Here is a 57,671-nt window from a genome sequence, read left to right as displayed (position 1 = left end):
CGCTAAGTTATAAAGCAGGTGACGGAGAATTGACGGCGCTTCCCTGTACCGGCGTTTTGACCGGGGTTGGTGCAGTTTGTGTGCCAGCACGCTTGAGTGCCGCATCCGGTGTTGCATGGGCGGTGCCGGTACCGGTCAGGCTGCGGCGCACATCCAGGTTGCGCGACACCACCAGCACCACCCGGCGATTGCGCGCCCGGCCTTCGGCGGTGGCGTTGTTGGCCACTGGCTGGAACTCACCGTAGCCCACCGAGGCCATGCGCGCCGGGTTCACCCCCTGCATCGCCAGCATGCGCACGATGCTCGCCGAACGGGCCGAGGACAGCTCCCAGTTGGTCGGGTACTGCGCGGTCTGGATCGGCAGGTTGTCGGTGAAACCCTCGACATGGATCGGGTTGTCGAAGGGTTTGAGGATCTTCGCCACCTTGTCGATGATGGTGAACGCCTGGTCGCTGGGCATGGCATCGCCACTGCCGAACAGCAGGCTGGAGTTGAGTTCGATCTCCACCCACAGTTCATTGCCGCGCACGGTCATCTGGTTGGAGCTGATCAGGTCGCCAAAGGCTGCGCTGATGTCATCGGCGATGCTTTTCAGCGGGTCACTGGCCCCGGCGATGCCGGCGTCGGTCTGGTCGCTGTCCTTGACCAGGGGCTTGGCCGGGGTCACGGTCTTGGGACGCTCGTCGCCGATGGGAATCGGCTTGAGGCTACGATCGGAGTCGGTGAAGACCCCGATCAAGGCTTCGGAAATGACCTTGTACTTGCCCTCGTTGATCGAGGAAATCGAGTACATGACCACGAAAAACGCGAACAGCAAGGTAATGAAGTCGGCGTAGGAAACCAACCAGCGCTCATGGTTGACGTGTTCTTCTTGCTGGCGACGACGGGCCATAATCAGTCCATGAAGCCTTGCAGCTTCAGCTCGATGGAGCGGGGGTTTTCGCCTTCGGCGATCGACAGGATGCCTTCGAGGAGCATTTCCCGGTAACGCGACTGGCGCAAGGCAACGGATTTCAGCTTGGCGGCGATCGGCAGCAGCACCAGGTTGGCACTGGCCACCCCATAGATAGTGGCGACGAAGGCCACGGCGATGCCGCTACCCAGCTGGGATGGATCGGCCAGGTTGCCCATCACGTGGATCAGCCCCATTACCGCGCCGATGATGCCGATGGTCGGCGCATAGCCGCCCATGCTCTCGAACACCTTGGCGGCCTCGATATCACGACTTTCCTGGGTATAGAAATCCACTTCGAGAATGCTGCGGATGGCTTCGGGTTCGGCACCGTCCACCAGCAACTGCAAGCCCTTGCGCGCATAACTGTCAGGCTCGGCATCCGCCACGCCTTCCAGGCCCAGCAGGCCTTCCTTGCGCGCGGTGAGGCTCCAGTTGACCACCCGGTCGATGCCGCCCGGCAGATCGACCCGGGGCGGGAACAGGATCCAGGCAAGGATCTGCATGGCCCGTTTGAAGGCGCTCAGCGGCGACTGCAGCAGTGCCGCGCCGATGGTCCCGCCGAGCACGATCAGTGCCGCCGGACCGTTGGCCAGGGCCGACAGGTGCCCCCCTCCAGGTAGTTGCCACCGATGATGGCGACAAACGCCATGATGATCCCGATAAGGCTGAGCACATCCATCAGAGACAGGCCTCGACCAGGTGCCGGCCGATGTCGTCCAGGCTGTACACCGCATCCGCCAGGTTGGCCTTGACGATGGCCATTGGCATGCCATAGATCACACAGCTGGCCTCGTCCTGGGCCCAGACCGCACTGCCGCCCTGCTTGAGCAGACGCGCGCCTTCGCGACCGTCGGCGCCCATGCCGGTGAGCACCACCGCCAGAACTTTGTCGCTGTAGGACTTGGCCGCAGAGCCGAAGGTGATATCCACGCACGGCTTATAGTTCAAGCGCTCATCGCCCGGGAGAATCTTCACCGCACCACGACCGTCGACCATCATCTGCTTGCCGCCAGGCGCCAGCAGCGCCAGGCCCGGACGCAGGATGTCGCCATCCTCGGCTTCCTTGACGCTGATGCGGCAGAGCTTGTCCAGACGCTCGGCAAAGGCCTTGGTGAAGGCCGCCGGCATATGCTGGATCAGCACGATAGGTGCCGGGAAGTTGGCCGGCAGCTGGGTCAGGACCCGCTGCAGCGCCACCGGGCCGCCTGTGGACGTACCAATGGCCACCAGCTTGTAGGCCTTGCGCTTGGGGGCCGGCGAATTCGCACTGGCCGCCGGCGCCGCTGCGCGGGCCGGAGCCGGTGCGGGAGCTGGCGAGCGCGAACTGGCGAAGCTCGAAGGAGCAGGTGCCGGCGCACTCGCCGGCTGCGGTGCCGGAGCACTGTAGCTGCTGAAGCGCCGATTGCTGCGCGAGATACTGTGGACCTTCTCGCACAGCAACTGCTTGACCTTCTCGGGATTGCGCGAGATGTCCTCGAAGTTCTTCGGCAGAAAGTCCACCGCCCCGGCATCCAGCGCATCGAGGGTCACTCGGGCGCCTTCGTGGGTCAGGGAGGAGAACATCAGGACCGGCGTCGGGCAGCGCTGCATGATGTGCCGCACTGCGGTGATGCCATCCATCATCGGCATCTCGTAGTCCATGGTGATCACGTCCGGCTTGAGCGCCAGGGCCTGATCGATCGCCTCTTTACCATTGGTCGCCGTGCCGACGACCTGGATATTCGAATCCGCTGAAAGAATTTCCGAGACGCGGCGGCGGAAAAAACCCGAATCGTCCACCACCAGGACTTTGACTGCCATAAACACTCCGTTAGGTGGGGCGAGGCCAACCGCCCCTCCCCGCCGAATCAAATACGCCGTGCGGCGTAACGCTTGAGCATGCTCGGAACATCGAGGATCAGAGCAATGCGGCCGTCACCGGTAATGGTGGCGCCGGACATGCCCGGGGTTCCCTGAAGCATTTTGCCCAAGGGCTTGATGACCACTTCTTCCTGGCCCACCAGTTGATCGACGACGAAGCCGATCCGCTGGGTACCCACCGAAAGGATCACTACGTGGCCCTCGCGCTGCTCTTCATGAGCGGCGGAACTGACCAGCCAGCGTTTGAGGTAGAACAGGGGCAACGCCTTGTCGCGCACGATCACCACTTCCTGGCCGTCCACCACGTTGGTGCGCGACAGGTCGAGGTGGAAGATCTCGTTGACGTTGACCAGCGGGAAAGCGAATGCCTGGTTGCCGAGCATGACCATCAGGGTCGGCATGATCGCCAGGGTCAACGGCACCTTGATGACGATCTTCGAGCCCTGGCCCTTGGTCGAATAGATGTTGATCGAACCATTGAGCTGGGAAATCTTGGTCTTCACCACGTCCATGCCCACACCGCGACCGGACACATCGGAAATCTCGGTCTTGGTGGAGAAGCCCGGGGCAAAGATCAGGTTGTAGCACTCGGTATCGCTCAGGCGGTCGGCGGCGTCCTTGTCCATCACGCCGCGCTTGACGGCGATGGCGCGCAACACGTTCGGGTCCATGCCCTTGCCGTCATCGGAGATCGACAGCAGGATGTGGTCGCCTTCCTGTTCCGCCGCCAGTACCACCTTGCCGCCACGGGACTTGCCCGAGGCTTCGCGCTCTTCCGGCGATTCGATGCCGTGGTCCACCGCGTTGCGCACCAAGTGCACCAGCGGGTCGGCCAGGGCTTCTACCAGGTTCTTGTCGAGGTCGGTTTCTTCCCCCACCAGCTCCAGGTTGATCTCTTTCTTGAGCTGCCGGGCCAGGTCGCGAACCAGGCGCGGGAAGCGCCCGAAGACCTTCTTGATCGGCTGCATGCGGGTCTTCATCACCGCGGTCTGCAGGTCGGCAGTCACCACGTCGAGGTTCGACACGGCCTTGGACATGGCTTCGTCGCCGCTGTTGAGGCCCAGGCGCACCAGGCGGTTACGCACCAGCACCAGCTCGCCCACCATGTTCATGATTTCGTCCAGGCGCGCGGTATCGACACGCACCGTGGTTTCCGCTTCGCTGGCAGGCTTTTCCGCCGGCGGGGCCGCAGCGGCGGCGCGAGCCGGGGCCGGGGCCGGGGCCGGGGCCGCAGCAGGAGCAGCGGCAGCTTTCGGCGCCTCGGCCTTGGGCTCGGGCTTCTTCGCCGCCGGCTTGGCGACGGCAGCAGTGGCCGCCGCAGCCGGAGCCGCAGTGGCCGCGGCTGGCTTGGCCGCACCCGGGGTTTCGGAGAATTTGCCCTTGCCGTGCAACTCATCCAGCAGGGATTCGAATTCGTGATCGGTGATCAGGTCGCTGCCGGCTGCGGCTGCGCTTGGTGCGGCTGCGGCAGGAGCGGCAGGCGCCGCCGCCACGGCCGAATCCAGGGCCTCCACGGCGAAGTTGCCCTTGCCATGCAACTGGTCCAGCAATGCTTCGAATTCATCGTCGGTGATCTCATCACCTGCGCCAGCCGCACCACTGGTGGCACTGGCCGCGGCCGGTGCCACGGCATCCGGGGCGAACTGGCCCTTGCCGTGCAACTGATCGAGCAGGGATTCGAACTCCGCGTCGGTGATTTCATCGCTGGCCGGCTCGCCCTGGGCCGCAGGTGCGGCGGCAGGCGCTGCTTCGGCTTCGGCCTTGGCGGCATTCAGCGAGTCGAGCAACAGCTCGAATTCGTTATCGGTGATGTCCCCTGCCGGGCTTTCTTCAGCCACAGGCTCGGCAACCGGCTCAACCACCTCTTCCACAGCAGGTGCTGCAGGCTCGGCGCCGGCAGGTTCGGCCAGGCGCGCCAGGGCCGCCAGCAACTCCGGTGTGGCAGCGGTGATTTCGGTGCGCTCACGGACCTGGCTGAACATGCCGTTCACCGCGTCCAAAGCTTCAAGCACCACGTCCATCAGTTCCGAGTCGACTCGCCGCTCACCCTTGCGCAGGATGTCGAAGACGTTCTCGGCGATGTGGCAGCACTCCACCAGCTCATTGAGCTGGAGGAAGCCGGCGCCCCCTTTAACAGTGTGAAAACCGCGAAAAATTGCATTGAGCAAATCCGCATCATCCGGCCGGCTTTCCAGCTCGACCAGTTGTTCGGACAGTTGCTCTAGAATCTCGCCGGCCTCAACCAGGAAATCCTGAAGGATCTCTTCATCGGCGCCGAAGCTCATTAATGGGTGCTCCTAGAATCCAAGGCTGGAAAGCAAATCGTCTACATCGTCCTGACCGGACATAACGTCTTCCCGTTTATCGGCATGAATCTGCGGACCTTCACCCTTGGCGAGATGTTTTTGCGGATCTTTTTCAGCGAGGATCGATTCACGGTCATGTTCGATACCGGCGAAACGATCGACCTGGCTGGCCATCAAGACGAGTTTGAGCAGATTGCTTTCGACTTCCGTGACCAACTGGGTCACACGCTTGATCACCTGACCGGTCAGGTCCTGGTAATCCTGCGCCAGCAGAATGTCGTTGAGGTGGCCGGAAACGGTACGGGTTTCCTGTTCGCTGCGCGTCAGGAAACTGTCGACCCGGCGCGCCAGCTCGCGAAACTCTTCAGCGCCGACCTCGCGCCGCATGAAGCGCCCCCAGTCTGCGCTCAAGGCCTGGGCTTCAGTGCTCAAGCCGTTGACCAGCGGGGTGCTGCTCTCCACCAGGTCCATGGTGCGGTTGGCTGCGGCTTCCGTCAGCCGGACCACATAGGACAGGCGCTCAGTGGCATCCGTGATCTGTGAAACTTCCTCGGCTTGCGGCATGTGCGGGTCAATCTGGAAATTGACGATCGCGCTATGCAGCTCGCGGGTGAGCTTGCCCACTTCCTGGTACAGGCCGCGGTCACGGGTCTGATTGAGCTCATGGATCAATTGCACCGCTTCGCCGAACCGGCCCTTTTCAAGGCTCTCGACCAGTTCCAGCGCATGTTTTTTCAGGGTCGACTCAAAGTCGCCCAGTGAAGATTCGTTATGCTCCATAGCTCCCCCGTGGCGGAATGGCTACGCGTCTCAACCGATGCGTTCGAAGATTTTTTCGATCTTCTCTTTCAACGCCTGAGCCGTGAATGGTTTGACGACATAGCCGTTTACGCCGGCCTGGGCAGCTTCGATGATCTGCTCGCGCTTGGCTTCAGCAGTCACCATCAATACCGGCAGGTGCTTGAGTTTTTCATCGGCGCGCACGTGGCGCAGCAGGTCGATACCGGTCATGCCCGGCATGTTCCAGTCCGTTACCAGAAAGTCGATGCTCCCGCTGTTGAGTACCGGAATGGCGGTAGTGCCATCGTCGGCCTCGACCGTGTTGGTGAATCCCAGATCACGCAACAGGTTCTTAATGATCCGCCGCATCGTTGAAAAGTCATCAACGATGAGGATTTTCATGTTCTTGTCCAATTCGACCTCCAAGCAGTCTTAAACGCATCCAGCACCTGAACGCGCCATTCAATCAATCCGGCATAACACACAACGACTGCATGGAGCACATACTGCAAGACCGGTGCAGCGCTTGCTTCACCGGTCCTGAACGCAGTGTCCCCACACTGCCTGTCAGCGCGCTCGCCACTCCCCCAAACGCCCCCGCAAACGGGCTGCGCACTGGCTGTGTAACTGGCTGACCCGCGATTCGCTGACCCCCAGGACCTCACCGATCTCCTTGAGGTTCAGCTCTTCGTCGTAGTACAGCGCCAACACCAGTCGCTCGCGCTCCGGCAAATTGGCAATCGCATCCGCCAACGCGGCCTGGAAGCGTTCATCCTCCAGGTCCCGTGACGGCTCGAGATGAGCACTGGCGCCATCCTCATGCAGCCCTTCATGCTCGCCGTCCTGCAACAGGTCGTCGAAACTGAACAGGCGGCTGCCCAAGGTGTCGTTCAAAATCCCGTAATAATCGTCGAGACTCAATTGAAGTTCGGCCGCAACTTCATGATCTTTAGCGTCACGACCGGTTTTAGCTTCAATTGCGCGAATCGCATCACTGACCATGCGCGTATTACGGTGCACCGAACGCGGCGCCCAGTCGCCTTTACGAACCTCGTCGAGCATCGCCCCACGGATACGGATACCCGCGTAGGTTTCGAAACTCGCCCCCTTGCTCGCGTCGTATTTGGTCGACACTTCGAGCAAACCGATCATCCCGGCCTGAATCAGGTCTTCTACCTGAACACTGGCCGGCAACCGCGCCAGCAGGTGATAGGCAATACGCTTGACCAGAGGCGCGTAGCGCTCGATCAATTCGTACTGGCTGTCACGCGCCGACTTCTTGTAGAGGTTGTAGCCACTGGCAGTCATAGCACCGGTCCCGCTGTTTGATGCACTAGCCGCTCGACAAAAAACTCCAGATGCCCGCGTGGGTTCGCCGGCAACGGCCAGGTATCGACTTTTTGCGCGATGGCCTTGAACGCCAATGCACACTTCGAACGAGGAAAGGCTTCATAGACCGCACGCTGCTTTTGCACGGCCTTGCGTACGCTTTCGTCGTAGGGAACTGCGCCGACGTATTGTAAGGCCACGTCCAGGAAGCGATCCGTGACCTTGGTCAATTTTGCAAACAGGTTGCGACCTTCCTGAGGGCTCTGAGCCATGTTGGCCAGGACCCGGAAACGGTTCATGCCGTAGTCGCGGTTGAGCAGCTTGATCAGCGCGTAGGCGTCCGTGATCGAGGTCGGCTCGTCGCACACCACCAGCAGTACTTCCTGGGCCGCGCGGACAAAGCTGACTACCGAGTCACCAATACCCGCAGCGGTGTCGATCACCAGCACATCGAGATTGTCGCCGATATCGCTGAAGGCCTGGATCAGGCCAGCGTGCTGCGCAGGGCTCAGGTGCACCATGCTCTGGGTGCCCGAGGCGGCCGGTACGATGCGGATGCCTCCAGGCCCCTGGAGCAGCACATCGCGCAGTTCGCAACGACCCTCGATGACGTCGGCCAGGGTATGTTTGGGAGTCAGGCCCAGCAGGACATCGACATTGGCCAGTCCCAGGTCGGCATCCAGCAGCAAGACCCGCCGGCCGAGCTCAGCCAGAGCCAGGGACAAGTTCACTGACACATTAGTCTTGCCGACGCCACCTTTGCCGCCGGTCACCGCAATCACCTGTACGGGATGCATGCTGCCCATGTTCTTTCTTTACCTTGTCTTACTTAGACGGGGCCACATAACTGGCTGCGCGTTCACCATTGGAACAATGCATGGCAGACCATCGATGTAGATACACTGCAATCTATTCATGATTACCTCAGCCAACCCGTTTGGACGGGCTGTGGTAAAGGTCAGCGAACATGTCGGCCATGGCTTCCTCGCTGGGTTCTTCCTGCATCTGTACGCTTACCGCGCGACTCACCAGCTGATGCCGGCGAGGCAGGTGCAGATCGTCAGGAATCCGCGGACCATCAGTGAGATAGGCAACCGGCAGTTCATGACTGATGGCCAGGCTCAGCACTTCGCCAAGACTGGCTGTTTCATCAAGTTTAGTCAGGATGCAACCGGCCAGGCCGCAGCGTTTGTAGCTGTGGTAGGCGGCGGTCAGCACCTGTTTCTGGCTGGTGGTAGCCAGTACCAGATAGTTCTTCGCACGAATGCCACGACCGGCCAGGCTCTCCAGTTGCATGCGCAACGCCGGATCGCTGGCCTGCAGGCCGGCGGTATCGATCAGCACCACGCGCTTGCGCAGCAGCGGATCCAGTGCCTGGGCCAGGGACTGGCCCGGGTCCACATGGGTCACCGACACATTGAGGATGCGCCCCAGGGTCTTGAGCTGCTCCTGGGCGCCGATGCGGTAGCTGTCCATGCTCACCAGGGCAATGTTCTGCGCCCCGTACTTGAGCACGTAGCGCGCCGCCAGCTTGGCCAGGGTGGTGGTCTTGCCCATGCCGGCCGGGCCGACCATGGCGATCACGCCGCCCTCTTCCAGAGGCTCGACTTCCGGGGTCTGGATCATTCGCGCCAGGTGCGCCAGCAACATGCGCCAGGCCTGACGGGGTTCGTTGATTTCGGTAATCAGTGCCAGCAGGTCGCGGGCCAGCGGGCCCGACAGGCCGATGCGCTGCAGGCGACGCCAGAGGTTGGCCTGCTCCGGACGGCTGCCCTGCAATTGGCTCCAGGCCAGGGAGCCGAGCTGCACTTCCAGCAGTTCGCGCAGACCGTTGAGCTCGAAACGCATCGAGTCCAGCGCCCGCGTATCGGCAGGTGGCGCTGCAGGAGCCGGCGCCGGGCGCGGACGCTCGGTCAGGGTCGGCTCGATCAGGGGCTCGGCCGCGGTCAACGGCAGGCCGGCGAACAGCTGGCGATTGGTGATCGAGGCACTGTCGCCCTCGCCCCGCAGGCTTAGTTCGGCCTGGGCGGTGACAATCCGCGACTGGGTCTTGCGCAGCTCGTCCTCGAGTTCCATGTTCGGAACCCGTGGCGACAAGGCCGACAACTTGTAATCCAGCGCAGCCGTCAGCTCGACACCGCCGGCGATCCGCCGGTTGCCGATGATGGCGGCTTCAGCGCCCAACTCATCACGAACCAGTTTCATGGCCTGACGCATATCGGCGGCGAAAAAACGCTTAACTTGCATAACCCACTACCTCAGCCGTTGGGCCCTACTGTCGCAACGATGGTCACTTGCTTGTTGTCCGGAATTTCCTGGTACGCCAGCACATGCAAACCCGGGACGGCGAGACGGCCGAACCGCGAGAGCATGGCGCGGACCGGCCCCGCTACCAACAGAATCACCGGTTGACCTTGCATCTCTTGACGCTGCGCCGCATCGATCAGCGAACGCTGCAGCTTCTCTGCCATGCTTGGCTCCAGCAGAACGCCTTCTTCCTGGCCTTGTCCTGCCTTCTGCAGACTGCTGAGCAAAATTTGTTCCAACCTTGGCTCCAAGGTGATCACAGGCAGCTCAGACTCAGTGCCTACAATGCTTTGGACGATGGCACGAGACAATCCGACGCGTACCGCGGCAACCAAAGCGGCAGTATCTTGACTCTTGGCGGCATTGTTGGCGATGGCTTCGGCAATGCTGCGGATGTCGCGTACCGGCACCTGCTCGGCCAGCAGCGCTTGCAGGACCTTGAGCAACTGCGACAGCGACAGCACGCCCGGCACCAATTCCTCGGCCAGCTTCGGCGAACTCTTGGACAACACTTGCAGCAACTGCTGGACCTCTTCGTGGCCGATCAGTTCGCTGGAGTGCTTGTACAGAATCTGGTTCAAGTGGGTGGCGACCACGGTACTGGCGTCCACCACGGTGTAGCCCAGGGACTGCGCCTGCGGCCGTTGGCTGATTTCGATCCACACCGCTTCCAGACCAAAGGCCGGGTCCCGAGCGGAGATGCCGTTGAGCGTGCCATAGACCTGCCCCGGGTTGATCGCCAGCTCGCGATCCGGATAGATCTCCGCTTCGGCCAGGATCACCCCCATCAGGGTCAGGCGGTAGGCGCTCGGCGCCAGGTCCAGGTTGTCGCGGATATGCACCGTGGGCATGAGAAAGCCCAGGTCCTGGGAGAGCTTCTTGCGCACCCCCTTGATCCGCGCCAGCAATTGCCCGCCCTGGTTGCGATCCACCAGGGGAATCAGGCGGTAACCGACTTCCAGGCCGATCATGTCGATCGGCGTCACGTCGTCCCAACCCAACTCCTTGGTTTCCAGGGCACGGGCCGGGGAAGGCAGCAGGTCCTGTTGACGCTGGACCTCTTCCAGAGCCTTGACCTTGACCTGGTTCTGTTTTTTCCAGACCAGGTAAGCGGCGCCACCGGCCACGGCCGCCAGGCTGAGGAAGGAGAAGTGCGGCATGCCCGGCACCAGCCCCATCACGGCCATCAGGCCGGCTGCCACCGCCAGCGCCTTGGGCGAAGCGAACATCTGGCGGTTGATCTGCTTGCCCATGTCTTCGGAACCCGAAGCCCGGGTCACCATGATCGCCGCCGCAGTGGACAGCAACAGTGATGGCAATTGCGCCACCAAACCGTCACCGATGGTCAGCAAGGCGTATACCCGGCCCGCATCGCCAAAGCTCATGTTGTGCTGGAAGATACCGACGGCCATGCCGCCGATCAGGTTGATGAACAGGATCAGCAAACCGGCGATGGCGTCACCGCGCACGAATTTGCTGGCACCGTCCATGGAACCGTAGAACTCGGCCTCCTGGGCCACTTCGAGACGGCGCAGCTTGGCCTGGTTCTGGTCGATCAGGCCGGCGTTCAAGTCAGCATCGATGGCCATCTGCTTGCCGGGCATGGCGTCCAGGGTGAAGCGCGCGCTCACCTCGGAAATACGGCCGGCACCCTTGGTCACCACCACGAAGTTGATGATCATGAGGATCGCAAAGACCACGATACCGACCACGTAGTTGCCGCCGATCACCACCTCACCGAAGGCCTGGATCACCTTACCGGCAGCGGCGTGGCCATCCTGGCCATGGAGCATCACCACCCGGGTCGAGGCCACGTTGAGCGCCAGTCGCAACAGCGTGGCCACCAGCAGGATGGTGGGGAACACGGCAAAGTCCAGCGGCCGCAGGGCGTACACGCACACCAGCAGAACCACGATCGACAAAGCGATGTTGAACGTGAAGAACACGTCCAGCAGGAACGCCGGGACCGGCAACATCATCATGGCCAGCATGACCAACAGCAGCACCGGCACACCCAGATTGCCTCGACCGAGGTCAGCCAGGTTGCTGCGAGCCGTGTTGATTAACTGAGAGCGATCCACCGATTTACCCCGTTCCGTAAAGCAAACTTTTGACGCCTGAAGCGGCACGGGGCTGCTACTGCAAGAAACCTTCCAACTTTTACCGAAAGGAAATATGGCGCCGGCATTGAGCCGAAAATGCCGGAAACCTCAGAGTGGCCGTGATTAATCCGGCAGCCAGGCAGCACGCCACGCCATCAATGCGCTAGCGTCCAGCATCCAGTCGCGCCGGACGACTTCACGCAGGGCATCCCCGGCCCGGGCATTGGCCTGTGGATCATCCAGATGCATGCGGATCGCCGCCCTCCAGTCCTGGAAGCGATTGGCAACCCGAGTCACCGGCAAATCACCGCGGAAACACGCCAGATCACTGCAGATGACCGGATAACCACAGGCGCCATACTCCAGGAGACGCAGGTTGCTCTTGCACTCGTTGAGCAGACTCTGCTGCATGGGCGCTACTGCCAGATCCAGATTCAGCCCGGCCAGCGCCGCCGGATACAGGCTGATCTCCACACCACGATGCACTTCCTTGACATAGGGCAGCAGTTCCTCGGGACAAGCCCCCATGAACACCCAGTCGACTTCCGTCGCCAGGGCTTTCACCACCTCGCCGATCACTTGAAGATTGGCCAGCTGCCAGTCCGCGCCCGCCCACCCTACCCGGGGCTTGTCGCCGGCACACCGCTGGCTGCTTGGCAACGCCCCCCAGCCCTGCTGGTCCAGGCGACTGTGGATGACCCGGGCATCCGGATGCAGGCCATGCAGAGCGTCGGCCAGGGCTTCGGTGGACACCACCAGGCGATCGACGCAGGCCACGGCTTCGCGCAAATAGTAGGAAATATCCCCAGGCGTCATGCCCTGGGCAGCCTCCCCGACAGCCAGGCTTGGCAGGTGATCGTTCAGCTCAAAGACCTTGAAACTGCGCGAGAAGGCTTGCGCACGACGCATGGCGCTGAGCGACTCCTCGCCGATGTGGCGCTGGAAAACCATCGAATCCGGGGCCACTCGCGCCAGTTCGGCCGGCGATAACAGCGCCATCGACAGCACCCCGTCGATCAGGCCCGCCGAACTCTGCTCCTCCATCGGTCGAATGGCCCGATAGTGACCACTGCCATAACGATCCGAAGGTTGCACCAGCACCACTGGCAACGGGCGCCAGATCAGCGGACGCCAACTTAACGACGGCTCGGCCAGTTGGAAGCCCTTTGGCTGCCCCAGGGAAAAATTCAGGTTGTAGGCCGGGTCCCGCGCCAGCACCGAAAGCCAGCGCTGGGACAAGGCATCTTCATCCCGCGGCGCAAACGCGGCCGGCGGCATACCGTGCATGACCCGCGCACGCGGCGTCCACACCGTCAGATAACCATGGCCCGCCAGGCGCAGGCACAGGTCAATATCCGCTCCCGCCTCAGGGAACAGCTCGGCATCCCAGCCACCCACCCCATCAAACAGGGCCTTACGTACCATCAGGCAGATGTCGGCGACCGCACTGCAATTGCGATCCACCTGCAAGCCATTCATGTACCCAGCAGCGTCGGCCTGCTGCCCGGCAAATGCTGCCGCCCCGCCGGCCGCCAGCCCCAGGATCAATCCGCCATGGCTCACTTCGCCATCACTGGAGAGCGCTTTGGCCCCCACTACCGCCACCTCCTGGCGCAGCGCGTGATTCAACAGCGCATCAATCCAGCCACCGTCGAAGATCGCCGTCAGCGCACGCAGGAATACCAGATATTCACCAGAAGCCTGCTGCGCCCCCAGGTTGTTGGCGGTGGAACGATCCACGGCATAAGGTAGGCTGACTACCCGGATACGCTCAGCCGACAGCTCCGCGACAGCCTGCAACCACTGCCTTGCCTCTGCGGCCTGACAGGCGTTATCGACGATCAGCAACTCGTAGAAAGGGTAACGGGTGTGCTCCAGGACACTGAAAATACAGCGCTGCGCCGCCGCCAGGTCGTCACTCACCACCACCACGATCGATACCAGGGGGCGGGCCTGGTGCCCGTAGTCGATCAGATAGTGTCCCGCAAGCGAGCTGTCGACCTGCGCGCTGGCATAGCCACGCTGCGACAGGTGCTCGACCAGCGCACGGCGCTCATCTTCATTTTCACCCAGGGCCACGGGCGGACAACTCAGCAGCAATTCCGGGATATGCCCGAAACCGTCAATGCCACCTTGATTGATCAGGCGCAGGATCAGCTCGAACTCCAGGGCCCGCGCGTAGGCACCATCAAAACCACCCACCTCGATCAGCACCCGACGCCTGAAGATCCAGTGACGCGCCAGCACCCCCGGGAAACTCAGCAGGTAATCCAGGTTGAAGTCCGGGCGCAGCATGACCCCCGTGTCGCCATTGGCTTCTCGCAGCACGCCATCACAGAACACTGCACGGCAGTCGGGATCCGGCAGCAACTCCAGGCTGGCGACCAACAGGCCGCTTGGCGTGAACTCATCACCAGCGCGGACCAGCACACACCATTCGCATGCATCTTCTTGCAGCAAACGATTGACCTGCTCTGCGTAGTTCGCCTGAACCGGTGTGAAGTGCAACTCGGCGCCGCCGGCAACCAAGCCAGGCGCCTCATGCCCCAGTACCGTCACTTTCAGTTGCACAAGCCCCTGCGGCTGCGCCGCCAGGCTATGCAGGGTGCGCGCCAGCGCCTGGGCATCCGCGGCCAGATCAAGGACGATGATGCCGATTGAAGGAGCACCGCCGCCGGACTGCAGATAGCCCTCCATCAAATGCAACTGGGTCGGGCTTGGCACCCGCTGCTCGATCCAGCTGTTGATCTGCCGGTCGGCCACGCCCTTGGCGTAACTCTGGCGCAGAGCAGCCAGGATATCCACCGGCTCGAACCTGTCGCCGCCATACAGGGAACGCACCGAAACCAGATGGTTATCCAGCCCCCCTCGATGCCAGCCCAGTTCGCGCAATGTCCGTTTGAAATCAGCGTGCCCCTGGTTACCGATACCCGGCTTGTCGCGCCCCTGCTGACTGCCCTGCTGCAGGGACACTCGGAAATCGGTCAGCGGCTGCTTCAGCAACGCCAGGTTGCCCTTTTGCAGCAGCTTCACATACATCGCCAGGTCGCCCACCCAATAGATCAGGCAACCATTGAGCGACATAAGGCCATCCCCCAGCGCCAGCAGATCCTCTCGGCGACAAAGCACGCAACTCGGCTCGCCGATGAAGTTGAGGCTATGGTCGGCCAGCAGGCTGGTCAGCTCCTTGCCATCGATAACCACATCGGTAGCGAAAGGCAGGGATGTGGCCAGGGCATCCGGTTGCGGGACCCCGTCGGAATCGATCAGGCGGCGACGCGAAGACGCCATGGCCACAGAGGGATCTGACTCCATCGCAGCCACCAGTTGCGCGACACATTCAGGGTGCAATACATCGTCGTCATGGAGGAACTTGATGTACTTTCCACTGGCGACTTTTATGCACTCAATGGCATTGAAGAGCTCGCCGCGCAGAGACTCATTGAACTCATAGCGAATCGGAAAAGAGCAGGACTCCTGATAACGAGCCGTGCACTCACGGATGGTCCCGGTACGCGAGTCATCGCATACCACCACCTCCAGATGCTCGTAGCTCTGCGCACAGACACTGGCCAGCGCCGCTTCAAAGTAAGTTGCCTTGTAAGCAGGAATGACCACACTGACCAGTGGCTTTGCGCTCATATAAACCTTCTTGCTAGTTAATGCCGATAGCCCGCCACCTTCGCTCGAGTGGCACAGGCCCAATCAAATGGCGCGCCAATGCAGCGCGCCAGAACGCAGATCAATAGAAGTACAGGCAGGTATCCCAGCGCTCTTCGGTGTGGTGGCGCAGGCCGATCTTGTAGTCGCCACGCACACTTTCGACAAAACGGGTGATATCCAGCAAATCGCCAGACCGGTGATAAGCCGAAATGGCCATTTTCGGGCGCCCACGACTGATGTGCTCACGGGCCCCTTGCAAGGCCTGCAATTCCGCCCCTTCGATGTCCATCTTGATCAGCGTCGGGCTGTCATCAAGCAATGAATCCAGACGGCGCACATCGACATCCCGGCAGATGGCCTGGGCAGTAGCGGCAGATAACAGGTGACCGCCGTGCCCGCCCTCATGCAAGAACGGCATCTGCCCGTCTTCGTTGCTCAACGCACAACCCAGCAACTCGATGGCACCTGACTGGGCAGGCGCGAGAGTACCGTTGTAACCGCTGATGAAGGATTGAATGGTGGCCCGATTGACCTCGTCCGGCTCGATCATCCAGATCTTCTGGAAGCGGCCGTCGGTCGCATCGAGAAAGGCCTTGGCGGACTCGGCAATCGAGGCGCCACAGTCAGCGAAGCGCTCATTCTGGTCAGGCAGCCACAAGCCGGAACGGAAATACAGGGTCAAGTAGGGCTTGGCAGCGTTGAGTATCCACTCGGGGTCGCACGTCAAATGGCCGAGCAAAACGCTGAACAGGGTGAAGCGTGAATAGTCATCGTCCAGACGCCGCCCGAGAGCAATCAACTCCTGGGCGTGAGCAACAATGTAGCTGCCCCAGTCATCAATCCGATGGTCGCTCGCCGGGTTGATGGAAAGCAGCCGCAAGCCCTGCTCAAAGTTGAGCATGGGGATGTTGTTGCGCAGCGCCAGGCTTTTGAAATAACGCCGGGAGTGATCATACCGACAGCCATTGACACTGATCAGCGCAGTATCCCGGGCCAACTTCAGGAAGGCATCCGAACTGATCACCGGAACGCCATGAAAGCTTTCCATCTTGCCGGCCTTGAAGTCGTCGACCACGGCAACAATCCGCACTCTGCCGGCAGCTTCATTGATAAAGAGTTGAGAGAACTGGGTCGTTCCCAACAGCACGACTTTTGTTTCACGCCCATTTGCGTCGTAGACATGACAGGCCTCAGGCGCAATACAGAAGCGCGGATCATGTTGATACGCAGAGACCGCCCGCTGAAAGATGGTGACCAGGTTTTCGTAGTTACCAGCCACTTCCAGCCCTTTAACACCAGCATAATTACTCGGCATACCCACTCCAGAAACGGCCCGCCCAATTGCCTGAGCGAATCGGCAAGATAATTAATATTCAGTTTTTCAGGATTCTGGCGCCATCTGGCATCAGGGCATCATAAAAGGACTTGTCAGCAAGGACTTCCGGCAACTTCCCGCCCAACAACCACTCGCAATGGCGACCGACTTTCGTGTCCGCCAGCGCAAAGCTGCCAGCGGAGAGCGTGGTGCCCCTGCCGATTTCCACGCCGCGCCCCAGGGTCACACCCGCCTGCAAGGTCACACAGGCCCCTAACTGCACGGAGCAGTCCAGAGTTACCTGGCGATCAAGCCAGGAGCCCAGCCCCACTACCGCACCGGAGGCCAGGTTGCAGCCCGCACCCACATAGGCATTGCCTTGCAGAACGGCGCTTTCTTCAACAATGGATCGAGGCGAAACCAGATTGAACAGGCGATACCCCGCCAACCGAACCTGGGAAATCAGCTTGTGTCGCGAGTAGTTGACCGCACGCTCATCCAGCGCCACAAACACTTCGAAGTCTTGCGCCGGATACCGATCGATGAATTCATCCAGCTGAAAGTTGTAACGATCAGCCGAAAGCAGGCGGTGCTGCACATGGGGCAAGCCCAGCTCAGTGGCCATCTGGCAGGCATGCTCGAAGGCCCAGCCCTCCCCCAGCACGATATGGCGAGTCATGGGCGCTCTCCCAAAACATGAGTTCTATACCAGAGATGCTGTTGAACGATATGCGCCTCATACTCGCCGTGCATGAAGCGCCGAGAGTGCTCACCGAACCCATCCTGCAAACGCTCGAGCACAACCGTGTCCTCGGCTATGACCTTGCGCTCGCCACGAATCAAAGTTGCCAGCAACGCAGTAAAGTCGGTGCGGACATCCTTGCGTGTGGCGGTCATCATCCACAGGTGATAGTCGGTAACCCCAGGGGATACGGGATCGTACTGCTGAAGTAGAAAGTGATCACCCTTGACACTACAGAAGTTGACATTGGGATAAATGAACCAGTTGTAGTAGGCATGTTCACTGCCATATTTTTCGCACAACGGCGCAAACCAGTTCTCGTAGGGTTTGATCAGAGCCTTGGTGCTGTAACTCAGCGAGTCAAGTTCAGGAGATTCGGCAGCAGAAATCAGCCTGATGACTTCCGAAGCCCCATCATCGCCAACTACAGGGATCTCCTTGACCATTTGATTCATGGCCGGCATGAAGGTTTGCGGATGAATAAAAGGAACGTGGTTATAGTCTTTCACGTTCTCCATATTCAACTTCCAGTTATACCGGACCTGATGGCAACTGTAGATAATCTGCGAATCCAGATGAGAGGACACATCCTGCAACTGCCCGATGAACTCATCCGTAAATTGCTCATTCAGTGCAATGGGACTCTGCGCAAAATTCACAAACAACAACTGGCCGACTTCCTCCAGATGAAGTTTCTTCAGGCAGATCTTTTCTCGCTCCGCGGCACTGAACTGGTAAAGCCCATGATTGGGTATGCCACGCAACTCGCCCTCGGCACCAAATGACCAGGCATGGTAAGGGCAGACCATAGGGCGCTTGCCGGCACTCTCGGTCTGAATAGGCGACAGCCGATGGGGGCACTCATTGATAAAGGCCCGGATACCGGCTTCGGTTCTCTGAACCAGGATCGGCACACCCGCCACCTTGCGAGTGAAGAACTGATTTCGCTCGCGCACCATCGACGTGAACCCGACGAAGGTCCACAACGCGCCAAACAAGTGGGCACGCTCGCGAGAAAGAGTTTCCTGGGAGGTGTAATGGCTTGCATCCAACGCATGACGCGACATAAAACGTATCCACAAAAAAGACCGAGCAGCGAGATGAATACCCAGCCTTCAATCCTGCTTGGTGAAAATGACTCGAGCAGGGTTGCCCACCACCGTCGCACCGGCAGGAACATCCTTGAAGACCACGGCTCCCATGCCGATCACCGCTCCATCACCCACAGTGACCCCGCGGGACAGCATGGCCCCGGAGTTGATCACCACACCGTTGCCCACCTTGACGTAGCCAGCCAACAAACAACGGGGAGCGATATGTACATAGTCGCCAATCACTACGTCGTGACCGATCATGCTGTCTTGATCGATAAAGCAGTAATTACCGATCTGACTATCAACGCCGCAACTTACGTCATAGCCGAAAAACGTTGGCCCCCAAGCGGTTCTAACACCAAGGAAACCAGGTCTTCCATAGTCAATGAACTTCGCGCCTTTGCCGAGCAGCAGTTTCACCTGTTTTTCTCTACTCGCAGGATCTCCGATCGCAACGATAAACAAGTCGTCAGACTGTGGTTGAAAATGCTCCGGATACCCTAACCAGGGACAATTAAGAATCTCCGCTACAACCTCAGGCCCGCGCTCATCCAGAAAACCGGCGATGATCCAATCAATTCCACAGGCTACATCAGCTTCCACTCGAGCCAGGACCTGACGCCCAAGTCCGCCAGCCCCCAATATGATCATTCGCCGCATATCGCCCCCATGGCTCGTTAAAGGGTTAACCCACCGTCCATGATAAGCGTCGAGCCAGTTATCCATCGGCTTGCATCGGAGAGCATGAAAATGCATGCATTGGCTACATCATCCGGCATACCAAAGCCCAGAAGTTGCCCTTGGCCCAGTGTATCCATGGAGATCATCTTTTCAGCATCGTCCACCAAAGGCGTATGTACCAATGCCGGCGAGAGACAATTAACCCGGATCCTATGTTTAGCCACTTCCGTTGCAAGACATCGCGCCATGGCAATCAATGCCGCCTTGGTACCGGAATAGCCGCCAACCCCTGCCACTCCAATATGCGCAGCAATGGATGCAATAAATAAAATAGCCCCATCAGCCGCAACAAGATTGCGCCTCAAAATACCTTGAGTCAGCAGAAAAGGGGCTTCGACATTGGTTCGGTGAAGCACTTGAAGATGGGACTCAGTCATCATCCGAGTTGGAGACAACCTGGAGATCCCCGCTGCATGCACCAAACCGTTTATCTTCGAATCGAGTGCTGCGATTACAGCATCTCGCTCAGCCGCAACGGTAAGATCCGCTACAACCATTTTATGATCCAGACTCGAAATGCTCTGCAACTCTTCAAACGTCTTGGTCAAGCGTTCCCGATCACGCCCAGTGGCAATAATCTCGGCGCCCATGCGAGCACAATTCAAAGCCGTTGTGAGTCCAATCCCCGAACTGGCCCCGGTCACCAAGACCCGCTTGCCCTTGAGACTGAATGGATTAAAGCTGTTATCAGCACTCACTATGCTGCCCTCCGAAGAAATTTGCGGCCAGTGGGAGGAGTGACCTCCCGGCCCTATCAGGACTCAATCAAATCAGGAAACTTCGCCCCTTGGATATCCACCAAGCAGGTTCCCCATGACAGGCCAATACCAAACCCTGACAGCACTAAACGCTTAGTTCCTTCTTCAAGCTGTTTATTAATTCGCGCAGTCATGGTGACTGGCAGCGAAGCACCGCTGGTGTTGCCAAAATCCCGCAAGGTCGAAGGAACTTTCTCGACTGGAAGTTCCAACTTTCTACGAATGGTTTCGTTGATCATGCGGTTGGCCTGGTGAAAGATGAAGTAATCGACTCCGTCTTTCGAGGCATTGGCATATTCAAGCAACTTTTCTACCGCCGGCGGAACCCGCTGAGTGGAAAAGCTCAGCACAGCAGTACCATCGAGCTGCAAGTCGATCGCTCGATGCCAGTGATCATTTTCATTCTCACGGAAAGGCACCAGATGCTGTATGCCTACCGGCTCACGATGCCCCCAACCGGGAGGATGATCGCTTTGTGGCCGCTACCATCGCTATTCAGGTCGAAGTACATGGGCGGGGCATCCGCACAGAACTCCATCGCCGTAGCGGTGCCGGCATCCGAAAAGATCGGGTCATTGAGCTGGGCACCGCTGTCCCCAACCAGCACCAAGCCTTTCTTGATACCTCCGGCGCTGATCAGCGATCCGAGCAGATGCAGGCCGAACGGATAGCCGGAACACCCGAGGTTGACGTCGAACGCCAGGGTGGTATGGGGCAACCCCAGACGATCCTGAAGAATGATCGCAGTGGCAGGCGCCAGGTAGTCCGGGGACTGGGTAACCACGATCAGCGCGTCGATTTCCTCGAGCTTCCACTCCAGGCTTTCAATCAGCTTGGAGGCTGCATCGAAAGCCAGGTCGGAAAAACACTGCCACTCTTGCGTCAGCCTTCGCAGCTCGATACCGATATTGCGCACCAGCCTTTCGCGCTCTGGACGAATCTGCGGCTTGCAATCAGTCAGATTGGAAACAACTCGTTTAGGAACGCAAGTTGCCATACCGGCAAAGCGCACGGAATTCAACGTAACGAGTGGCATGAGGCTTATCCTACCAAGTTGTAAAGATCACCAACGGTAACAGACTTTTCAAGGTCGTCGCCCGTGATCACTTTCTTGTACTCAATATCAAACATGACAATCACACCCAATGCGGCGAGCGAATCCCACTCTGGCAAATTGCGCAACTCCGTCTCCATGGTGACTTCAACTGGCTCCTGAAAATCGGTGGCAGACAGAAAGTTTTCGATAAATGCTTCTTTGCTCATAACAGCCTCTTAATAATCAGAATCTGCGGTTTAAAATTCCGCAAAACACTCGCCTTCTTGGCGAAAGTCCCTCTCCAGTACGTTATATATTCGCCGAGTTTCCTGAGCGAATGACAGCAACGATCCGTTGCAGGTCCTCTGGCTCCAACCCTGGATAAATGGGCAGACAGATAACCTTTTCAGCCAATGCTTCGGCCACTGGCAAAGCATGGCGATGAAGTCCCTCCATACCTTCATACACCGACATCTGGGTAATCAGGGGATAGAAATAACGGCGCGCGAATATATTGTGCTCCTGCAACAACCCATAGAGTTGATCGCGGCTCAGCGCATATTCGGGCTCAATGGCAATCGGAAAGTAGGCATAGTTCGAGACAAGAGCGGCCGGTACCGGGTCCAGGTTAATACCTTTGATGGTTCGCAACTCAGAGCGATAGAAACAATCGATAGCTCTACGCTGTTCCAGGGCCGCGTCGATATGCTGCAGCTGCAAGAGCCCGAACGCAGCATTTACTTCACTCATCTTGCCGTTGATGCCACAGGTCACCACCGTGACCTCATCCACAAAACCAAAATTCCTCAATTGATCGATATGCAACTTTGTCTGTGCATCCGGGCTGATGATCGCACCGCCCTCGAAGGTATTGAAGACCTTGGTTGCATGCAGACTCAGGACACTGAGGTCGCCATGGCGCAGTACACTGCCACCGGCATCTTCCACGCCAAACGCGTGGGCGCCGTCAAAAATTACTTTCAATCCATGTTTATCGGCGATGGCCTGAATCGCCTCTACATCACAGGGATTGCCATAGCAGTGCACCGGCATGATGGCGGTCGTCTGTGGCGTAATGGCCTGTTCTATCTTTTTAGGGTCGATGTTGAAGGTCTGTGGATCGATATCGACAAACACCGGGGTCAAGCGATTCCACACCAAGGCATGGGCCGTAGCGACAAAAGAATAAGGCGTGGTAATCACTTCACCCTTCACATGCAGTGCTTGTAAAGCGGTAATCAGGGCCAATGTTCCATTGGCAAACAACGACAAATGCCCGACCCCCAAGTAACGAGCCAGTGCTTGCTCAAGTTCTTGATGGAAGGGACCGCAATTGGTCAGGCGCTTGTTTTTCCAGATCTGCTCCAGATAAGGAACAAATTCCTCTAACGGCGGCAGTAGCGGACTGGTAACTGTAATTATTTTTTCCATGACTTATCAGTTCTGAGCAGTTCGAACATCCCAAAGAACAAAGTCAATCCACCCGCTTTTTTCAGATTGATTCTGCCTAGTCAAAAAAGTAACCATTTCCATACACTGGCTACCCACAAGCAATAATCCAGCCAACAATCTGGCGGCGCTCGCCTCAGGAGTCGCGCTGCAGATCCGGCGGAATCGGCAGATCCTTGAGCGGATCCGGGCGCTTGCCCTTGCCCGCGCGGTGCTGGCGGATCTGATAGACGTAGGCCAGTACCTGGGCCACCGCCAGGTAAAGCCCGGCAGGAATCTCTTCCTCAAGCTCGGTGGAATAGAAGATCGAACGCGCCAGGGCCGGCGACTCCAGCAGCATGACCTCGTGGGCCACGGCGATCTCGCGAATCTGCAAGGCCAGGAAGTCGCTGCCCTTGGCCAGCAGCACCGGCGCCCCGCCCTTCTCGGCATCGTATTTGAGCGCCACGGCGTAGTGGGTCGGGTTGGTGATGACCACATCGGCCTCCGGGATCGCCGCCATCATCCGCCGCTGGGACATCTCGCGCTGCAACTGGCGAATCCGCTGCTTGACCTCGGGCCGCCCCTCCTGGTCCTTGTGCTCGTCGCGCACTTCCTGCTTGGTCATCAGCAACTTCTTGTGGGCCTGGTACAGCTGCACCGGCACATCCACTGCAGCAATCAGGATCAGCCCGCAGGCCATCCACAAGGTACTCCAGCCCACCACCTGGATACTGTGGATGATCGCCTTCTCCAGGGGCTCATGGGCGATACGCAAGAGGTCGTCGATATCTGCCGAGAGCACCGAGAGCGCCACAAACAGCACCAGGGCAAACTTGGCCAGGGCCTTGAGCAGCTCGATCAACGCCGTGGGGGAAAACATCCGCTTGAGGCCGTTGGCCGGGTTCATCCGGCTGAACTTGGGCGCCAGGCTCTTTCCGGCGAACAACCAGCCGCCCAGGGAAATGGGGCCGATGACCGCCGCCAGCAGCAGGGTCAGCAGTACCGGCTGCACCGCCAGGATGGCGATCTTGCCCGAATGCAACAGGTACAGGCCCATGGCCCCGGGGCTGAGCAGCACTTCACGGGGCAGGGAGAAGTTCAGGCGCATGATTTCCAGCAGGTCCAGGGCCAGGCCACCACCATAGACCAGCAGACCACCCGCCCCCGCCAGCATGATGGCCAGGGTATTGAGCTCCTTGGAGCGGGCAATCTCGCCCTTTTCCCGGGAGTCCTTTTTGCGTTTCTCCGTGGGCTCTTCTGTCTTGTCCTGACCGCTCTCGCTCTCTGCCATGGTTCAGCGTGCCCTCGCCAGTTCGCGCAAGAACTGCAGGGCCTCGGAGGCCAGCGGTTGATACTGGTTGAGAATGTCAGCCAGGCTGATCCAGACGATGCCCATGCCCAGCACCAGGGTCAGGGGAAAGCCGATGGAAAAGATGTTCAATTGCGGCGCCGCGCGAGTCATGACGCCAAAGGCGATGTTCACCACCAGCAGCGCGGTGATCGCCGGCAATACCAGCAGCAGCGCCGCCCCCAGCACCCAACCGAGCTTGCCTGCCAGCTCCCAGTAATGGTTGACCATCAGGCCGCCACCCACCGGCAGGGTGGTAAAGCTCTCGGTAAGCACCTCGAACACCACCAGGTGGCCGTTCATGGCCAGGAACAACAGGGTCACCAGCATGGTGAAGAACTGCCCGATCACCGCCACCGACACACCGTTGGTGGGGTCGACCATGGAAGCGAACCCCATGCCCATCTGGATCGCCACGATCTGTCCGGCAACCACGAAAGCCTGGAAGAACAGCTGCAGGGAAAACCCCAGTACCGCGCCGATCAGGATCTGTTCGGCGACCAGCAACAGGCCGCTGAGATCCAGGGCGTGCACTTCGGGCATGGGCGGCAGCCCCGGCGCTATCACCACGGTGATCGCCAGGGCAAAGTACAAGCGTACCCGCCGCGGCACCAGGGTGGTCCCGAAGACCGGCATCACCATCAGCAGCGAGGTGACCCGGAACAGCGGCAACATGAAGCTCGCCACCCAGGTACTGATCTGGGTGTCGGTCAACGCCAGCAGGGACATGGGCTCAGCCGATCAACTGCGGAATACTGCCGTACAACTGACGGATGTATTCCATGAAGGTTTGCACCAGCCAGGGCCCGGCGACAATCAGGGTCACCAGCATCACCAGCAGGCGCGGCAGGAAGCTCAGGGTCTGTTCGTTGATCTGGGTGGCAGCCTGGAACATGGCCACCATCAGGCCCACCAACAAGCTGGGCACCACCAGCACCGCCACCATCATGGTGGTCAGCCAGAGCGCTTCGCGAAACAGGTCTACCGCGACTTCCGGAGTCATTGTCGATCACCCGCAAACAAGGTTTTAAACACCACCGAAACTGCCCGCCAGGGTACCGATGATCAACGCCCAACCGTCCACGAGGACGAACAGCATGATCTTGAACGGCAGGGAAATGATCAGGGGCGAGAGCATCATCATGCCCATGGCCATCAGCACACTGGCCACCACCAGGTCGATGATCAGGAACGGAATGAAGATCATGAAGCCGATCTGGAACGCAGTCTTGAGCTCGGAGGTGACGAAGGCCGGGACCAGGATGGTCAGCGGCGCCTGGTCAGGGCTGGCGATGTCGGTGCGCTTGGACAGGCGCATGAACAGCTCCAGGTCGCTGCTGCGGGTCTGCGCCAGCATGAAGTCCTTGATCGGCACCTGAGCCTTGGCCACGGCGTCCTGGGCGGTGAGTTTTTCCGCCAGGTAAGGCTGCAAGGCGTCCTGGTTCACCCGGTCGAACACCGGCGCCATGATGAACATGGTAAGAAACAGCGCCATGCCGGTGAGGATCTGGTTCGACGGGGTCTGCTGCAGGCCCAGGGCCTGACGCAGGATCGAGAAGACGATGATGATCCGGGTGAAGCTGGTCATCAGCATGACGAACGCTGGAATGAAGCTCAGCGCCGTCATGATCAGCAGGATCTGCAGGCTGACCGAGTACTCCTGCTGGCCGCTGGCATTGGTGCCAAGGGTGATCGCCGGGATCGACAACGGGTCCGCCGCCAACGCCAGCGGCGCCGCCAGCATCAGTGCCAACGTCAAGATGATGCGCAACGGCATTACTTCTTATCCTTCTGATCCTTGCCCAACAGCTCCATCAGGCGCTGGGCGAACTCGGGCGTCGCCTGCTCGGCACTGGGCACCTGCACCGGCTCCTTGAGTACATGCAACGGGGTGATGGTGCCCGGGGTCAGGCCCAGCAGGATCTGCTCGTTGCCAACCTGCACCAGCACCAGGCGATCGCGCGGGCCCAGAGCCCGGGAGCCGATCAGTTCGATCACCTGCCCCTTGCCGGCAGGACCGGCCTGCTGCACCCGGCGCAACAGCCAGGCCAGGAAGAAGATCACGCCGATCACCAGCAGCAGGCCCAGTACCAGCTGGGTCAACTGGCCGCTGACACTGCCGGTCACGGGCGCAGCCGCAGCCACCGCGGCGGTGGCCGCCGGCTCCGCGGCCAGGGCGCTCAGGGGCAGCGCAAATGCAATGCCAAGCAGCTTGTTCACTTAGCGCAGCTTCTTGATGCGTTCGCTGGGGCTGATCACGTCAGTCAGGCGAATGCCGAACTTTTCGTTGACCACAACCACCTCGCCATGGGCGATCAGGGTGCCGTTGACCAGCACGTCCAGCGGCTCGCCGGCCAGGCGATCGAGCTCGATCACCGAGCCCTGGTTGAGCTGCAGCAGGTTGCGAATGTTGATATCGGTGCTGCCCACTTCCATGGAGATCGATACCGGGATATCCAGAATCACGTCCAGGTTAGGGCCGTCCAGGGTGACCGGCTCATGGTTCTTCGGCACGCTGCCGAACTCTTCCATCTGCAAGCGCCCGGAACTTGACGCAGCGCCGGCATCCGCCGCCAGCAGGGCATCGATATCCGCCTGACCGGCATCACCGGTTTCTTCCAGCGCAGCAGCCCACTCGTCGGCCAGCGCCTGGTCGTCCTGGGAGTTAATTTCGTCAGCCATCTTGGGTCCTCGACGGGCAAAAATTCATTGAACAGCAAACAGGTTGGAGCGCCGCTCAACGGCGCTCGATCGGCTCGATCACTTGCAGCGCCAGGTTGCCCTTGTGGGAACCCAGCTTGACCTTGAACGACGGCACGCCATTGGCGCGCATGATCATGTCTTCGGGCAGTTCCACCGGGATTACATCGCCAGGCTGCATGTGCAGGATGTCCCGCAGGCGCAACTGACGACGGGCGACAGTGGCGCTCAGCGGCACGGCCACATCCAGCACGTCCTCGCGCAGAGCCTTGCTCCAGCGTTCGTCCTGGTCGTCCAGGTCGGACTGGAAGCCGGCGTCGAGCATTTCGCGGATCGGCTCGATCATCGAATACGGCATGGTCACGTGCAGGTCGCCGCCACCGCCATCGAGCTCGATGTGGAAGGTCGACACCACAATGGCTTCGCTGGGACCGACGATGTTGGCCATGGCCGGGTTCACTTCCGAGTTTATGTACTCGAAGTTGACCGGCATGATCGCCTGCCATGCTTCCTTGAGATCGACGAAGGCCTGTTCCAGCACCATGCGCACCACCCGCAGTTCGGTCGGGGTGAATTCGCGCCCTTCGATCTTCGCGTGGCGGCCATCGCCGCCGAAGAAGTTGTCCACCAGCTTGAATACCAGCTTGGCGTCAAGAATGAACAGCGCGGTGCCGCGCAGCGGCTTGATCTTCACCAGGTTCAGACTGGTGGGTACGTACAGCGAGTGCACATACTCGCCGAACTTCATTACCTGCACGCCACCCACTGCCACGTCAGCCGAACGGCGCAGCATGTTGAACATGCTGATACGGGTATAGCGAGCGAAACGCTCGTTGATCATTTCCAGGGTCGGCATGCGTCCACGGACGATGCGATCCTGGCTGGTCAGGTCGTAGCTTTTGACACTGCCGGGCTCGGCAGCGTGTTCGGTCTGTACCAGACCGTCGTCGACGCCATGCAACAGCGCATCGATCTCATCCTGGGACAGCAGGTCCTGCACGGCCATGTCGTGTTCCTACTGCAGTACGAAGTTAGTAAAGAGCAACTGCTCGACCACCACTTTGCCCACCTCTTTCTGCGCCACTTCCTGAACGCTGGCGGTGGCCTTCTGGCGGAGCATTTCCTGGCCGACCGGAGTGGCCAGGGTGTCGAAACTCTGCCCGGAGAAGAGCATGACCAGGTTGTTGCGGATCACCGGCATGTGCACTTTCAGCGCATCCAGGTCGGCCTGATTGCGCGCCAGCAGGGTAATGCTCACCTGCATGTAGCGCTGCCGGCCGTTCTGCGTGAAGTTGGCAACAAAGGCTGGGGCCATGGGCTCGTAGATCGCCGCAGGCTTGACGTTGCTGGCGGTCTCTGCAGCCGGGGCCGGCTTGCTCTGAGCACTGTGCATGAAGTACCAGGTGGCGCCGACCGACAGGCCGATGGCCAGCAACAACGCCAGGACAATCAAGAGGATAAGCTTGAGTTTGCTTTTCCCTGCGGTGGGTTTTTCTGCTGCTTCGCTCTTCGCCATGCCAATAATCCGTCACTAATCGGGGGTTCACAGTCGCACGGCAAGGCAAGAGCAAGTGTTATGCCAGATTTGTCAGAAAGGCAGGGATCAACAGCGAAGGGCAATGCTGCGAAGGGAAACCTGGGGTGCAAGCTGTTGCAGTTACACCGCGAGGATCAGTGCAGGGGCCGGTAGCGACCCCCGCCACAGGTCAGGCGTAGTAGTCGACGGCGCTGCTGCCGATCACGGTCTGTACCGGAGCCTGCACTTCTGCCACGGCCGGGGACGACTCATCATCGCCATTGTCCAGGCGCCCGCCGCTGGTGCTGGAACCGCTGCGGCGATTCTGCTCCTGCTGCGCCTGCTCCTGGCCCTGCCAGCCACGGGACTGATCGGAGACGTTGACGTCCACCTGCCCCAGGCCCTGCTGGTTGAACATGTCGCGCATGCGGTGCATCTGCCCTTCCAGGGCTTCGCGAACGCCAGCATGGGCACTCATGAAGGTGACCTGGGTCTGCTGGTCCGGAATCATGTGCACGCGAATGTCCAGGCGCCCCAGCTCGGCCGGCTGCAACTGGATGTCTGCCGACTTGAGGTTGGTGCTGGACAGGTACATCACCCGATTGACCACCTCTTCGGTCCAGCCATTCTGGTGCATGGCCAGCGGCTGGTTGACCGGCACCGCGTTGGCCGTCTTGGGCGTCGCGGCCTGGGTCAAGGCCGCCAGGCGATTGGCGAAATCATCCACCCGGGTATCACTGGAAGCCCCCTTGAGGTCCTTCAAGCCATCGGCGATCAACCCGCTAAAGGCCTTTTCGCCGCCCTGCTCGGTGCCGCTCTTGCCCGCCTGCTGCTCGAGCATGCCGGCCATGCCATTGGCGAAGTTCTGCACCGAGGCCAGCTGCCCTTCATTGCCGGCATTGCCTGGCGCGGCCTTCGGCTGGCTCTGGCTGGACGCCGACACATGGCCGCCCTGCTCCATGGCCAGGCGCACCGCAGGTAAGGCATCCAGAGGATCAGCCTCGGGGTCGAATTCAGGCTTGGCCGGCTCGACGGGTGGCGCCACCACTGCGGCAACGAGGGCCGGCGCAGGGGCGACGGGAGCCGCCTCGACCTGAGGCGGCGCAGGTGTCGCCGGGGCCGGTTCAGCCGGCACCACAGGCTGTGGCGGCGCGACCTGTACCAGGCTTGGATCCAGCATCGGATCGCTGGGGGGCGGGGTGTCGGTTTGTGCGGTATCAGCCGGCTTCGCAGCATCAGTGGGCGCTGTTTTGCTGTCGCTGCCGGCCGGCTTGTCGGCAGGCAAGGATTTGCCGCTATCGGCAACGGCTGGCTGCGGCGCGGCAGAAGAGTCCTTGCTGACATCCTTCTTCGGGCTACTGTCAGCCCCCTTGTCGCGCACCGGCTTGGGCGAGTTGTCGGCAAAGCTTGGAGGCTTGGCCTGCGGCTGGTTCTGGGATTCCTTAGCGTAGAGCTGCGCGAAGCTGGAAGCCTTGTCCCCAGGCTCGGCAATGCTCGCCAGGGGGCTGACAGGTGCCGCTTGAGTCTTGGACTTAGCGCTGGCCTGGGCAGTGGCCTGAAGAAGCGAATTAGGGGTAACAGCCATGGGACACTCTCCGCTGCACGGGGATCATAGGTACAGTTGGAAGACTTGACTGCAAAGGCCGGGCCAGCTTTAACAATCCGCAGATAAAAAGCTGTTTCTCAACAATGAAAGCGCTGCAGCTCCTGCTCGCACAAGCGTCGAACGATAGCGAACTCGCCGTCGATCTCCCCCACCAATTGTCGAATGCCATCCGCGGCCGACTGCCCGGCCCGCAGTTCCAGCTGATGACAGAGTTCGGCCAGGCGGGTGGCGCCCATGTTGCTGCTGCTGCCCTTGAGGCTGTGGGCGGTGGCTACCAGCAAAATCGTATCCTCGGACTTATGCAGCAACCGCACACGCTCCTCGGAATCGCAGACGAAGGTATCCAGCAGGACGGGATATTCATCCTCCATGACCTCTTGCAAAGCATTGAGCACCGTGTGGTCCAGATGAATCTCAGCCACTTGTTCACTCCTTGATCAAGAACCCGGGAATTATGCCAGAGCCTCCCAAGAAAACTCCACGCAGACACTGCGCCCATCATCCGCCCACACGGCCTGCCGGCTCATCTGCCGGATCAGACTGACGCCACGCCCCGACAGACGCTCCATATCATTGGGCCGCGCCAGGACCGCAGCCACATCGAAGCCCTCGCCACTGTCCTCGACGCGCACCACCAGGCGCCCTCCCGCTTCCAGGGGCTGCACTTGCAGATGCACCCGGACAAAACCCTCCTGCAACTGCGCAAGCCGGGTCGAGCGTTCGCGGTAATAGCGGGTGAACCCCTCGGCATCGCGCTTGAGCCGCGAGTCGAGCTTGAGCACGCCATGTTCCAGGGCATTGGAGTAGAGCTCTGCCAAAACGCTGTACAGCGCCCCGCTCTGGGAGCGCAGGCCATGCACCTCAAGCAACAGTTGCAGCAGATAGGGCAAGGGATTGAAACGCTTGAGGGTGGCAGCCCGAAACTCGAAACTCACCGACCAGTCCAGCGGGCAGGACTGGCCACTGTCGGAGTACACCAGAGCCGGCGGCGCCAACCGGGGAAACTCCGGCAACCCCACCTCGACCATGCTCACATCATCCCGGGCACTGCCGCCAAAGCGCTCCAGGGCCTGCCGGATCTCTTCGAACAGCTGATCTTCCTGGCGATTGGCGGCAAACACCTGGTGCAATCGCTCGACGCCAAACAGTTGCTCCTCGGTGTTACAGGTATCGATCACCCCATCCGACAACAGGAAGACGCGGTCTCCCGGCGCCATGGAAAACACTTCGGTGCTGTCCTCGAAGGCCTCGGCGCTCAACACACCCAAGGGCAAGTGGCGAGCCACCAGCGGCGTGCGTGCGCCGCTGGCGTGCCGATACAGATACCCTTCGGGCATGCCGCCGTTCCACACCTCCACCGCCCGCCGCTGGGAACTCAGGCACAGCAGGGTGGCACAGCAGAACATGTCCACGGGCAGGATGCGCTTGAGCTTGGCATTCATCTCCCGCAGGGTTTCCGGCAGGCCGTAGCCCTTGGCGGTCATGCCGTAGAACACCTCCGCCAGCGGCATGGCGCCTACCGCCGCAGGCAGCCCATGGCCGGTGAAATCCCCCAGCAGTACGTGCATGTCTCCGGCCGGGGTGTAGGCCGCCAACAACAGGTCGCCGTTGAACAGGGCATAGGGCGATTGCAGGTAACGGATATTCGGCGCATCCAGGCAGCCGGCATGGGCGACCTTGTCGAACACCGCCTTGGCCACCCGCTGCTCGTTGAGCAGGTAGTCGTGGTGGCGAGTGATCTGGTCACGCTGGTGCAGCACGGTCTCTTGCAGACGGCGCAGGCGGTCCATGGCGTTGATCTTGGCCCCCAGCACCACCGGGTTGTAAGGCTTGGCCAGAAAGTCGTCGCCACCCGCTTCCAGGCAGCGGGCCAGGGCCTCGCCGCCGCTCAAGGAGGTGAGAAAGATGATCGGCACCAGGGTCTCGCCAGCCAGGGCCTTGATCCGCCGGGCAGCCTCGAAACCGTCCATCACCGGCATCAATGCATCCATCAGCACGATGTGCGGGCGCTGTTGCTGAAACAGCTGCACCGCCTCGGCGCCGTTGCTTGCCGCCAGCACCTGATGCCCCTGGCGCCGGATGATGCTGGACAGCAGCATGCGGTCCGCTGCGCCATCTTCGGCGATCAGCACACACAGGGGCTCGAGCATCGACCGCATACCGGTCAACTGATGTCGAAAAGCTTGTCGAAGTTGGAGATGGCGAGGATCTTGCGCACATCCGAGTTGCTGTTGATTACCCGGACATCGGCGTTGTCGCCGCCGGCGTGGTCACGCAGCAACAGCAGCATGCCCAGGGCCGAACTGTCGAGATAGGTGGCTTCCTTGAGGTCCACCACGATGGACTCCGGTGTCCGGTTGAGTCGCTCGTAGGATTCGCGAAACTCCTGGTGGCGTCCGAAATCGAAACGGCCTCTGATGGAGATCGTGAGTTTTTGCCCGTCCGGGGATATTTCTGTAACGACCGACATGTGACTGCTTCCTTGTCATTGACGACGTCTAAAAGGTTTAGCACCCACTCGCCGGGGGGACAACCCGCACGGGGCAAATGAGCACCATCAGTATGGGCTCTGACGAGGCAAGCGTTGGGAAAGTTCATCCAGCAACTTCTGCTCACGCTTGTCCTCAAGCGCCCGCGCCTCGTCGATATAGCGCTGCACCAGCTTGCGCAGCCCCTCGACCCGGGCATAGGCCTGCTGCCAGGCTTCCCGGGCGCGATCGAGGTTGTTCTGGTGCCAGGCCAGGCTCTGTCGCTGCTGACCGACGGCGGTATCCAGCTGGCTGAGAAAGTACTGATAGTTCATCAGCCAGTGGCCACTGACCCCCAACTTGCCGCGCTCGACCCACTGTTCCTGGTAGTCGCCACGAAAACGCTCCAGGTCCCCCAGCTTGCTCTCGGCCACACGCACCTGGCCGTGAAAGTACTCCAGGCGCTGGGCGGCCGTGCGCTCGGCACTCTCTGCCATGTCCACCACCGGCGCCAGGCGCGCCGCACGGCTATCGGCCATGGCCGGTTACCCGCCCGCTGCCGGAGCGAAAAGCATTTCCAGGTGGGTCTGGCTATGGCCCAGGCTGATGTTGTCATTGAGCCCCTGGCGCAGGTACGCAACCATGGCCGGATGCAGGGAAATGGCCGTATCGGTATCCCGGTCGCCGCCGGCCACATAGGCACCGACGCTGATCAGGTCCCGGGCCTGCTGGTAACGCGACCACAGCTGTTTGAAGTACTGCGCCCGCGCCATGTTGTCAGGGCTGATCACCGCCGGCATGACCCGACTGATGGAAGCCTCGATGTCGATGGCCGGGTAGTGCCCCTCTTCCGCCAGGCGCCTGGACAGCACGATATGCCCGTCGAGCACGCCCCGCGCCGAGTCGGCGATCGGGTCCTGCTGGTCATCGCCTTCGGACAATACCGTGTAGAAGGCGGTGATCGAACCGCCGCCGGCCTCGGCATTGCCGGCACGCTCCACCAGCTTGGGCAGTTTGGCGAACACCGAAGGCGGATAGCCCTTGGTGGCCGGCGGCTCGCCGATGGCCAGGGCGATTTCCCGCTGGGCCTGGGCGAAACGTGTCAGGGAATCCATCAGCAACAGGACGTTCTTGCCCTTGTCGCGAAAATATTCGGCGATCCGCGTGCAGTACATCGCAGCCCGCAGACGCATCAGCGGAGCATCATCCGCTGGCGAGGCCACCACCACCGAACGCTTGAGGCCTTCCTCACCCAGGATGTGCTCGATGAACTCCTTGACCTCACGTCCCCGCTCGCCGATCAGCCCGACCACAATGATGTCGGCCTCGGTGAAGCGGGTCATCATGCCAAGCAGCACACTCTTGCCCACGCCGGTACCGGCGAACAGGCCGAGACGCTGACCACGACCTACCGTCAATAAACCGTTGATACTGCGAATACCCACATCCAGCGGCTGGCTGATGGGGTCGCGCTTGAGCGGGTTGATGGTGGGGCCGTCCATCGGCACCCAGTCTTCGGCACGCATCGCGCCCTTGCCATCCAGCGCCCTGCCGGCGCCGTCCAGCACACGCCCGAGCATGCTCATGCCCATGGGCAAACGGCCGGTGTCGGCCAGGGGCACCACGCGCGCGCCCGGAGCGATCCCGGCCACGCTGCCCACTGGCATCAGGAATACCTTGGTCCCGGAGAACCCCATGACCTCAGCTTCGACCTTGACCGGGTGGTAGCTGTCATCGTTGATCACCATGCACCGGGTGCCCATGGCCGCGCGCAAGCCTTCGGCTTCCAGTGTCAGGCCGACCATGCGCAGCAGGCGGCCCTCAAGGATCGGCTGGCCCGGCAGGCTGATGGCCTCGGCATAGCCCCCCAGGCGCTTGCCGAAGCTGGTGCGTTCAAGGCGCATTGCTAGGGTCCGCTGGCTCGTGCGCGGCGGCGTCAGGGTCAATAGCGGGGTCGGCGATGTCGCTCTGCGGCGCCGACGGCGTCAACGGCCCCAGGTCCAGGCCAAGGTCCGCCGCTGCCGGATGCAGCGATTGTTCGTGCAACTGGTCGGACAGCTGGTCCATGGCCTGGGCGATCCGGGTTTCCATGCTGGCATCGATACGGCTGTGCTCGGTCTCGACCCGACAACCGCCGGGCAGCAGCGCTTCGTCCTCGACGATGCGCCAGCTTTCCTCATGGCGCTCGCGCAGGCTTTTGACCTGCTCGAAATCCTGCGGATTGACGTACAGGCGCACATTACCGACGCCCAGGGGCAGCAGCTTGAGCGCTTCGCGCATGACATGTTCGATCTGCGTGGAGTCCATCGCCAGCTCGCGCTGGATCACCTGGCGGGTGATATGCCGCACCAGCTCCACCAGGGTCTTTTCAATCTGGGTGTCCTGCTCGGCAATGGGCTCGAACAGGTTGGCCATCAGTTGCTCGAGCGCCTGCAACTTGGCGCTCAGTGCCACTTCGGCTTCCTGGCGCACTTTGAGGGTGGTGCTGTGAAAGCCCTCTTTCTCGCCAGTGGCGAACCCTTCGTTATAGGCTTCCTGGCGGATGCTCTCGAGCTCTTCAAGGGTCAGCGGCTGGACTTCCTCCAGCGGCACCTCCTCGATCTCCTCCTGCACCTCTTCCGGCTCGGGTTCAGGCTCGGGCGGCTCGGGATCGAAACTGGGCAGCGCCCAGACGTCAAAACCCTCGACGTCCCGGGCGCGAATCAGCTCGCTTTGGGACTCATCACTGCTGGACGACATAAAGCGACCTTAGATCATTTCTTCGCCGCCCTTCCCGCCGAGAACGATTTCTCCGGCTTCGGCCATACGGCGGGCAATGGTGAGGATTTCCTTCTGCGCGGTTTCCACATCGCTGACGCGAACCGGGCCCTTGGCTTCCAGGTCGTCGCGCAGCAGTTCCGCCGCACGCTTGGACATGTTCTTGAAGATCTTTTCCTTGACCCCTTCGTCCGAGCCCTTGAGAGCCAGCACCAGCACGTCGGAAGAGACTTCGCGCAGCAGCGCCTGGATGCCGCGATCGTCGACATCGGCGAGGTTGTTGAAGACGAACATCAGGTCTTCGATCTGGCCCGACAGGTCTTCGTCCACTTCGCGGATCGAATCCATCAGTTGGCCTTCGATCGAGCTGTCGAGGAAGTTCATGATGTCGGCTGCACGCTTGATACCACCCAGGGTGGTCCGCGATGCGTTGGAGTTGCCGGAGAACTGCTTCTCGAGAATCTGGTTGAGTTCCTTGAGCGCCGCGGGTTGCACGGTGTTGAGCGAGGAAACCCGCAAGATGATGTCCAGGCGCGCCTTGTGGTCGAAGTTGCCGAGCACTTCGCCGGCCTGGTCAGGATCGAGGTAGGCCACCACGATGGCCTGGATCTGCGGGTGCTCGTAGCGGATCACGTCGGCAACGGCCCGCGGCTCCATCCACTTCAGGCTGTCCAGGCCGCTGGTGTTGCCACCCAGCAGAATACGGTCGATCAGGCCGTTGGCCTTGTCTTCGCCCAGGGCCTGGGTGAGCATCTTGCGCACGTAGTCATCGGAACCGACGCCGAGGCTGGTCTGGTCGCCGACAATGTCGACGAACTCGCTCATCACCTGTTCGACCTGCTCACGGTGCACGTTACCCATCTGCGCCATGGCCACACCCACCCGCTGGACCTCTTTGGGGCCCATGTGGCGCAACACTTGCGCAGCATCGGTAGAACCCAGGGACAGCAGCAGGATCGCGGCTTTGTCGACCCGGGTCAGTTTGGCGGTAGCGGCTCGGTTATCACTCATCTGCGTTAATCCACTCTTTCACGACCTGAGCCACTCGACCCGGGTCTTCAGCCACCAGACTCTTGATTGCGTTCAACTGAGCGTCATAACCCTCGCTCGGGCTCGGCAGCAGAATGCTCTGCGGGCCGCCGAGGCTCACGCGGTCGTTGCCCAACTCACCGTCCAGGCCGCCCATGCCGCCCAGTTCGACGTCACTGCCCAGGCCTGCCAGTTCTTTGTTCTTGCCGCCGCCAGTGATGTTGTTGAGCACCGGACGCAACACGCCGAACACCAGCACCAGAATGAACAGCACGCCGAGCACTTGCTTGACGATGTCCCAGAACCAGGGCTGCGAGTAGAACGGAATATCGGCGATCACTTCCCCGCGTTCGGCGGAGAACGGCACATTGATCACGCTGACGCTGTCGCCACGGCTGGCATCGAAGCCCACGGCGTCCTGCACCAGACGGGTGAAACGCGCCAATTCGTCGGCGCTCCACGGCGCTCGGCTGGTTTCGCCATTGGCCGGGTTGACCTTGACCTGGTCGTCCACCACTACCGCTACCGACAGACGATTCAGGCGACCCTGCTGCTGCTTGGTATGGCTGATGGAGCGATCGAGCTCAAAGTTCTTGGTGGATTGTTGACGCTTGTCCGACGGGTACGGCGCCAGCATCGGCTGGCCGGTGGCCGGGTCCATGATCTGTTGGCCGTTGGCGTCCAGCAGTGGCTGGCCCGGTTGCACCATGCCGGCGGCGGCAGTGGCGCCACCGGTGGTTTGTGGCGCAGAGGCCGGCGCTGGCGGCTGGTTGCTCAGAGCACCCGGCACGCCTTGCGGGCCGTTGCTGCTGGAGCGCTGCTCATTCACCGACTGCTCGCTGCGCAGGGCCGGCTGGTCGGGGTTGAACTGTTCGGAGGTGGATTCCACGGCACTGAAGTCGACGTCCGCCGAGACTTCAGCCTTGTAGCGATCGTTGCCCAGCACCGGTTGCAGGATGTTGTGCACCCGCTGGGTCAGCATGCCTTCCAGGCGGCGGCTGTAGTCGAACTGCTTGCCAGCCATGGTCAGTGCGGAGTTTTCCGCCTGGTCGGACAACAGGTTGCCCTTCTGATCGACCACGGTGACCTGGGACTTGTTCAGCTCGGGAACACTGGTCGCCACCAGGTTGACGATGGCCATGACCTGGCCGGGCTCCAGGGAACGGCCGGAGTAGAGTTCTACCAGGACCGAGGCGCTGGGCTTGCGTTCATCACGCACGAACACTGAGCTTTTGGGAATCGCCAGGTGTACCCGGGCGCCCTTGACGTTGTTCAGGCTGGAGATGGTGCGAGCCAGCTCGCCTTCCAGGCCGCGACGGTAACGGGTCGCTTCCATGAACTGACTGGTACCCAGGCCCTGCTCTTTATCGAGGATCTCGAAACCGACGTTGCCGTCACCCGGCGCTACGCCAGCCGCGGCCAGCTTCAGGCGGGCTCGGGACAGGTCATCGGCCTTGACCAGCAAGGCGCCGGAATTGGGCTCTACGGTATAAGGAATGTCGGCAGAGGCCAGGGTATCCATGACCTGCTTGGCGTCCATACCCGCCAGGCTGCCGTACAGCGGCCGGTAATCGGGTTGCTGGGACCACAGCACCACGGCAAAACCAATCGCCACGCTGGCGGCCAGGCCCACCAACAGGCCGACCTGACGCAGCATGGTCATCTGGGACAGGTTTTCCAGGAAGGACAAACCGAACAGCGGCGGTTTACCGTCGATCGGGGCGGCCTTGGCCGGTACGTTATCGGCGACTGCTTCTGCCATGACTCAATCTCGTCCTTAAACCGGCATCTGCATGATGTCTTGATACGCTTGAACCAGCTTGTTGCGAACCTGGGTCAAAGCTTGAAAAGACACGCTGGCCTTTTGCGAGGAAATCATCACGTCCGTCAGGTCGACACCGCTCTTGCCAATTTCAAAGGCACTGGACAGCTGATTGGACGCCTGCTGAGTGTCATTGACCTTGTTCACGGCCTGGCCAAGCATGTCAGCAAAGCTGCTGCCGCTGACATCTGCCACCGCGGCGGATTTAGGCTGCGACATTGCGTCCATCTGCATGGCACGCATATCCAGCATCAACCGATTAAATTCAACACCTTGGCTCATGGTCTACTCTCTCTGACGACCCGCAATTTTTTGACGCTCACTCAGCGGTTAGTGAGGTGTTAGCAACAAGGGTGCCAGCTCCATGGCCCTTATCGACAAAAGCCCATCCCGGGCTTGCCTCTCACAGATCAGGTCGCGAACAGATAGGCCTCGACGTCCATTCCAGCATCGCGCATCTGCGCCAACTTGTAGCGCAAGGTCCGCGGGCTGATACCCAGGCGTTCCGCGGCCTCCTTGCGTCGCCCGCGCTCGGAGCGCAGGGTATCGATGATCATCTGAAACTCCCGGCGCCGCAGGTCATCGCCCAGGCCACCGGATTCTTGAGCCGGCACCTCCACCTCGGCAGCCGTGCCACGCGCTGCCATCTGCACCACGGGCGCCAGCGCCGGCAGCGGAGCACAAGCCACAGGGCCGGCAAGACAGAAATCTTCCGGCTGGATCAAGCCCCCCTGCTGCAGGATCAATGCGCGCTGCAATGCGTTGTCCAGTTCTCTAACGTTGCCTGGCCATGGATAGGCCAGCAGGCACTCCTGGGCCTTGGCCGATAGCCTGGCCGCCGCGTGCTTCATTTTATTGACGTGCTTGGCCAGCAGGCGCTCGGCCAGCGGCAGGATATCGGCGGTACGCTCGCGCAACGGCTTCCAGGCCAGAGGAAATACCGACAAACGGTAATACAAGTCCTCACGGAAACGGCCGGCCGCTACCTCCCCCGCCAGATCGCGGTTGGTGGTGGCGACCACACGGATATCCAGGGTGATCGGCTTGCGCGCACCCACCCGCTCCACTTCGCGCTCCTGCAAGACCCGCAGCAGCTTGGCCTGCAAGCCCAGAGGCATTTCGGAAATCTCGTCCAGCAGGATGGTGCCGCCATCGGCCTGCTCGAACTTGCCGGGCTGGGCAGCGATGGCCCCTGTGAAAGAGCCCTTTTCGTGCCCGAACAAAGTGGCTTCGAGCATGTTGTCCGGGATGGCCGCGCAGTTGATGGCGATAAACGGCTGATTGACTCGATGGGAATGCTGATGGATATAGCGCGCCAGCACCTCCTTGCCAGTGCCGGATTCACCGGAAATCAGCACCGTGGAGTCACTGCGGGCCACCCGCGCCGCCAGCTCCAGCAACTGAGCGCTGGCTGGTTCGAAGGCCACAGGCCCCTCATCCTCGCCAACACCCAGGCCGCCCAAGGCATGGCGCGCCACCAGGTCCAGCAGGGCCCGCGGCTCGAAAGGCTTGACCAGATAATCGGCCGCCCCCTGGCGCATGGCGTCCACGGCACGCTCGACGGCGCCATGGGCAGTCATCAGCAACACCGGCAGTTGTGGCTGGCGGGCTCGCAGCAGGCCAAGCAATTGATGACCGTCCATGCCCGGCATGTTGACGTCGCTGACCACCAGGCTGAAGGGCTCCGCGGCCACAGCCTCCAATGCTTCCTCAGCACTGCCGACAGCCTTGTAGTCATGACCGGCCAGCAGCAGGGTATCCGCCAGGGCCTCGCGCAATGCGCGGTCGTCTTCAACCAGTAGAACCTTGATTGCCATTACCTTCACTCCACTCCATGCACGCTGGAGAACAGAGGCAGTGTCACCAGCGCACAAGTACCGCGCCCAGGACGCGAGCGCAGCGACAATTCTCCCTGATGAGCACGGGCTACCGCCTTGACCACCGTCAGGCCCAGCCCGGTTCCATTGGCCTTGGTGGTGAAGAACGGCTCTCCCAGGCGCTCCAGGACCGCAGCGTCGATACCACTGCCACTGTCACTGATGCACAGCCGCAAGGTGTCGCCGCGGCTGTACAGGTGCACCTTGAGTCGCGCCGCGCCGGCACTGGCCTGCACCGCGTTCTCGATCAGATTGAGCAAGGCGCCCACCAGAGTGTCGCGATTGCACAGCAACTCACCGTGGTGGCTATCGCACTGCCAGCGCACGGCAACGTCCTGCACATGGGTCAGGGCCGCGGCCTGCAACGACTGCAACAGCGACTTGGGCGTCAGGCGATCGGTCAGGGGCAATTCGCCACGGGCGAACACCAGCATGTCGCGCACTTGATGTTCCAGCTCGTGCAAACGCTCCTTGAGCCGCCCGGCAAAGCGCTGATGGGTAGCTACCGGCAGTTCCTGCTCAGTGAGATGGCTGGCGTACAGCAGGGCCGCCGACAGCGGCGTGCGGATCTGGTGAGCCAGGGAGGCAACCATCTTGCCCAGGGAGGACAGACGCTCATGACGGGCCAACTGGTCTTGCAGATGACGGGTTTCAGTCAAGTCATTGAGCAGCACCAACTGCCCGGGCTCGGCATCCAGCGAGCGCGTGGCAATCGACAGGCGTCGACCGTCGCGCAGGGAAATTTCATGGCCATCGTCTTCGCGAGGGGCAAAGCTGCGGGCGATGATGTTGCGCCACAACTGCCCTTCCAGCGGCAGCCCCAGCAGCTCGCAGGCTGCCGGGTTGGCCTCGGTGACGATGCCATGACCATCAATCACGATGACTCCGCCCGGCAACAGGTCCAGCAGGTTCTGCAGACGATTGGCCAGACGCTCCTTTTCCGCCAGCTCCTGCATGCGCTGGGCGCTGACCACCGCCAACTCGCCCTTGAGCTCGGTCACCCGGGCCTCAAGCATGCTGTAGGAGTCAGTAAGTTGGCTCGACATCTGGTTGAACAAGGCGAAGGCCTGCTCAAGACCTAGCCGGCTTGCCTGCTCTACGGACGACGATTGCCCCTGTGCATCAGGGGCAGGAGACATCTGGGCGGCTTGGGGCATCGTGCACTCTCGCGTGGCTGACCGTCAGTTAAACGGAACGTTGCAAGAGACTTAGCAATACCCGTGCCTAAAAAAAACCACCCAGTTTTCAAAGACTTGAAAAATCGGCGTCAATCATCCGCCTGTTCATCACCTTCACGACGACTCATACCGTACTTGCGCATCTTCTCCACCAGGGTGGTGCGACGGATGCGCAAACGCTCTGCGGCCCGCGCCACGATGCCATTGGCGTCGTCCAGCGCCTGCTGGATCAGCCCTTGCTCCAGGCTGCCCAGGTAGTCCTTCAGGTCCAGGCCTTCCGGCGGCAGCATGGCCGTGGCGGCGAAGTCTGGCGCGTGACCGTTGATCGCTACGCGCTCTTCCAGATCGCTGCGCAGGCTGTCCACCAACTGCTCGTCTTCGTCATCCACATAGCGGAACTTCTTCGGCAACTCGACGACGCCAATCACACCATAGGGATGCATGATCGCCATGCGCTCCACCAGGTTGGCCAGCTCACGAACGTTACCCGGCCAGCCATGCCGGCACAGCGACATGATGGCGGCAGAGTTGAAGCGTATAGAACCGCGCTTCTCGTGCTCCATTCGCGAAATCAGCTCATTCATCAGCAGCGGAATGTCTTCCACTCGCTCACGCAGCGGCGCCATTTCAATGGGGAACACGTTGAGGCGGTAGTACAGATCCTCCCTGAAACTGCCTACCTCGATCATGCTTTCCAGGTTCTTATGGGTGGCAGCGATGATTCGCACATCAACACCCTGGGTCTTGTTGCTGCCCACGCGCTCGAACGTGCGCTCCTGCAGCACCCGCAACAACTTGACCTGCATCGGCAGTGGCATATCGCCAATTTCGTCGAGGAACAGGGTGCCGCCATTAGCCAGCTCGAAACGCCCGGCACGACTGGTGATAGCACCGGTGAACGCACCCTTTTCATGGCCAAACAGCTCACTTTCCAGCAGCTCTGCCGGAATGGCGCCGCAATTAACCGGCACGAAAGGCGCGTCGCGCCGCTTGGAGTGATAGTGCAGGTTGCGCGCTACCACTTCCTTGCCTGTTCCCGACTCGCCAAGGATCAGCACGCTGGCGTCGGTATCCGCCACCTGCTGCATCATCTGCCGCACATGCTGGATGGCGCGACTGGTGCCTACCAGGCTGCGGAAAAGATTGGGTTCACGGTGACGACCGCGCTCACGGGCCTGATCGTACATTTCACGATAGACCTGGGCCCGGTGCAGGGAGTCCAGCAATTTGCTGTAGCTGGGAGGCATTTCCAGGGTGGAAAGCACACGACGACGCTGGTCTTCAGGCAGATCAATGGAAGAATTTTCGCCCATCAACAGCACCGGAAGGAACTCATCCCAGGTTGAGAGTGTCTTTAACAGGCCCAGAAGTGCACCAGGAGCATTTACGGTCCCGATGAGGACGCAAATTACTTCGCGACTTGACGACAAAGAGCCGACAGCCTGCTGCCAGTCATGGCTACCGCAGGGTAAATTTTCTTCGCCGAGAAAATTTAAAATCACCGCCAGGTCGCGGCGGCGCACGCTATCGTCATCGATCAGCAGAATTTTGGTTTCACGCCACATGCAATAGCAACTTCCCTAGTCAACTCAATGCCCAGATAAGGGGCAAGCTAGACGCGCTTGTAGGCATTTTCTGCCTTATAGACGCCTGAAATCTGAAAACAGCCACTAGTTAAGTCAAAAAAGCGTGCACAGTCAAATTTATGGCGCGCAGTGTTCGGGATTAACTCAACATCAACCGAACAAATGGTAAACCTTTGCCGCGTTCTGTGCTTGCTGGATCTGCGACATCTCGTCGACTATCGCCTGGCGCTCCCCTGTTGCCACCTCAAGCAGTTGCCGGTAGACCCCCAACAACTCTTCCAGATTGTCGCGCAGTGCCGCCTCGTCGACCTCAGCCTCGCTGAGCACGTCCTCCATGCATGAACGGCACGCCAGGTCCAGCTCGCCAATGGCTTGCCAGTTGCGTTCGGCCAGGGCGCCGACCAGCGCCTCACGGGTTTCTTCAATGCGTTGCAGGACAGCACTCATGGTGTTCCTCCTTAAAACTGCGGACCCGGTGCGGCAATGGCATCCCAGCCATCCTTGACCGTACGCAGCAGACCGGCGACCTCATCGAGAATCTTCGGATCGGTCTTGATATTGGCTTCAGCCAGGCGCTTCATCATGTAGGTATACAGACTGTCCAGATCCCCCAGGGTATCCAGGGAGTTTTCCAGGTCCAGACCTTCACGCAGACCACCAATGATGCCGATGGCCTTGCTGATGAATATGCCTTTGTTGGCGATATCCTTGCGCTCGATCGCCCCCTTGGCCTGAGCGATACGATCCAGGCCGCCTTCCATCAGCATCTGCACCAGACGGTGGGGACTGGCTTCGGAGGTCTGCGCCTGCGCACCGATCTTCTGGTACTGCCGAAGGGCTAACATCGGATTCATGTAATACCTCTTCAAAACTCAAGGGTTCGTATAAGCAATATATCGACGCAACGTCAAAAAACTTTAGGCCAAATACAAAAGCCCGGAGCGCTGAAAAACACTGCCGGGCTTTTGGCGCTGAGTGAATATCAGCCTTTTTGCTGTGCGGTCAAGGCTTCAAACATCGACGTGATATTGCTGGCAGTTGCCTTCAGCTTGCCCACCAGGGTGTCCATGTCGTTGTACTTCTTGGTCAGTACCGCTGTCAGGGTAGCCACCCGCCGATCCAGCGCATCCTGTTGATCACTGAGCTTTTTCTTGGTGATATCCAGGGTCTTGGTACGAGTGGTCAGGATCCCTTCGGTCATGCTACCCACACCCTGGGTAAACGGCTTGATCGCGTTAGTCATGCGTTCCAGCAGACCCGGGTTGGTACCATCACCGGTAAACAGCTTCTGCACTTCACCACCGAGCTTCTTGTCGGTCATGGCAGCCGTGAATTTCTTGTCGTCGAAATCCAGTGCACCGGTCTTCTGGTTGGTGGTGATCCCCAACTGCGCCAGCACAGTCAACTTGTCGCCGGCGCCCGTTTCGGACAGTGGTGCACGAATAGCCGCCAGAATCGAACGAGGCAGCGAGTCACCAGTGAGCTGTGCCGGGATGGTCGGGTTGCCACTGTCATCCAGGGAAGGCTTGGTCAGCGTAGTAATGCCGTTGGCCACGGCGTTATAGGCGTCGACAAACTTCTGGATCGAGGTCTTAAGACCCTCAGTGTTTGTGGCAACTGTCACGGTGATCGGCGTGGTGGTTGGCGCAACCAGATTGAGCTTAAGACCGGAAATGGCCTGCGTGACTGTATTGGTCTTGCTGGTCAGTTGCATGCCGTCGACGCTGAAAACCGCGTCCTTGGCCAGCCCACCGATATTGCCGGATGAGGCGGCGGAAGCCGGATTGGTATCACTCGACATCGGCTGAGTGCCATCGATCTCCAAACCGGCAATACCGCTGACAGAAATGTCGGTGCCCGCACCGGTCTTTTCGGAGCCGATCACCAGTCGCGATCCGAACGAGTCGGTCACGATGTTCGCGCTGAGCCCGGCCATGTTCATCTTCGAATCGGCGTTGATCGAGTCACGCACCGATTGCAGCGTCGCATTGGCGCCGACGGTCAACGGGTAGTTAATGCCATTTTGAGTGATGTTTAACGTACCACTCGGAATGGCACTGGTATTTCCTCCGCTAAAAGCCGCACTGGCCACTTTTGACGAAGTTGCAAGATTTTTGACGGTAACCGAGTATTTGCCGGCAACCGCATAGTTGTCTGCAGTGGCGTCTACGGTCTTGCTGTCGCTGGAGGTCGCAGCGAAACCGGCAAAGGCGGGATTCACAGAGCTTCCCAGCCCAGCAACCGACAGCGTGCTCTGGAAGGTCGACAACAACGACTGCAATGTCCCGATACCAGAAATGCTGGCGCTATTGGTGGTGGTCGCGCGATCGATCTGACCTTGCTTGGCCGCCTTGTCAGCAGCTACCAACGCCTTGACGATAGCACCGGTGTCGAGGCCGGAACCCAAGCCGGTACCCGGTAGAATTGGACTTGCCATGTGTCTCTCCCTTCAGTGTGCCGCCAGTCTTTTGACCACAACAGCGCTCAAACGTAACCAGCAACAATTTTCATGCCAGCTGTCAGGCCTTGGCACTGAACAACAGACTACTCGCATCATTCAAGCTATTGGCCAGTTTCAGCACTTCTTCATTGGGGATCTGGCGAACCACTTCACCCGAATCACTGGCAATGACTTTGACCACGACCTTTCCGGAAGGCTCGTCGATCGAGAATTCTAGATTGCGCTTGACCGACTGGACGAACTTTTCAATTTCCTGAACGGCCATTTTCAACTTTTCCTGCTCGGTCCGAGCTTCTTTCTTACTGTCCTGAGCTGCGGTTTTGGCAACTGCAGGAACGACCTCTCGAGGCTTCTCCACGGGCTTGTCAGCGACAGGCGTCACCGGCTTGGCCGCTGGATAAGACAAGTTCAGCTTCACGCTCATATCCATGTCCATCACCTCTTAAAGTAAAAAAGCGAGAGAGCACGACCAGCGCACTCCCCCGCCAAAGCTTAGCCAGCTATTACTGAAGCAGCTTCAGTACAGCGGATGGCAGTTGGTTGGCCTGGGCCAGAACTGCGGTCGAAGCTTGTTGCAGAGTCTGCTGCTTGGTCAGCTGGGCAGTTTCAGCAGCGAAGTCGGTATCTTGTACGCGACCCAGTGCAGCACTGGCGTTTTCGTTGATGTTCTGCAGGTTGGAGATGGTGCTGGTCAGACGGTTCTGGGCAGCACCGAGGTCCGCACGGCTGGAGTTGATGGTAGCCAGAGCCTTGTCGATAGCGTCCATCGCGGCCTTGGTGTTGGTCTCGGCAGTGGTGCTGTCGTTACCGGTGATGTTGATGGTGCCGGAGTCAACGCCCAGGGTGGCAGCGTCGAAGCCGCTGTCCAGGGTGATGGTGATCTGGTTGGTGGAACCGGTGTTGGAACCAACCTGGAAGGTCATGGTGCCAGCGGAACCGTCGATCAGGTTCTTGCCGTTCAGGTTGGTCGACTTGGCGATACGAGTCAGCTCGTCCGACATCTGAGCAAATTCTTTGTTCAGAGCAACGCGGTCTTGGGTACCGTTGGAGTCGTTTCGCGACTGAACAGCCAGTTCACGCATACGCTGCAGGATGTTGGTGGATTCTTGCATCGCGCCTTCAGCGGTCTGGGCGATGGAGATACCGTCGTTGGCGTTTTTGATCGCCATGGTCTGACCACGGATCTGCGAAGTCATGCGGGTAGCGATCTGCAGGCCGGCGGCGTCGTCTTTTGCGCTGTTGATCTTCAGGCCGGAAGACAGGCGAGTCATCGAAGTCGACAGAGCGTCGGAAGCGCGGTTCAGGTTTTTCTGAACGTTCAACGACGTGACGTTAGTGTTTACTGTTAAAGCCATGACGAATTCCTCGTTGGTTGGGTACTGCGGCTTCCGGCCCTGGCAACCGCCGGGTAATGGCCTAGAGAACCTTCGTAATAGTTATCGTCGGTAATGCAAGTTGCTTTAGGGCTTTTTCAAAAATATTTGCCATCACCCGGCCATCCCTTGGAAAACAAGGGGTTAAGCCGACACCGAACGAAAAACTGACGCCAGAAAATACCCACCAAAAACACTCGCCCAGCCTGCCGCACCGCTCATCCACCAAACTCGGCCTGCAACCAGTCCAGCAGCTCGTACTCCAGATAGTCGGCCAATCCCAACCAGTCCTGCCCTTCCTGGCATGCCAGCATCAGGGTCAGCAATTTCGCCCAATCCTGCTGGACAGGCAGCGCAGCTCCATCCACCAACGACTGGATGGGATCGAACAGCTCAACCATGACACCCACCGCCTCGACATCACGCCCCAGACGAAACAGATCGGCGACTTCTCTGGCTCGGGAAAACACAGGCTCTAGCTGATTCATTGAGCAAAATCCGGGTGAAAGGTGGTACCGAGGATCATCGCGCCATCACGGCTGGTATTGAAAAACGCCACCTCAGGCTGACTGCTGATATAGCGCTCCAGTTCGCACAGGTAGCTGCGGAAATTAAGCTGGGTCTTGACTCGCTGCCCATGCCCATCCAGCACCCAGTGTCGGGCCGCGCCGAGTTGCGGGCCAAGATCGCCGTCATGCCAACCGGCATGGGTACGGTTCATGGGGAACGCGAAGTCCGCACCAAACAGGGTGATCCGTCGCCCTCCCATCTTCACCGCCAGATCCACGGCCGGATGAATCACGCTGCCACCGGCATGCAGCTGTGCCCGGGGTATGCGCTGGCGCAATGCCTGGAACACCGGGCTGGCGGAATAGGCCACATACCGCGGCCCGAGCCAGCCCTCGAGTACCTGCGGGTCCGCCAGCGGCATATACACCAGAGCGGTGCCGTCACTGCCTTGAGCAGGCAGGTGCCGGGTGGAAATTCGCTGGTCGACACTCACCACCAGGTCCACCCGGATGCCCTCTTTGAGCAGCGGCTGGTATGCCGTGTCGACACAGATCAGCAGCGGCCGCTGCGCCTGGCCGGACACGGCGCGCAATGCCGCGTAGTGATGCTCCAGGCTCGGCCCCGTAGCGATAACAAAGACTTCACTCCCGGGATGGCGATCAAACAGCTCGGCAATATCGCGATCCATCCCAACCCAAGGCTCAATGGCAGCCAGGCGCTCGGCGATATCCGCTGTATCTGCGGCAAACAAACGATTATTGAAGGACAGATGAGTCTCGCTGATCAACCGATCGCGGATCTTCGCGTTGTAGTCATCGGCCAGCACCAGCTCGGCCGGCAGGGCGAAAAACGGCAATGCAATCTCCGGCAGGTCGCCGGCATACAACAACTCGACCCGTGGATCAGCCAGCCAGGCCTGCTGTTCCAGCAGTTGCAGCACCAGCTTGAACAGTGCGCCATTGAGAATGTGCACATACAGACGCTCCAGCCCCGGCCGCTGCAGCAACGCCATTTGCAGGTCACCCAAGCCACAGCCGTAAAGATGCAATACCGCCGCCTCAGGCAGGCTGGCGGCCTGGACCTGAGCCTCGCGACTGCGATCATGGCGACTGGTCAGCTGGACCCCGCCAATGCTCAGGGTCGAGCCAAGGCCTTCCACCAGATCCGCCTGCAGCACAGCAGCATCCTCAGCCTGCACCCGTGCCAGCAGCGCCGGCCAGCGCTCGCCAATCACCCGGGCGTTGTGTTCAAAGCTGTCGCTCATGCCGCCTCGCTTATCACTCGTGCAAAAAAAATAGCGCTCAAGATTACACCTTGAGCGCTATCTGTGCCGCTGCGAGCTGAAACTCAGGAGCGGTAGATGATGGCCGATCCCCAGGACAGACCAACGCCGAAGCCACTGAGGGCAACGCGCTTCCAACTGGAATCGAACATGTGCTTTTCCAGCAGTAGCGGAATGCTGGAGGACACGGTATTGCCGGTCTCCACCATGTCCTTGATGAACTTGTCGGGGTTGCCTTCGAAACGCCGGGCCACCGCATCGACGATCGCCGCGCTGCCCTGGTGAATGCAGAAGGCATCGATATCGTCAGACTTCAGCCCCGACTCATCCAGCAACTCGTGCAGGTGTGCCGGCACTTTCAGCAGAGCGAAGTTGAACACCTGGCGGCCGTTCATGAAGAACACACCATCGGTGACCTTCAGGTGCGGAGCCCCCGAACCATCGGTGCCGAACTTGGCCTTGCCCAGCTGCCAGGTGGCGTCCTCGCCCAGCCAGGTGGCCGTGGCGGCGTCACCGAACAGCATGGTGGTATTGCGATCTTCGGGATCGACAATCTTCGAGTAAGGGTCAGCGGTGACCAGCAGGCCATTCTTCAGGCCAGCAGCTTCCATGAACCCCTTGATGGCATAGATGCCGTAGACGTACCCGGAGCAACCCAGGGAAATATCAAAGGCCGCGACGGTGGTGGGCAGGCCCAGTTTGTCCTGTACGATCGCCGCGGTGTGAGGCAAACCTTCTTCGTCACCGTTCTGGGTAACCACGATCAACACATCGATGGCTTCGCGCTTGAGTTCCGGGTTAGCGGCAAACAATGCATTGACTGCTTCGACACACAGATCGGAGGTTTCTTGCCCGGCGTCTTTGCGCGGCAGGAAGGCCGAACCGATCTTGCCCAGGATGAACTCTTCATCCTTGGCGAATTTTGCACCTTGTGCGTAATTGTCCACGCCGGCTACAGGCACGTAGCTCGCAATGCTTTTTATGCCAATCATTACGGCTTCCCAATAATAAACAGCTCAATACCCCCGCGCGATGACCGAGCAGGGGCTGCCGAAAAAATACAGATACTTGCGCCGAAACACGGCGCTATCGGGAAGAACCAAGGGCTATCACTGGACCTGTCACACAGGGCTGGCGCCATCTTCCCGGGCGATACAATACAGTGAAGATGCACGTTATGACTCACAGGTCACGCTATTTTGCCGAAACTGCCATACAAAGGGCTACTCGACGAATGCCCAGTCCAGCGCGGTGCCGCGCTTGAGGGCCTGGCGCGCGCGACGGCCAAGCAGGGCGTCATAGTGCTTGGGAGCGAGCCCCAGCCCGGGACGGATGGCCCGCACGTTGTCGGCGCTGAACAGCTCTCCGGCCTGCATGTCTTGGGTGACATACAGCGACCGGCGGTAAACCAGTGATTTGCTCTCGGCCTGGGTGGCGCCATAGCTGACCTGCCCCATGGCCTGCCAGGCCCGCTCGGTTTCCAGCACCAGGCTGGCCATCTCTGCAGGCTCCAGGGAGAAGCTGGCGTCGACCCCACCGGCAGCTCGATCCAGGGTGAAATGTTTCTCGATCACTGTGGCACCTAGCGCCACCGCCGCCACGGACACACCGACACCCATGCTGTGATCGGACAAGCCCACCTCACAGCCGAACAACTCCCGCAGATGAGGAATGGTCAGCAGATTGCTGTTGGTCGGTGATGCAGGATAGGTGCTGGTGCACTTGAGCAGCACCAGATCGCGGCAACCCGCCTGTCGTGCAGCCCGGACACTTTCGTCCAGCTCGGCAATGCTGGCCATGCCAGTGGAGATGATCAGCGGCTTGCCGGTAGCGGCCACCCGGCGAATCAACGGCAGGTCGGTGTTTTCAAAACTGGCGATCTTGTAGGCCGGAACGTCGAGGCTTTCCAGGAAATCCACGGCGCTCTCATCGAATGGCGTGGAGAAGGCCAGCATGCCCAGGGCCTTGGCCCGGGCAAAGATCGGCTGATGCCATTCCCAGGGTGTGTGGGCCTGTTGGTAAAGCTGGTAGAGCGATGATCCGGCCCAGAGGCTGTCCGGGTCCTTGATGAAGAACTCGCCCTGAGCGAGGTCCAGCGTCATGGTGTCGGCGGTATAGGTCTGCAACTTCAGTGCATGGGCACCGGCCCTGGCCGCTGCCTCGACAATCTGCAAGGCCACATCCAGCGACTGGTTATGGTTGCCGCTCATCTCCGCAATGATCAACGGCCCATGGCCGGCGCCCACGAAGCGCGAGCCAATCTTGAAACTAGTCATCCAGATGTTCCTTCAACATACGGGTGAATTCGCAGGCGCCTTGGCGATAGCCAGCCCGGCGAAACAAACTCAGCGACACTTGGTTATTCGACAGGACCTGTGCCCGCAGGCGCTGCACATCGGGCCAATGGCGCAGCAGGCAGGCCTCCCCCTGCTCCAGTAGAACCTGCCCCCAGCCTAGGCCGAAGCGTCCGGCAAACAGGTAGATCGACACCTCGGCCTGCCCTCCCTCCCGGTCATAACGCAGCATTCCCAGAGGGCCATCTGGCAACTCGGCGATCAGCAGCAAACACTGTGGGTCGCTCAGACAGGCCTCCAGCCACTGCACATGGTTCCACCAGTCGATGGCCTCGGGCTGCTGCGACCAGCGCCTGACCAGATCACTATTGCGCCCGTCAAATAGCAGCCGGGCATCGTCAAGGGTCGCCGGTCGCAGACGAACTGCCGCCGCGAACAGCGCCGCGGCCACCCGCTGCGAGCCCAGGCCATCGACCAGTTTCCGGGCACGAGCAGCCAGGCTATGGCGCAGCCCAGGGTTGCCCAGCATGAGCTTCACGGCATCGCGCAGTTGTCCGACTTCCACCTGCTCACAAGGCCCCAGGTACAAGTGGGCACCCGCTTCAGCCAACAGCCGGGCATTGGCCTGCTGATTGCCGGCCACGGTGATGCACAACGTAGGCACGCCCAGCACCGCACGCTCCCAACTGGTACCGCCCCCGGCCCCCAGGCACAGGTCTGCTTCGGCCAGCAACCCGGCGAAGTCGTTCACATAACTGTGCAAGTGCCAGTTCGGCCGGTCTGCTGCCAGCATCTGCATGGCCTGCCAATCCGGGTTGCCACTGCCAGCAACAAAATCCACCTGCAGTTCATGCAGGTCCGCCAGCGCCAGCATGGCCTTGTGGGTCTGGCCGGCAGCATCAAAACCTCCAAAGTTCACCAGCAGCCGCTGGGCCTGCGGCCGAATCAGGATCGGAGGGCGCCGGAACTCCTCACGCAGCAAGGCAAAGTGCGGCCCGAACAAGGTCCGGCACTGTGTGCCGTACAACCCGGCATACGCCTCGGCCGAACCACTGAAGTTCTGGTCCAGCAACAGATCTGCGGCATGCCGGCGGTTGGCCAGATCATCGATCGCGGCGATCCGCGGCGCCCATCGGCGAGCGGCGCTTTGCCACTGATGATCAAGGCCGTAGTGATCCACCAGCACCCAGTCGAAGGCCGGCTGATCTACCAGGGCTTCCTGCAGTGCCGCGATATCGGCCTGCCAGGGCAAGGGTGCTTCGATACCCAACCGAGGATTCTCATCGGTATAGAACTCAGGCAGTGCAAAGGTCGGAAAACCTTCAGCTTGCAAGGCCGCCAAGCGATTGCCGGGCAGGCGACGGCAGGCGAATGCAACTTCGGCCCCCTGCTGGCGCAACACCTGAGCCAGGGTCAGGCAGCGGGCCACGTGGCCGCTGCCGATCGCCGGCGAGGCGTCAGCCCGGATCAGCACCCTCACTCCAGCTCTCCTGCGGCCTTGAGCGCGGCGTACAGGTATTGCGCCCGCCGCCAATCCTCGTCGGTGTCGATATCCTGCACCAGGTGACGCGGCAGGATCACCGGCAAGCTGCGAGAAGAGAACAACGCCTCCCCCTCCAGCCAGGCCTGGCTTCTACCCCAGTAGAACTGCGCCGCATCCTGATAGGCCACGGGCAAATCCTGGGAACGGGCCTGACTGAACTCCGGATACAGCGCGCCCAGAGCGCCCTGCTCGTCGAGCGTCAGCGCCCGTTGCACCGGAAAACCAAAACTGCACACCGAAAAGGCAAACGACCTGTCCTGATGCTGCTCCAGCAACGCCAGCCCCTGGCGCAAAAAACGCAGTTGCAACAGGGGGGCGGTGGCATAGATGCAACAGGCATATTCGAATTGCTGCCCCAGCTCCCGCAACGCTTGCAAGGCATGCACGATCACCGCCGCAGTGCCGGTGAAGTCATCCGCCAGAGCCTGCGGTCGGACAAAAGGCACCTCTGCGCCACAGGCAATGGCCAGCTCGGCGATCTCGGGATCGTCGGTGCTGACCACCACGCGCTGGAACAACCCCGAACCCAGCGCCTTATCGATAGAACGGGCGAGCATCGGCACGCCATCGAAGGGCTTGAGGTTCTTCCTCGCAATTCGCTTGCTTCCACCTCGGGCGGGGATAATCGCGATCGAGCTCATGGCGCTACAGCTCCTGAATCCAATGTCGCAATTGCTGTACAACGTAGTCCTGCTGGTCATCCGTCAGCCCGGGATACATCGGCAAGCTGACGGCCTGGGCGTAATAACGCTCCGCCTCGGGGAAATCACCCTCAGCAAAACCCAGATCCCGGTAGTAGGGTTGCAGGTGCACTGGGATGTAATGCAGGTTGACTCCGATCCCAGCCTTGCGCAGCCCCTCGAAGACCTCACGGTGCGAATGCTTGATGTGCTGGAGTTGCAAGCGCACGACATACAGGTGCCAGGCCGAGTGAGCATCAGGTTGAGCCTGGGGCAGGCTCAACGGCAGGCTCTGCAACAGATGCTGATAACGCTCTGCAAGATAACGCCGGCGTTGTAAAAAGCCCGGTAGCTTATTCAACTGCGAACGCCCGAGCGCCGCCTGAAGATCGGTCATGCGGTAGTTGAAGCCCAGTTCGACCTGCTGGTAATACCATGGGCCATGGCTCTGGCCCACCATCTGCGCCGGGTCGCGGGTCATGCCATGGCTACGCAGACGACGCAGATGATCCGCCAGCTCCGGGCTATTGGTCATGACCATTCCACCTTCGGCACTGGTGATGATCTTCACCGGATGAAAGCTGAACACCGTCATCGCCGCGAATTCTCCACAGCCAACCGGACGCCCCGCATAGCTGGCGCCCACCGCGTGGGAGGCATCCTCGATCAAGGTGAAGGCATAACGCTCGGCCAGTTCCGCCAGGCGTCGCATATCACAGCTCTGCCCCGAGAACGCCACCGCGATCACCACCTTGGGCAGTGCCCCGTTGGCCTCGGCCGCTTGCAGCTTGAGGGCCAATGCCTCGGCGTCGAGGTTCCAGGTCCGCGGATCGATATCGACAAAGTCCACGTCCGCACCACAGTAACGACCACAGTTGGCCGACGCGAGGAACGTGTTAGGAGTGGTCCATAACCTATCACCCGGCCCCAGGCCCGCCGCCAGGCAAGCAATATGCAAGGCGGCAGTGGCGTTGCACACCGCTACGCCATAGGCCGCCTTGCAGACGGTCGCCATTGCCTGCTCGAAAGACTCGATTGCTGGCCCCTGGGTCAACCAGTCGGAGTGCAAGACCCCCAGCACGGCGTCGATATCTTCCTGGTCAAGGCTTTGGCGACCATAGGGAATCATGGTGCGATCCTGGTGTGCAGTTCGGCTATCTGCCCGACCGACAGAAACTCCGGATTGGTATCGGAGCGATACTCGAAATCCTCGGCCACAGAAACGCCCCGCTCGCCCTTGCCGTCCACGGCAAAATCAACGTTGACGCTGGTAAAGCGGATGGAGGGCTGGATCGTGTAGTGATCGTCGAACTCCAGGGTCATGCGCGCATCATCCAGAGGCACCATCAACTCATGGAGCTTCTCCCCCGGACGAATCCCCACCTCTTTGTGTGGCAAGTGCGCGGCCATCCCCAAGGCCAGATCGACGATGCGGATCGACGGAATCTTCGGCACGAAAATCTCCCCGCCGTGCATCCGCGCGAAGCTGTCCAGAACAAATTGCACCCCGTGGTCCAGGGTGATCCAGAAGCGGGTCATGCGCTCATCGGTAATGGGCAGCTCCGTTGCACCCTTGGCAATCAGCTGGCTGAAGAACGGCACCACTGAACCTCGGGAACCTGCAACGTTGCCATAGCGCACCACGGCAAATCGAGTGGCCTGCTCACCCGCGATGTTGTTCGCCGCCACGAACAGCTTGTCCGACAGCAGCTTGGTGGCGCCATACAGGTTGATCGGGCTCGCAGCCTTGTCGGTGGACAAGGCAACGACCTTCTGTACCCCGTTGTCGATGGCCGCAGCAATGATGTTTTCAGCGCCATTGACGTTGGTGCGAATGCACTCCGTGGGGTTGTATTCGGCCGCCGGCACCTGTTTCAGCGCCGCGGCATGCACCACATAGTCGATACCCCGCATCGCCTGGCGCAAGCGCTCGGCATCGCGAACATCGCCGAGGAAGTAACGCATGCAGGGCGCATTGAAGGTCTGCTGCATCTCGTACTGCTTGAGCTCATCGCGAGAGAACACCACGACCCGCTTGGGCTGATACTGCTCCAGCAGGCGTCGAATGAAGTTGCGCCCGAAGGAGCCGGTGCCACCGGAAATGAAAATGGATTTGCCGTTGAACATCATTGATTCCTTATCCCAGCAACTGGTTCCAGTTCACCGCGCTCGCGGCCCCCAGCGCAAAGCCCTTGCCAGTCAACGCCAGGTTCTGGTTGTAGGCCGTATCCTGCGCAAAGCGCGCCGCCCATTTGTCTTTCAGGGCTGCCAAGGCCTGTGGATCTTGCGCCAGGGTGCCGGGATGCATGACCTGCGCTTGCGGAGTCAGGACGGTGAGATAACCGGCATCGGCCACCTTCAGGCACAGGTCGACATCGGCGAAGGCCTGGTCGAAATGCTCCTCGTCCAAACCACCTACGGCCTCGAACAACGCCTTGGCGATCATCAGGCAGACGCCGGATACCGCCGAGTAGTTCTTCTCCACCCAGAGGCTGTTCATGTAGCCCGGAGCATCCTTGGCCTCTCCGGCGAAGGCTGCGCCCAACTGGCCATTGAGGCCGAGGATCAGGCCCGCCTGGGTGGTCATGCCGCGCTCATTCACCAGCCTCGCGCCGACAATCCCGATCTCCGGACGCTGTACCTGGTTGAGCAGGCTGTCGATCCAGTTGGCATTGACCACTTCGGCATCGGCCGAAAGCAGCAACAGGTACTCCCCCTTGGCTTCAGCGCAGGCTGCATTGTGCAGTGCCGAAGTGCTCACCCGCTGGCCGCTGCGCAACACCCGGATCCGCTCCCCCTGGCGTTCCAGGCTGGCCAGCCAGCTATCGAGTTCGGCGTTCTGGCTGTGGTTCTCGGCAATCAGCACCTCGTAACGCTGGTAGCGGGTACGTTGCAGCACACTCACCAGACAGCGTTGCAGCTCGGCGAAGTTGTCCTGGCTCGGCAGAATGATCGAAACCAGCGGCCGCTCGGCATGTTGATAGTCGATCTGGTAGGTCCCTGGCTGGGCAGAACTGACCTGAGCCCGATACCCACGATTGGCCAGGTGACGGCTCAGTACCTGGCGCTCCTCGGCATTTTCCCCGGCTGGCGCAGCCTGGCAGATCAGCAGCGGCTCGGCGAGATGAGCCAGGCCGGCCAGACCACCGTCCTCGATCAGGCGCAGAACCAGATCCAGCTCGACGGCCCGAGCAAACTCGCGATTGAACCCACCTGCCTGCACCAGCACTTCACGGTGCAGCAGCCAATGGCGCGCCATCAGATTGGGGGCGCTTTGCAGCAGGTCCAGATTGACTCCGGGACGGAACACGTGACGCAAGGTGCCATCGGCTTGCCGCTGCACCTCATCCATCGCCACGGCCCTGATGCCTTCGGCGCCCAGCAACTCCAGGCTTGCCCGCAGCAGCCCGCTTGCGGTGAGCTGGTCACCCGCCTCCATCAGGAGTACCCAGTGCGCTGTGGACTGCGCCACCAGCTGATTCAGGCGCTCGATATAGTTGCCCTGGCTGACCTTGACGAAGTGCACAGTGTCCTGTGCCGTGGTCATCGCCGGCAGATCGCCGGTGGTCAGCACCACCAGCTTGAATGCCTTGCAGTGGTTGGCCATCAGGGAATCGAAAGTGGCTTGCAACTTGATCATGTCGGCGTCGAGGTCGAGCAGCAGAATCTGAAACTGCGGCCCACCGGCGCGCCTTCCCAGCAGATGGGCGATCGACTTGAACTGACCCGGTTTCGGGCCACGGCCTTCCAGCCAGCTGAACAACTGCCCGGACTGGGTATTGGCAAACAACGCGCTGCTATCGGTGGCCGGCAGCGCCTTGAGGCGGGCTGCCCACTCCTGCAGTTCGCGGAACACCTCCACTTCGTCGGTATCGCGCATCGACTCGGCAAGGCGCTTGACCACGGTGAAGTTGAACAGGTTCAGCGCCATGGCTTCCCACAGCCGGCTGCGAAGGGTTCGCGCCGTGTCATTCGAGTGCACCCGCAGCAATTCCTCCTGCTTGAGCAGCACCCCTTCCAGCTCATTGAGCTGCAGGCGCCCCGCAGGCATCGCATGCACAAGAAACTCGATCTGCGTCAACAGATCGAACATCGGCTGGTTGTAGAACGGCATTTCGACAAACTGCTCCGAGCCGAAAGCACGCACCGGGTCCTTGCCGACCTCGCTCCAGGTGGAGCGAAAGATCATCACACCCTTGAGCGAACGGCCACTTTCAAGGCACTCGGCCAAGGCGGCAAAGCTGTCCAGCGCCAGCTGCTTCATCTGCTGCGCATCCGGGCCTTCGCAGTTGTGCGGCAGGGTCGCAAGAAACTCGGCAAATTGCTGATGCTGGGCCAACGAGCCGGCATCCTTGCTGCTCAGCAACGCCTGAATGCGGGCGGTGCGCTCCAGGGCCTCCCTATTGGCCTCACGAACAATGAACGGAACCGGCAGGATCCGCGCCTTGGCAGTGGCCAACAGGAAGAAGGCGTAACCGATATCCAGCCACTCGGTGCTCACCGCAGGTGGCAACTGGCTGTACCACTGGCGCAGCACATCGGTGCGGGTCACGGCATTGAAGGGGCTCAGGTAATGCCCCATGAAACTCATGATCCGCTCACGCCCGTTCGCGGCGGCGAAGTCTTCGGGCCCCTTGCGATCGCGCAGGTAATAGCTGGTTTCCAGGACCCGCGCCGAATACATCAGGCCATAGCCATGGCAGACCGCGTAATCGGGGTGGGCATCAAGGAAAGCTAGCGCGGCGCTAATCCCATCGGCGATCAAAAAGTCGGTGTCGCTGGCAATCGCCAGGTAGGGCGTGTCGACCAGGCCCACACCGTAAGTCAGCTTGCCCTGCTGGTCCTGCCGGGAAAACTGTGGCACGTGGCGGTAATCCACCTTCGGGAATTGGCGAGCCAGAGACTCGTCCGCCTTTTCCGAGGAATCCAGAACCAGGATGGAACAGGCAAAGCTGCTGTAGTAGCGCAGCGCTCGCTGTGCCAGCGCCTTGGCCTCGTGGGTCAATAGCACCAGAGTGAAACGCTCACTCATTGGGGCTGCATCCTCGTTTGCTTTTGTTTGAACCCACATCTGTCCATTCCCTCATCCGGCTGATCGCCTGGAACCTCAAATCATTAATGTTGTACGAACCCGACCCGGCATGTCCCTCTCGGCTCATCCATCCCGCGAGCGCAACTGCGCCCCTGGATGCGCCAAAGAATTGGCTTGAGAACTGCTCAAC

Annotated in this window: 52 protein-coding genes and 2 pseudogenes; all 54 read right to left on the bottom strand. The window is 60.5% G+C overall.

Going from position 1 to position 57,671, the window contains the following annotated elements:
• Positions 1-7: 7 nt before the first annotated feature.
• Entirely contained in the window at positions 8-892 is an 885-nt protein-coding gene (gene motD, locus KI242_RS08735; protein ID WP_011060008.1) for a flagellar motor protein MotD, read from the bottom strand.
• Between the two features lie 2 nt (positions 893-894).
• Positions 895-1,634 (bottom strand): annotated as a pseudogene (locus KI242_RS08730) (flagellar motor protein).
• Entirely contained in the window at positions 1,634-2,755 is a 1,122-nt protein-coding gene (locus tag KI242_RS08725) for a chemotaxis response regulator protein-glutamate methylesterase (RefSeq protein ID WP_011060006.1), read from the bottom strand. The pseudogene KI242_RS08730 and the gene KI242_RS08725 overlap by 1 nt, the downstream one beginning before the upstream one ends.
• Positions 2,756-2,802: 47 nt before the next feature.
• The gene (locus KI242_RS08720) at positions 2,803-5,100 is read right to left on the bottom strand and encodes a chemotaxis protein CheA (protein WP_053156954.1); all 2,298 of its coding nucleotides are present in this window, start codon (positions 5,098-5,100) and stop codon (positions 2,803-2,805) included.
• Positions 5,101-5,112: 12 nt separating this feature from the next.
• Positions 5,113-5,901: a protein phosphatase CheZ gene (locus KI242_RS08715; RefSeq protein ID WP_011060004.1), complete on the bottom strand. Its 789-nt coding sequence runs from the start codon at positions 5,899-5,901 to the stop codon at positions 5,113-5,115.
• A gap of 30 nt (positions 5,902-5,931) precedes the next feature.
• The gene (locus KI242_RS08710) at positions 5,932-6,303 is read right to left on the bottom strand and encodes a chemotaxis response regulator CheY (RefSeq protein WP_003183998.1); all 372 of its coding nucleotides are present in this window, start codon (positions 6,301-6,303) and stop codon (positions 5,932-5,934) included.
• A 165-nt stretch (positions 6,304-6,468) separates the two neighbouring features.
• The gene (gene fliA / locus KI242_RS08705; RefSeq protein ID WP_011060003.1) at positions 6,469-7,209 is read right to left on the bottom strand and encodes an RNA polymerase sigma factor FliA; all 741 of its coding nucleotides are present in this window, start codon (positions 7,207-7,209) and stop codon (positions 6,469-6,471) included.
• Positions 7,206-8,036: a flagellar synthesis regulator FleN gene (gene fleN / locus KI242_RS08700; RefSeq protein ID WP_011060002.1), complete on the bottom strand. Its 831-nt coding sequence runs from the start codon at positions 8,034-8,036 to the stop codon at positions 7,206-7,208. The genes fliA and fleN overlap by 4 nt, the downstream gene beginning before the upstream one ends.
• A gap of 118 nt (positions 8,037-8,154) precedes the next feature.
• Positions 8,155-9,477: a flagellar biosynthesis protein FlhF gene (gene flhF / locus KI242_RS08695; protein WP_011060001.1), complete on the bottom strand. Its 1,323-nt coding sequence runs from the start codon at positions 9,475-9,477 to the stop codon at positions 8,155-8,157.
• 11 nt (positions 9,478-9,488) lie between these two features.
• Positions 9,489-11,618 carry a flagellar biosynthesis protein FlhA gene (gene flhA, locus KI242_RS08690; RefSeq protein ID WP_212806058.1) on the bottom strand — a complete coding sequence of 710 codons (2,130 nt, stop codon included), beginning with the start codon at positions 11,616-11,618 and terminating at the stop codon, positions 9,489-9,491.
• Between the two features lie 144 nt (positions 11,619-11,762).
• Positions 11,763-15,281, bottom strand: coding sequence for a glycosyltransferase (locus tag KI242_RS08685; RefSeq protein ID WP_212806057.1), 3,519 nt, complete (start codon positions 15,279-15,281; stop codon positions 11,763-11,765).
• Positions 15,282-15,381: 100 nt separating this feature from the next.
• Entirely contained in the window at positions 15,382-16,617 is a 1,236-nt protein-coding gene (locus KI242_RS08680) for an FkbM family methyltransferase (protein ID WP_011059998.1), read from the bottom strand.
• A gap of 58 nt (positions 16,618-16,675) precedes the next feature.
• Positions 16,676-17,296 (bottom strand): acetyltransferase, encoded by a 621-nt coding sequence (locus tag KI242_RS08675; RefSeq protein WP_212806056.1) that lies wholly within the window; start codon positions 17,294-17,296, stop codon positions 16,676-16,678.
• Positions 17,293-18,426, bottom strand: a complete 1,134-nt coding sequence (locus tag KI242_RS08670; protein ID WP_015634642.1) for an aromatic ring-hydroxylating dioxygenase subunit alpha — start codon at positions 18,424-18,426, stop codon at positions 17,293-17,295. Before KI242_RS08670 ends, KI242_RS08675 begins: the two co-directional genes overlap by 4 nt.
• 48 nt (positions 18,427-18,474) lie before the next feature.
• Positions 18,475-19,104, bottom strand: coding sequence for an acetyltransferase (locus KI242_RS08665; RefSeq protein WP_237615551.1), 630 nt, complete (start codon positions 19,102-19,104; stop codon positions 18,475-18,477).
• A gap of 26 nt (positions 19,105-19,130) precedes the next feature.
• Entirely contained in the window at positions 19,131-19,892 is a 762-nt protein-coding gene (locus tag KI242_RS08660) for an SDR family oxidoreductase (RefSeq protein WP_041752019.1), read from the bottom strand.
• 56 nt (positions 19,893-19,948) lie between these two features.
• Positions 19,949-20,988: pseudogene (locus KI242_RS32045) on the bottom strand (ketoacyl-ACP synthase III).
• Positions 20,989-20,993: 5 nt separating this feature from the next.
• Entirely contained in the window at positions 20,994-21,215 is a 222-nt protein-coding gene (locus KI242_RS08650) for an acyl carrier protein (RefSeq protein ID WP_015634639.1), read from the bottom strand.
• 82 nt (positions 21,216-21,297) lie between these two features.
• Complete coding sequence (locus KI242_RS08645; RefSeq protein WP_011059991.1) at positions 21,298-22,419, bottom strand: DegT/DnrJ/EryC1/StrS family aminotransferase; 1,122 nt, start codon at positions 22,417-22,419, stop codon at positions 21,298-21,300.
• Between the two features lie 154 nt (positions 22,420-22,573).
• The gene (flhB, locus tag KI242_RS08640; protein ID WP_015634638.1) at positions 22,574-23,710 is read right to left on the bottom strand and encodes a flagellar biosynthesis protein FlhB; all 1,137 of its coding nucleotides are present in this window, start codon (positions 23,708-23,710) and stop codon (positions 22,574-22,576) included.
• Positions 23,711-23,713: 3 nt separating this feature from the next.
• Positions 23,714-24,496, bottom strand: a complete 783-nt coding sequence (gene fliR, locus KI242_RS08635) for a flagellar biosynthetic protein FliR (RefSeq protein WP_011059989.1) — start codon at positions 24,494-24,496, stop codon at positions 23,714-23,716.
• A gap of 4 nt (positions 24,497-24,500) precedes the next feature.
• The gene (fliQ, locus tag KI242_RS08630) at positions 24,501-24,770 is read right to left on the bottom strand and encodes a flagellar biosynthesis protein FliQ (RefSeq protein WP_011059988.1); all 270 of its coding nucleotides are present in this window, start codon (positions 24,768-24,770) and stop codon (positions 24,501-24,503) included.
• A gap of 24 nt (positions 24,771-24,794) precedes the next feature.
• Positions 24,795-25,544 carry a flagellar type III secretion system pore protein FliP gene (gene fliP / locus KI242_RS08625; protein ID WP_011059987.1) on the bottom strand — a complete coding sequence of 250 codons (750 nt, stop codon included), beginning with the start codon at positions 25,542-25,544 and terminating at the stop codon, positions 24,795-24,797.
• Positions 25,544-25,987, bottom strand: coding sequence for a flagellar biosynthetic protein FliO (fliO, locus tag KI242_RS08620; protein ID WP_011059986.1), 444 nt, complete (start codon positions 25,985-25,987; stop codon positions 25,544-25,546). Before fliO ends, fliP begins: the two co-directional genes overlap by 1 nt.
• The gene (gene fliN / locus KI242_RS08615; protein ID WP_011059985.1) at positions 25,988-26,449 is read right to left on the bottom strand and encodes a flagellar motor switch protein FliN; all 462 of its coding nucleotides are present in this window, start codon (positions 26,447-26,449) and stop codon (positions 25,988-25,990) included. It abuts the gene before it with no gap.
• Between the two features lie 55 nt (positions 26,450-26,504).
• Positions 26,505-27,473, bottom strand: a complete 969-nt coding sequence (gene fliM, locus KI242_RS08610) for a flagellar motor switch protein FliM (protein WP_011059984.1) — start codon at positions 27,471-27,473, stop codon at positions 26,505-26,507.
• Positions 27,474-27,482: 9 nt separating this feature from the next.
• On the bottom strand, positions 27,483-27,983 hold the full coding sequence (fliL, locus tag KI242_RS08605; RefSeq protein ID WP_011059983.1) for a flagellar basal body-associated protein FliL: 501 nt from the start codon (positions 27,981-27,983) through the stop codon (positions 27,483-27,485).
• A gap of 190 nt (positions 27,984-28,173) precedes the next feature.
• Positions 28,174-29,568, bottom strand: coding sequence for a flagellar hook-length control protein FliK (locus tag KI242_RS08600; RefSeq protein ID WP_015634635.1), 1,395 nt, complete (start codon positions 29,566-29,568; stop codon positions 28,174-28,176).
• 98 nt (positions 29,569-29,666) lie between these two features.
• Positions 29,667-30,011, bottom strand: coding sequence for an Hpt domain-containing protein (locus KI242_RS08595; RefSeq protein WP_011059981.1), 345 nt, complete (start codon positions 30,009-30,011; stop codon positions 29,667-29,669).
• A 30-nt stretch (positions 30,012-30,041) separates the two neighbouring features.
• Positions 30,042-31,748: a fused response regulator/phosphatase gene (locus tag KI242_RS08590; protein WP_077933588.1), complete on the bottom strand. Its 1,707-nt coding sequence runs from the start codon at positions 31,746-31,748 to the stop codon at positions 30,042-30,044.
• A gap of 5 nt (positions 31,749-31,753) precedes the next feature.
• Positions 31,754-32,059 (bottom strand): STAS domain-containing protein, encoded by a 306-nt coding sequence (locus tag KI242_RS08585; RefSeq protein ID WP_011059979.1) that lies wholly within the window; start codon positions 32,057-32,059, stop codon positions 31,754-31,756.
• 87 nt (positions 32,060-32,146) lie between these two features.
• Positions 32,147-32,596: a flagellar export protein FliJ gene (gene fliJ / locus KI242_RS08580; protein WP_011059978.1), complete on the bottom strand. Its 450-nt coding sequence runs from the start codon at positions 32,594-32,596 to the stop codon at positions 32,147-32,149.
• A 6-nt stretch (positions 32,597-32,602) separates the two neighbouring features.
• Positions 32,603-33,961, bottom strand: coding sequence for a flagellar protein export ATPase FliI (gene fliI, locus KI242_RS08575; protein ID WP_212806055.1), 1,359 nt, complete (start codon positions 33,959-33,961; stop codon positions 32,603-32,605).
• Entirely contained in the window at positions 33,951-34,796 is an 846-nt protein-coding gene (gene fliH, locus KI242_RS08570; RefSeq protein ID WP_077933587.1) for a flagellar assembly protein FliH, read from the bottom strand. The genes fliI and fliH overlap by 11 nt, the downstream gene beginning before the upstream one ends.
• A 9-nt stretch (positions 34,797-34,805) precedes the next feature.
• Positions 34,806-35,825, bottom strand: coding sequence for a flagellar motor switch protein FliG (gene fliG / locus KI242_RS08565; RefSeq protein ID WP_011059975.1), 1,020 nt, complete (start codon positions 35,823-35,825; stop codon positions 34,806-34,808).
• Positions 35,818-37,605 carry a flagellar basal-body MS-ring/collar protein FliF gene (gene fliF, locus KI242_RS08560; RefSeq protein ID WP_011059974.1) on the bottom strand — a complete coding sequence of 596 codons (1,788 nt, stop codon included), beginning with the start codon at positions 37,603-37,605 and terminating at the stop codon, positions 35,818-35,820. The genes fliG and fliF overlap by 8 nt, the downstream gene beginning before the upstream one ends.
• A gap of 15 nt (positions 37,606-37,620) precedes the next feature.
• Complete coding sequence (fliE, locus tag KI242_RS08555) at positions 37,621-37,947, bottom strand: flagellar hook-basal body complex protein FliE (RefSeq protein WP_212806054.1); 327 nt, start codon at positions 37,945-37,947, stop codon at positions 37,621-37,623.
• 128 nt (positions 37,948-38,075) lie between these two features.
• Positions 38,076-39,482, bottom strand: a complete 1,407-nt coding sequence (locus KI242_RS08550) for a sigma-54 dependent transcriptional regulator (RefSeq protein ID WP_053156938.1) — start codon at positions 39,480-39,482, stop codon at positions 38,076-38,078.
• Between the two features lie 5 nt (positions 39,483-39,487).
• Entirely contained in the window at positions 39,488-40,681 is a 1,194-nt protein-coding gene (locus KI242_RS08545) for an ATP-binding protein (RefSeq protein WP_161467054.1), read from the bottom strand.
• Positions 40,682-40,809: 128 nt separating this feature from the next.
• The gene (locus KI242_RS08540) at positions 40,810-42,285 is read right to left on the bottom strand and encodes a sigma-54 dependent transcriptional regulator (protein WP_011059970.1); all 1,476 of its coding nucleotides are present in this window, start codon (positions 42,283-42,285) and stop codon (positions 40,810-40,812) included.
• 171 nt (positions 42,286-42,456) lie between these two features.
• Positions 42,457-42,753 carry a hypothetical protein gene (locus tag KI242_RS08535; RefSeq protein ID WP_011059969.1) on the bottom strand — a complete coding sequence of 99 codons (297 nt, stop codon included), beginning with the start codon at positions 42,751-42,753 and terminating at the stop codon, positions 42,457-42,459.
• Positions 42,754-42,764: 11 nt separating this feature from the next.
• On the bottom strand, positions 42,765-43,160 hold the full coding sequence (gene fliS, locus KI242_RS08530; RefSeq protein WP_015634629.1) for a flagellar export chaperone FliS: 396 nt from the start codon (positions 43,158-43,160) through the stop codon (positions 42,765-42,767).
• 128 nt (positions 43,161-43,288) lie between these two features.
• Positions 43,289-44,743 (bottom strand): flagellar filament capping protein FliD, encoded by a 1,455-nt coding sequence (gene fliD, locus KI242_RS08525; protein WP_011059967.1) that lies wholly within the window; start codon positions 44,741-44,743, stop codon positions 43,289-43,291.
• An 82-nt stretch (positions 44,744-44,825) separates the two neighbouring features.
• Positions 44,826-45,197, bottom strand: a complete 372-nt coding sequence (locus tag KI242_RS08520; protein ID WP_015634628.1) for a flagellar protein FlaG — start codon at positions 45,195-45,197, stop codon at positions 44,826-44,828.
• Between the two features lie 73 nt (positions 45,198-45,270).
• Positions 45,271-46,122 (bottom strand): flagellin domain-containing protein, encoded by an 852-nt coding sequence (locus tag KI242_RS08515; RefSeq protein ID WP_011059965.1) that lies wholly within the window; start codon positions 46,120-46,122, stop codon positions 45,271-45,273.
• 236 nt (positions 46,123-46,358) lie between these two features.
• A complete protein-coding gene (locus tag KI242_RS08510) occupies positions 46,359-46,628 on the bottom strand; it encodes a hypothetical protein (RefSeq protein WP_123473781.1) in 270 nt (89 codons plus the stop codon).
• A complete protein-coding gene (locus KI242_RS08505; RefSeq protein ID WP_053156935.1) occupies positions 46,625-47,914 on the bottom strand; it encodes a 6-hydroxymethylpterin diphosphokinase MptE-like protein in 1,290 nt (429 codons plus the stop codon). Before KI242_RS08505 ends, KI242_RS08510 begins: the two co-directional genes overlap by 4 nt.
• An 83-nt stretch (positions 47,915-47,997) precedes the next feature.
• Positions 47,998-48,924, bottom strand: coding sequence for a ketoacyl-ACP synthase III (locus tag KI242_RS08500; protein WP_011059962.1), 927 nt, complete (start codon positions 48,922-48,924; stop codon positions 47,998-48,000).
• 231 nt (positions 48,925-49,155) lie between these two features.
• On the bottom strand, positions 49,156-50,208 hold the full coding sequence (gene pseI / locus KI242_RS08495; protein ID WP_053156932.1) for a pseudaminic acid synthase: 1,053 nt from the start codon (positions 50,206-50,208) through the stop codon (positions 49,156-49,158).
• Positions 50,201-51,706, bottom strand: a complete 1,506-nt coding sequence (pseG, locus tag KI242_RS08490) for a UDP-2,4-diacetamido-2,4,6-trideoxy-beta-L-altropyranose hydrolase (protein WP_019095433.1) — start codon at positions 51,704-51,706, stop codon at positions 50,201-50,203. Before pseG ends, pseI begins: the two co-directional genes overlap by 8 nt.
• A complete protein-coding gene (gene pseF / locus KI242_RS08485) occupies positions 51,703-52,410 on the bottom strand; it encodes a pseudaminic acid cytidylyltransferase (protein ID WP_077933583.1) in 708 nt (235 codons plus the stop codon). Before pseF ends, pseG begins: the two co-directional genes overlap by 4 nt.
• Positions 52,411-52,414: 4 nt before the next feature.
• Positions 52,415-53,578, bottom strand: coding sequence for a UDP-4-amino-4,6-dideoxy-N-acetyl-beta-L-altrosamine transaminase (gene pseC / locus KI242_RS08480; protein WP_053149722.1), 1,164 nt, complete (start codon positions 53,576-53,578; stop codon positions 52,415-52,417).
• Positions 53,575-54,576, bottom strand: a complete 1,002-nt coding sequence (gene pseB / locus KI242_RS08475; RefSeq protein WP_212806053.1) for a UDP-N-acetylglucosamine 4,6-dehydratase (inverting) — start codon at positions 54,574-54,576, stop codon at positions 53,575-53,577. Before pseB ends, pseC begins: the two co-directional genes overlap by 4 nt.
• A gap of 10 nt (positions 54,577-54,586) precedes the next feature.
• Positions 54,587-57,520, bottom strand: coding sequence for a TIGR00180 family glycosyltransferase (locus KI242_RS08470; protein WP_053156928.1), 2,934 nt, complete (start codon positions 57,518-57,520; stop codon positions 54,587-54,589).
• Between the last annotated feature and the right edge of the window lie 151 nt (positions 57,521-57,671).

The sequence above is a fragment of the Pseudomonas sp. Eqa60 genome, assembly GCF_018326405.1.
In the GTDB taxonomy this organism is placed as follows: Bacteria; Pseudomonadota; Gammaproteobacteria; order Pseudomonadales; family Pseudomonadaceae; genus Aquipseudomonas; species Aquipseudomonas protegens.
This window is presented reverse-complemented; position numbering and strand designations above follow the sequence as displayed.

Coding starts and splice junctions, on each gene's coding strand:
- KI242_RS08545 (WP_161467054.1), bottom strand. CDS start 40,681: ATGTCTCCTGCCCCTGATGCACAGGGGCAATCGTCGTCCGTAGAGCAG.
- fliH (WP_077933587.1), bottom strand. CDS start 34,796: ATGTCGTCCAGCAGTGATGAGTCCCAAAGCGAGCTGATTCGCGCCCGG.
- fliR (WP_011059989.1), bottom strand. CDS start 24,496: ATGTCCCTGCTGGCGTTGACCGACACCCAGATCAGTACCTGGGTGGCG.
- KI242_RS08535 (WP_011059969.1), bottom strand. CDS start 42,753: ATGAGTGCTGTCCTGCAACGCATTGAAGAAACCCGTGAGGCGCTGGTC.
- fliD (WP_011059967.1), bottom strand. CDS start 44,743: ATGGCAAGTCCAATTCTACCGGGTACCGGCTTGGGTTCCGGCCTCGAC.
- pseI (WP_053156932.1), bottom strand. CDS start 50,208: ATGACTAGTTTCAAGATTGGCTCGCGCTTCGTGGGCGCCGGCCATGGG.
- KI242_RS08470 (WP_053156928.1), bottom strand. CDS start 57,520: ATGTGGGTTCAAACAAAAGCAAACGAGGATGCAGCCCCAATGAGTGAG.
- KI242_RS08670 (WP_015634642.1), bottom strand. CDS start 18,426: ATGTCGCGTCATGCGTTGGATGCAAGCCATTACACCTCCCAGGAAACT.
- KI242_RS08510 (WP_123473781.1), bottom strand. CDS start 46,628: ATGAATCAGCTAGAGCCTGTGTTTTCCCGAGCCAGAGAAGTCGCCGAT.
- KI242_RS08500 (WP_011059962.1), bottom strand. CDS start 48,924: ATGATTGGCATAAAAAGCATTGCGAGCTACGTGCCTGTAGCCGGCGTG.
- flhB (WP_015634638.1), bottom strand. CDS start 23,710: ATGGCAGAGAGCGAGAGCGGTCAGGACAAGACAGAAGAGCCCACGGAG.
- KI242_RS08520 (WP_015634628.1), bottom strand. CDS start 45,197: ATGGATATGAGCGTGAAGCTGAACTTGTCTTATCCAGCGGCCAAGCCG.
- fliL (WP_011059983.1), bottom strand. CDS start 27,983: ATGGCGAAGAGCGAAGCAGCAGAAAAACCCACCGCAGGGAAAAGCAAA.
- KI242_RS08650 (WP_015634639.1), bottom strand. CDS start 21,215: ATGAGCAAAGAAGCATTTATCGAAAACTTTCTGTCTGCCACCGATTTT.
- KI242_RS08720 (WP_053156954.1), bottom strand. CDS start 5,100: ATGAGCTTCGGCGCCGATGAAGAGATCCTTCAGGATTTCCTGGTTGAG.
- pseF (WP_077933583.1), bottom strand. CDS start 52,410: ATGAGCTCGATCGCGATTATCCCCGCCCGAGGTGGAAGCAAGCGAATT.
- KI242_RS08710 (WP_003183998.1), bottom strand. CDS start 6,303: ATGAAAATCCTCATCGTTGATGACTTTTCAACGATGCGGCGGATCATT.
- KI242_RS08590 (WP_077933588.1), bottom strand. CDS start 31,748: ATGCGGTCGATGCTCGAGCCCCTGTGTGTGCTGATCGCCGAAGATGGC.
- fliM (WP_011059984.1), bottom strand. CDS start 27,473: ATGGCCGTGCAGGACCTGCTGTCCCAGGATGAGATCGATGCGCTGTTG.
- KI242_RS08685 (WP_212806057.1), bottom strand. CDS start 15,281: ATGAGCGCAAAGCCACTGGTCAGTGTGGTCATTCCTGCTTACAAGGCA.
- pseB (WP_212806053.1), bottom strand. CDS start 54,576: ATGTTCAACGGCAAATCCATTTTCATTTCCGGTGGCACCGGCTCCTTC.
- fleN (WP_011060002.1), bottom strand. CDS start 8,036: ATGGGCAGCATGCATCCCGTACAGGTGATTGCGGTGACCGGCGGCAAA.
- fliJ (WP_011059978.1), bottom strand. CDS start 32,596: ATGGCCGATAGCCGTGCGGCGCGCCTGGCGCCGGTGGTGGACATGGCA.
- KI242_RS08600 (WP_015634635.1), bottom strand. CDS start 29,568: ATGGCTGTTACCCCTAATTCGCTTCTTCAGGCCACTGCCCAGGCCAGC.
- KI242_RS08725 (WP_011060006.1), bottom strand. CDS start 2,755: ATGGCAGTCAAAGTCCTGGTGGTGGACGATTCGGGTTTTTTCCGCCGC.
- pseC (WP_053149722.1), bottom strand. CDS start 53,578: ATGATTCCCTATGGTCGCCAAAGCCTTGACCAGGAAGATATCGACGCC.
- KI242_RS08540 (WP_011059970.1), bottom strand. CDS start 42,285: ATGTGGCGTGAAACCAAAATTCTGCTGATCGATGACGATAGCGTGCGC.
- motD (WP_011060008.1), bottom strand. CDS start 892: ATGGCCCGTCGTCGCCAGCAAGAAGAACACGTCAACCATGAGCGCTGG.
- fliA (WP_011060003.1), bottom strand. CDS start 7,209: ATGACTGCCAGTGGCTACAACCTCTACAAGAAGTCGGCGCGTGACAGC.
- KI242_RS08585 (WP_011059979.1), bottom strand. CDS start 32,059: ATGTCGGTCGTTACAGAAATATCCCCGGACGGGCAAAAACTCACGATC.
- KI242_RS08550 (WP_053156938.1), bottom strand. CDS start 39,482: ATGGCAATCAAGGTTCTACTGGTTGAAGACGACCGCGCATTGCGCGAG.
- KI242_RS08665 (WP_237615551.1), bottom strand. CDS start 19,104: ATGATCATATTGGGGGCTGGCGGACTTGGGCGTCAGGTCCTGGCTCGA.
- fliI (WP_212806055.1), bottom strand. CDS start 33,961: ATGCGCCTTGAACGCACCAGCTTCGGCAAGCGCCTGGGGGGCTATGCC.
- KI242_RS08645 (WP_011059991.1), bottom strand. CDS start 22,419: ATGGAAAAAATAATTACAGTTACCAGTCCGCTACTGCCGCCGTTAGAG.
- fliS (WP_015634629.1), bottom strand. CDS start 43,160: ATGAATCCGATGTTAGCCCTTCGGCAGTACCAGAAGATCGGTGCGCAG.
- KI242_RS08715 (WP_011060004.1), bottom strand. CDS start 5,901: ATGGAGCATAACGAATCTTCACTGGGCGACTTTGAGTCGACCCTGAAA.
- fliN (WP_011059985.1), bottom strand. CDS start 26,449: ATGGCTGACGAAATTAACTCCCAGGACGACCAGGCGCTGGCCGACGAG.
- fliF (WP_011059974.1), bottom strand. CDS start 37,605: ATGGCAGAAGCAGTCGCCGATAACGTACCGGCCAAGGCCGCCCCGATC.
- fliE (WP_212806054.1), bottom strand. CDS start 37,947: ATGAGCCAAGGTGTTGAATTTAATCGGTTGATGCTGGATATGCGTGCC.
- fliP (WP_011059987.1), bottom strand. CDS start 25,544: ATGCCGTTGCGCATCATCTTGACGTTGGCACTGATGCTGGCGGCGCCG.
- fliQ (WP_011059988.1), bottom strand. CDS start 24,770: ATGACTCCGGAAGTCGCGGTAGACCTGTTTCGCGAAGCGCTCTGGCTG.
- fliG (WP_011059975.1), bottom strand. CDS start 35,825: ATGAGTGATAACCGAGCCGCTACCGCCAAACTGACCCGGGTCGACAAA.
- KI242_RS08680 (WP_011059998.1), bottom strand. CDS start 16,617: ATGCCGAGTAATTATGCTGGTGTTAAAGGGCTGGAAGTGGCTGGTAAC.
- KI242_RS08675 (WP_212806056.1), bottom strand. CDS start 17,296: ATGACTCGCCATATCGTGCTGGGGGAGGGCTGGGCCTTCGAGCATGCC.
- flhF (WP_011060001.1), bottom strand. CDS start 9,477: ATGCAAGTTAAGCGTTTTTTCGCCGCCGATATGCGTCAGGCCATGAAA.
- KI242_RS08515 (WP_011059965.1), bottom strand. CDS start 46,122: ATGGCTTTAACAGTAAACACTAACGTCACGTCGTTGAACGTTCAGAAA.
- KI242_RS08505 (WP_053156935.1), bottom strand. CDS start 47,914: ATGAGCGACAGCTTTGAACACAACGCCCGGGTGATTGGCGAGCGCTGG.